We start from the raw sequence: 57,671 nt of genomic DNA, 5'->3' as shown, positions 1-57,671 counted from the left end.
CGACCACGACCACGACCACGACCACAATCACGGGTTCGACAGCCCGCTCAATCGGTTCGTCGCCCAGATCCTGCGGCTGTTTGGAATTGACTGGGATCCAGCCAAGGCGACACTCAACGGGCTGCCAATTGAGTCCTATACCAATCCCGGAAACTTGCTTTGGTGGGTGGCTCGAGCCCTCGAACTCTTTTCCGACTTCCAACGGTTGGGGTCGTTAATGCTGGAAAACCCGGCGGCGGCTCTCGAGCTCATCTCCCACCTCGTGCTGCTCGACTGGCCGACCCACCTGGCCCAGCTCTTTAGTTGGCTCCCGATGCAGCCGCAGTTATTTTTGGTGCCCGTGCTCATCTCCGCGGCCCCCTTCGCGGCGCTCGGCGGTTTCGCGGGGCTGGCCGGGCTGGCCCACGCCCCGGAGGGCGCCGCGGTACCCCCGCCCGCTGCGCCGTCGCCCAGCCTGCCGGCGGCCCTCGGGACCGCGCCCATCGCTGCGCCGGCTCCGGCCCCCGCGACAGCCCCCGCATCAGCGCCGGCCCCTGGCACAGGAACGGTCGTCAGTTCAGCGCCGCCCGCACCACCGGCTGCGGCCGGGCCTGGTTTCACGCCGCCGTACGTCGTTGCGCCGCCCGGGATCGGGTTTGGCTCCGCAATGAGCGCCAGCGCGGCGACGGGTGCGAAAAAGAAGGCCCCGGAGCCGGATTCGGCTGCCGCGCCGGCAGCGGCCGGCGCTAGAGAAGAGGCTCGGGCTCGGCGCTGGCAACGCGCTCGGCAGCGCGGCCCTGGCGACAAATACATGGACATGAACGTCGACGTCGACCCGCACTGGGATGAGCCGGCGACGATGGCCTCAGATCGGGGTGCCGGGAATCTGGGATTCACCGGCACCGCACGCAAGCAAACCGCTGGCGCCGCGGGCCTGACCACACTGGCCGGCGATGAGTTCGGTAGCGGACCCAGCATGCCGATGATTCCGGGCACCTGGGACCCCGAGAACAGCGAAGGCGCGCCCCGCAGCGACGGCTGACGCCGGTAGGTAGGTCGGTCGGTCGAGGTCCCGATGCGCCGCGCCCGAATAGTTCCCCGTAAGTCATCCGACCCCACGCTGTGTCGGTTGATCAGCGGTTCCCGGCGATCTGAGTTCGTCTGGCAGTATCTGGCAGCGCGCCGAGTGGTGTTGACGCGCATCGAAGGCCATCGTTGATGGTGTGATCGCGTCGTCGGATCCTGAAGGTTTCGTCACCAAGTTCGCCAAGTTCTGGGACGACCCTGCACCCCAAGGGTTGGCCGAACTCCTGCATCCAGACGTGGTTCTGGTGCAGCCACTGGTTGCAGGCATTGCTCGTCAGTTTGGAGTCATCGAGGCAAAAATTTCGTGACGGTTTCAGTTGGGCAAAGGTACTGCAGCATACCGGCGACGCGAGGGCCGACATCACCGGTTCGGCTTTAGTGTTGGTTGCTATGGCCGCACTGAGCAATTACCTGAGGCGCTGGCGCACAGCGCTTCAGGTAACCGTGTCGGCATTGATGGTTGCGATCCTCGGACTCGCCGCCACCTCGGTAGCTCATGCGGCTGCGGTCACGGCGACGTTGTCGGTGGAACATACCTGGCAGACCGGTTTCATCGCCCAGTTCGCCATTACCAACTCGAGCATGGCGCAGATGAACGATTGGCGGCTCGAATTCGACCTGCCGGTGGGAGAATCTGTCTCGCACACGTGGAATAGCAGCTTTACCCAAACGGGCACACACGTTGTTCTCACCCCCGCGAATTGGAATCGCAGCATCGCACCCGGTGGTTCAGCCACCGGAGGTATCAGGGGCGTGCTGAGCGGTACCTACTCGCCACCGTCGAATTGTGTTCTCAACGGGCAATATTACTGCTCCTAGTGTCGCTAGCTCATGGACGCGCTGCCCCCAGCGCATTCGGCGTCCGTAAACCCCGAGATCGACGCTAGCGTGCAGCTCACGCGCGTTTCTTCGCGCCAGCGTCGATCTCGCGAAAGAGTCGCTGCGGCGCACAAGGTGCTCAGCGGCGCTTGTCCGGTACTGAGCAGGTTCGACGGCATCGAAACCCGTTGATGTGGACTGTATTACACGCTGCACTCTGCACTAAGGAATAGCCGGAGTCTCGGAAGCTGCTATTGCACAGTCAGTTAGGGGACAGGCGAGGTGTACCACACGCCGCGACATGCACGCCCGACGTGGCGAGGCCAACCCCGCGCTCGATCGAGCAGGGGCCTTGACCTCTGTGTCCGAGCCCGGTTCGATAATGCATACGCGCGAAAGGAGGCCTGCAGTGAGGACATCCTTTCGTCATCTTATTGCCGTCGTCATGATGGCGTTGGCGTCGATGGCAGCCGTGACTATCGCGACACCGGCCGTGAGTTCGGCCGCCTGCGCGGACGGCGAGTGGTGGGACCCAACGGGCAAGGTCTGCCGACCACTCGGCGTCGGGCCACAACCGCTGGCATGTGAGCCGGGCCAGTGGTGGGATCCGACGGCGAATGTATGCCGGCCACTCGGCGTCGGGCCACAACCGCTGGCATGTGAGCCGGGCCAGTGGTGGGATCCGGCCGCCAACGTATGTCGTCCGCCAGCGGTGCCACCGGCCGGCTGATTTCGGCCTGGCCGCGGTCGATATGTGCTCCGCGCGATCAATTCGAGACGTATCGCTCTAACGTCGCTAGCGACGCAGTATCAGTTGCTAAGTCTGCCGCACCCTGCGGTGGACTATGGTGTTGCTGAATTGCAGCCGTCGGGAGGTTTCCATGGAAGGGACCCCATTCGGCCGGTATCGACTAATCAATTTGCTCGGCCGAGGCGGCATGGGCGAGGTCTGGCGCGCCTATGACACCGTCACCGATCGCATAGTCGCGCTGAAAGTACTCCCAGCGCATTTTGCTGCGGACACGACGTTTCAACAGCGATTCCGTCGCGAGGCCCACTCGGCAGCACGGTTAAACGACCCTCACGTCGTGCCAATTCACACTTACGGCGAGATCGACGGGCGGCTATTCGTCGACATGCGGCTGATCGAGGGCCGCGATCTGGCAACCGTGCTGACCTCGGGCCCGATGCCTCCCTCACGTGCGGTGCACATCGTCGAGCAGGTGGCTCACGCCGTGTATGCGGCGCACAAGATTGGATTGGTGCATCGGGATATCAAGCCCTCCAACATCTTGCTCGATGAAAACGACTTCGCGTATCTGATCGATTTCGGGATCGCCCGCGTTCTGGGCGAGACCGGCCTGACGGGGACGGACGCGGTGGTCGGCACGCTGCGTTACATGGCCCCGGAGCGCTTCAGAGTCGGTCAGGCCGATGCACGCTCGGACATCTATGCGCTGGCCTGCGTGCTCTATGAGTGCTTGACGGGAGGCGCCCCGTTTCCGGGTGACAGCATCGAACAACAAGTGGCAGGGCATCTGTCGGCGCCGCCGCCGCGACCATCTGACTCCGGCGCGCCGCCGGCATTCGATGCGGTCATCGCCACTGGCATGGCCAAGGATCCTGAGCAGCGCTACGCCACCCCTGTGGAGATGGCACGGGCCGCGCGCGACGCGATCACGGTGCCGCTGCGCCGACCAGATCCAAATGCGCAGTCACACAACGCCGGTGCAAGTGCCCGCACACAAGCGGACTCATTTCCAAGTGAGCCGACGCAGCGGGCGCAGAAACCACTGCACGGTGACCCATCGCAGCACGTGGTGCAAAACCCCAAGCGCGCCAAGCGGTCTTGGGTGGTCGCCGCCGCAGTGATTGGCGTGGTCGTGGTGTTGGGGGGCGCCAGCGTATACCTGCTGCGCGCACACACATCCACGACTGCAGCTACGCGGCCGACAGCGCCCACCCCGCCGCCACCGGTGCCTAGTAGCGGGGGAGTCACGCCCAGTGCGGGAGTGACGGCGGTGCCCAGTGGTCCACCCACGATCGCCGCCTCAATTCGGGTGGGCAATGGCGCCTTCGGCGTCGCGGTCGACTCCGCGGGACACAGCGTCTATGTCGCGAATACCGGTTCCAACTCCGTCTCGGTGGTCGATACCACCAGCCGCACGGTCACCGCCACGATTGCTGTGGGACGCCACCCCGTCGGTGTTGCCGTGGATCCGTCGACCCGAACCGTCTACGTCACCAACTTCGACGACGCCTCGGTGTCGGTCATCGACATCACCAGCAGCAAGGTCATCGCCAGAGTGGAGGTCGGTACCCATCCGGGCGGAGTAGCGGTCGACCCGGATGCCCGCATCGCCTATGTCACTAGCGGTGATAACGCATCGGTGTCGGTCATCGACACGACGACGCATGCCGTGACGGCGACGGTGCCCACCGGAAAAGGCCCAAGCCGGGTGGCCATCGATCGGACCGCCCACCGCTTGTTTGTCACCACCGCCGATCCAACGGTGACCGTTATCGATACCGCGAACCGAACCGTCGTCGGTTCCGTCGCGCTTCGCGTCCACCCAGCCGGTATCGCCGTCGACTCCGCATCGCACACCGCCTATATCGCCAGCGGCGATGATGCATCGGTGTCCTTGGTCGACACCATCAGCCTGGACGTCACCGCTAGTGTGCCCGTCGGGCAACGCCCCGCGGGGGTGGCAGTGGACCCGCCGACGAACACCGCATACGTGGCCAACTACAGCGGTGCGTCCGTGTCGGTAATCGATACCGCTAGGCGCATCGTCACCGGAATCCTTGCCGTCGGCAACAATCCGCTCGCCATCGCCATCGACCCAACCACACATTTCGCATACGTCACCAGCGACCTCAACCACGGCTCGTTGACCGTGATCCAACGCTGACGTTGGGGGGCGCGCTCGCGTCAATGACCGCGTTGTAAGTTCGGTCGGGGGCTACGAAGACCGCCGATCGCCTATGCAATCACATGGCTCGGTTATGGTCCGGGCGGGGCGAGGCGGTCAACCGCAACTTGATCCACACCACAGGACAACGCGAGAGGAAGCTCATGAGAACGATCGCAAACCGTCACGCGGCATTCGTCAGCCTGGCCGCCGTCGCGCTGATCACGGTGGGCTGCAGCAATGGCAAAAGCGTCGACGCGTCGGCGCCGCCTAAAGTCGGGGCGAGCGCCACCTCCACATCGAAAACCCCAGCGCAGCCCACCGAGGTGAAGCTCATCGGGGAGAGCAACGTCGAGGTGACCCTGACCGGCCCGATCGCTGCTAAATACTCGTCGACAAACCAGAGTCAGAGGGAGGCTCTCGGCAAGCCGCTGACAGGTGACCGCAATGCGGGAAAACGGGACAGCGGCGTGGTGTTCCAGCAGTTTCAGGGCGGCGTGATCACCGCCAAGAATGACGAGGCCGGCACGCGTGCATATGTCACCCTGGGCAAAATCCGGGAGGCCTGGAATATCCCACGCGACCCGGACGGCGCGCCTGCGGTCACCGGCAACAACGGTTCGGCAGGTCCGCTGGGCTTACCCACCAACGACGCGAACACCGTCGGCGATCTACTCCGGGAGACGTTCGAGCATGGCAGGATCGAGTACAACACGAAGACCGGCCAGGTCGAGGTGACGGTCAACGGCAAGGTCGTACCATCCGGGCTGTAGTGATCGTCTAGCTGTTGCGAATTCTGACTCGTTCGCCATTCGACGCATGGTCGCCAATAGCACGCAACGCACTTGAGTACACGGCTAGTTATTCGGAAACCCTTGCCCCGCAATTGATCTAGGCGTCCAACCGAATCGCTCCGACGCTCACGCCCGATGGCGTCACACCCCGGCAGGCATTAGTGTCGCCGACGTCCGCATCTCGTGGCGCAGCGCGGAGAAATCCGCGATCGTCTTTGTGGTCACGGTCGCGACGGGGCGAGCGTTGCGGCCGGTGGCTTCACGCTTGGACACCATCACCACGCTGTCGATGTAAGGCTGGATGGTCGTGGCGTTCTGCACGGTGGCCACGATGACGAGCTGGAAGCCGAACTTACGGAATGCCTGCAAAGCCTGCTGAGCGAATTGCGGGTCAGACTTTGAGAACGCCTCATCGAGCATCAACTGGGCGAAAATCGGTTTGTTGTCTGCACTTTCGGGGTTGGCGAGGTTGAAGCTCAAAGCTCCGGCCAGACAGAAAGCCATTAGCTTTTCCTGCTCGCCGCCGGAGTTGTCGCCAGCGTTGCTGTGCGTGCGGATCAGCTCATCGCTGCTGACATCCCATTCGGCACAATCGAAGGCGAACCGGTTGCGGACATCCAGAGCGTCGCGGGTCCAGGCCTTGTCTTCCGGTGCCGTCGAGGCCAATCGGTTCCGCAGCCGCAAGATATCGGCGTACTGGTCCAGGATGGCCTGCTTGTCGCCAAGACCGACTTCAGCGATACGCCGCGAGATAGCCCGAACGATCTCGGTGAATTCGGCCGCGCCGGCCAAGCTGCGCGAGATCGCGCGCAGAGTGAGCCGGGTGCCGCGGTTGAACTCCACCGCGCCCAGGCCGGTGTTGACCCGTTCGATCTGCTCGCTGATGCGCCGCGCTTCCTGCTCGGCGACTCGATGCAGGGTGAGGATCGCATCAGGCGCCTGTTCGGTGACGAGTCGCAGCATCCGCTCGTAGGCCTCGGGGAGTTCCCGCTCGTCGATATGGCGACACAACGCGACGTAATCGTGAACACGTTCGTCGAACACATCGCTGTCGTTGGGGATCGCGTCGGGAAACGCGGTGTCGAACGTGTTGAGAATGCGCGCAAGCTCATCGTATGAGCGCCTACGGCTTTCGCGCAGTTGCTCGCGTTCGCGCCGGATCGCAGTGAACACCGCATCGCGGTGCGGTTCGGGGTCGAGCATGTCCAGTGAAACCGGCACATCGGCGGCATACCGGTTCAGCAGGTCGATCAGCGGCTCGGACACAAACGCCGGAGCGAGCCGTTCCTGTAGCTCAAGCAGCCGGGTGCGGCGACCGTCGAGGTCGTCACGGCGAGTCTGGATGGCTCCGCGACGGGTCATCAGGGCCTGGATCTGTTCCCAGCACTCCTCGGCCCGCGCGGTAAGTGCCTCGATATCGGGATTGTCGGCCAGCAGCAGCTCGAACTGCTCGCGTAACCGGTCGGCATGCCTGTCAGCGGTCTCAGTGTCGACGTGGGTCCATTGTTCGAACTGATCGCAGATCGCCTTGAACGCTGCAGCCTGGTTGCGCCACTGCTGACGCTCGGCGGCGATATCGTCAGCAACGCCGCGAGCTCGGCGGAACGCCTCTTCGGCGTTGGCCAAATCCACGGTCAGCGCGTCGATCTTGGCGGCGACATCACCCTGGTAGATGTAGTCGGCCTGCTTGAGCGGCCGGCGGTCATCCTTGATGGCCAAGCGCTCGGAGTCCTTGTACAGGCCGGTGTCGGTGACGGCGCGCCGGAACCGGGGAAACAGGTCGGGTGTATCGACGCAGACGTGATCACCGGCGGCGGCGACGACGTCGGCGGCCTCGGCGGCACAGTCATGGGTTGGATCGACCACACACAACTTGCCGGCCAACGTGTTCGGATCGGCCTCGGTGACCTCGGCGCCGACGAACCTGGCGCGGACGTGATGCAGCTGTAATCGCCCGCCCATGTTGGTCTCGTTGACCAACCGCAGCACTGCCGCGTAGTGGCTGTCAGGTACCAGCAGCCGTAGACCCACGCCGCGCAGCACCTTCTCGACGGCGATGCGCCAGCGACTCTGCTCCGGCCGCAGATCCATCAGCTCGGCGATATAGGGCAACTCGTCCGGGTTGATACCCATTACGGCACAGATATGTTCGCGCATGGCGAGGGCGAACTCCGGCAGTGCCGAGCCGACGTGCTCGACACGTTTGAGTTCCTTGGCGGCGTCGTCGCGCGCGATGCGGGCGACCTTCTGCGAGTACTCGGCATCGGTCGAGACTTCGCGGCCGCGGTCCAGTTTGGCCAACAACTCGGTGGCGCGGGTGCTGAGTTCCTCGCGTAGGTTCCAGAATTCGTCGGCGGTGTCCGGGATGTCGAGATCGTGTGTACTGAGCATGGATTCATAGGCGGTGGCCCGACGTGACACCTGCTCGGCATGCGCCTCGGCACCGGCCACCTGCGACTGCAGCGGGCCCAGGCTGGTGCTGGATCCGCTGATCTGCGCGTTCAGCGAATCACCTTCGGCCTTAGCAAGATTGAGCTGGCGGGTCACGTCCTCGTATTCGTTGCCGAGCTGATCGATGGTGGCGTCGAGCGATTCGATCTGCGCCGGACACTGCGCAAGCCGGACGTGATCTGTGTAAGCCCGCACCATCGGCTGGTCGACCAGGTCGATGATGCCCAGGTCGGAAGACTCTGAGGCGTAGCGTTGCTGCAGCTTCTCGATGTCGCCGAGGATCTTGCGTTTGCGTTGCGCGACGGCCAGCAGTTCACGGGCATCGACGAGCGGGTCGATCTGCTTGAGCGCATCGGGCAGCCGGGTCAGGCTATCGGGCTCATCGAGCATGAACTCCCGGACAAATTGTTCAAGTCCACCAACACTTTTCAGTGATTTGGCTTTACCAAGCAGCTGCTGCGCAGCGTCGGACGCACGGATTCCGATGGTGGCGTATAGCTGGGCGAGGTACTGCGATTCCACCTTGGTGGAGAAACGCCAGTCGTCTTTGAACACGGCGGCGTCGAAGCGGCCTGCGGCCCAACGGTTGCAGACGTTTTCGATGTCACGATCGCCGTCGGCCAGCACGAATCGGCTCGAGGAGTCGGATCGGGATTCGCCGGTTAGCCATTTGAGTACCAGGCCGGTGACGGTGCGGCCGGTATTGCTGGTGTAGGTGACCGCGATCGCCGACCAAGTGGTGCCGTCACCGCGCAGGTACATGACCTTGCTAGTGCCGGCGTCGCTGCGCTGACCCCAAGCACCGCGGACGTATTTGTCGACGGTCCGCCGACCTGCGTTGGACCCCGCGGCGGTGCTGTCCCCAGAAGCGTTGAAGTTGCGTCGATTGAATGGTAAGAAGCCAAGCGAAATAGCGTCCAGCAGTGAGGATTTACCGCTGCCGGATGCGCCGGCGATCAATGCGCCACCGTCACTGAACGGGATCGAGTGGTATCCGTCGAAGACACCCCAGTTGATGACCTGCAAGCGCGACAGGTGGAACTGTTCAGTCATCCTCGCGTTCGCCCTCCTCGTCACGGTCCTGCGACTGGCTGATGCCGCCGTTGAGGAGAACCTCGAACTGCTGCTGTAGCTCGGTAATGACCGAGGCCGTCATGACGGCGTTGATAACCGGACTGACGGTGTAGCTGTCCTCGTCGTCGCGGGTTTTGCGCAGGATCTCCAGCGAAGCAAGCCGAGTGATTGCGCCGTCGATGCGTGCAGTGAACGTGACAGCGTCGCGATCGACATCGTTGAGGACGCCGGAAAACAGCCCGTGCATTTCCTCGCGGCTGATGACCACGGCCTGGTCACCCGAGGCGCGCATCATCTGTGCCAGGTGCAGCGCCAGGATCGAGTCGTAGGTCCCGAGCGGTTCCCGGCGCAAAAGCTTTGCACCCCGCGCTGATTCGTAGCGAGCCTGTTCGACGAACGCAACGTCGGCGCCCTCGACGACACGTAACAGCAGATCCAGTTCCGACAGCCTGGTCGATAGCTGGGCGCGATACTCCAGCACCCAGGTGTAGACATCGCGGTCGGCTTCGGCACTGATGTAGCGACGCGTCAGCAGCTGCTGTAGCGCCCAGCAGGCTCGGTCAGGTAACTCGGACACATCGCCGTCGAACCGAGGTCGGCGCTGGTGCGGGGTGCGCACGGTCTGATCAACCTGGGGGAGTGCGGAGAACCCGCTGTAGTCGACGGTTTCTTCGACGGTCATGCGGTCGCTGTCAACAGGGTGGAAACCGGTTCGGTGAACATCAAGTGCGGCACCTCCATTTCGCGGTCACGCCCGTCCAAGGACCGAAAGCGGACCGTAACCGACTCAGAACCCCGGGTGGATTCCGGTTGCTTGAGCGCCCAGGACCACAGCACGATGACATGGCCGAGATAAGCCGAGTCGAGCATGGCGACCGTATCCGCGAGTGACAGTTTCGTCGCGGAGCTGATCGCCGTGTTGATCATCTCGGACATCGCAGGTGCGTCGACCTGGGTGGTAAGCGCGGCGAAGCTGGCCAGATCGACGTCGCCCTCGGCGATTTCAGCAGGCTTGGGACTGGATAAGTCGCCGATCCGAAAGCTCAGCGCGCCAACAGAACTGAATGCGTGCCGGGCCAGGGGGAGTTCGATGTCCAACCGAGAATCGGTCAGCGACGCTTTGAGCAGGCTGCGCGCCGCGCCGATGGCTTCGTTGAGCTGACGAGCAACCCCGCGGCTCTGTTCAAGGGTGCCGAACGCGGTGAATCGCTTCACGCGCTGCGCACAGCGTTGTTGGATGCGTTCCACTTCGTCGATCTGGTGGCCGACCAGTTCGAAGAAGCCGGCCATCACTTTGCGCAGTGCCGGGTCGAGGGCTGGGAGCGCTCCAGCGACCGCAGCGACGTCGGCTTCGAACGCGGCGCGTTGGTCGGGGTCGTTGATCATCCGCAGGAAGGCGCGATGCGAGTCGCGGCCCTGGGAGTCCCAGGCAACCTCATAGTCGGTGTACATGCGACGCTGCCGGTCGCGATATTCGGCGTTGCTGTCAATCGGCTCGTCGAGGGCTAGTGTTGCCCGTTCGATCATGGTCCCGTACTGGCCGATGTCGGTGATCAGGCGTTCCATCTGCAGGGCGATGGCGTGGGCTTCATCGTAGGCGTCAGTCAGATCGATGTCTTCTTGATGGTCACCTGAGATGACGTCCTCGTCCAACCCGTCGAGCTCAGCTTGAAGTGCGGCAATCTCGGCTTCGATGCTGGCGCGGATGCGATCGGGGTCATTGCCGATCCGCAACGCGACCTGCTTGAGCCGGGACGCGATGCCGTTGATCGAGCCCCCGGTGGCGATGGTGTCCTGCCGGCGCATGCCCCGCAGAAAGTCAAGCGCGCGGCACGCCTCCTGGGTGAGATAGCACAGGTTGCGTTCGACGCCAGATCTCTGATCGGCGACCCGGTGCAGCCAGCCCTGACTGGCCCAGGATTTGATTAGGGCCAGGCCGGACTGCTCGCCCGCCTGATCGAGCTCAGCGAGATCGCGCTCGAGGCGAACAACGAGGTCGGTCTCGGGGACCACGCCTCCGCTGAGCTGGCGCTCCATCAGGGTCGCGTACAGGTTGAGGTTCAACGTGGCCAGCAGGCGGATCGTCGGCGAGCCCTGCAGGCCGCGATTGAGCTCGAGCAGGCTGGCGGGCGACAGCGTTGCGTCGTCGTCCAGCACGTGCCCTCCGTGTCGATTCATCAAGTCTCGGACGGTCCAAGATATGCCACAGACGGGATAACCGGCGTCCAGTGGGCGGGGTGTCGCGGGCCGGAATCCTTATCGCGATTCAGCTGGCGCCGCTACCCACGGCGACAAGCAAATTGATGATCCTGGTAATGGTGCCGGTGACCGGTCTGGCCGGCAGCGACGGGTCGATTGCCCGCTGAATGCCCAGCCCGATGCCAGCGCTGAGAAATAGATTGCCGAGATCGTCGAGGCTGTCGGCAGCGCCGGTTCCCATCAACTGCTGCTCGGTCAGCCCTTGGTCGGCGAGCATGGACCGCAATGCGCCGACGACCATCTGAGCGGCTTCGTTGCGTAGTGCGCTGATCATTTGGGTGAGTTCCGAATTGTGGCGGGAGAGTACGGCGAACTCCAGTTCCAGCATGGTCCATCCCACGTCGCCGGCGGTGCGTTCCAGCCATGCGTTGACCGCGTCAACCCGTTCGGATAGGTCTGTGTCCGACTTCGCGAGATCGGACATTTCGGTGAACTTTGCTTGGTGGATCGACTCGAGCACTTCCCGGCATAGGTTGGGCTTGCCCCCGAAGTTGGAGTACACCGCTCCCTTGGAGTAGCCGGCGTCATCGGCGATGTCCTCGAGGCTGGTGGCCGCGTAACCATGGGCCAGAAATCGCTGCCTGGCAGCCTCGAGCAACTCGGCGCGGGTCTGTTCCTGGCGCTTCGCCCTGGTCAGCCGTGGCATGCGCCGATGATAGTTCGTGGGCGTACCCGAAGTATTGATTCAACTCATGGTATTCAAATACCGTAGGTATTTCAATTTGAACGCGAGGAGGCGGCATGGATAGATCACGACCATCAGGCTCGGTCGACGGGGCGGTCGTCATCGTTACCGGCGGGGCACGCGGTATCGGCGCCGTGACGGCCGAACTCTTCGCCGCACGCGGCGCAACGGTGTGGATCGGTGATATCGACACCCCCGATTCCCACCTCGACGTCACTGATCGGTCGTCGTGGAAGCGTCTGGTCGCGCGGGTACTGGATGCCTCAGGGCGAATCGACATTCTGGTCAACAATGCCGGGGTGATGCCGTTGGGTGCCTTCGAGGCCGAACCAGAAGCCACTACCGATCTCGTGCTCGACGTCAACGTGCGAGGCATCCTCAACGGCATGCAAGCAGCGATCCCCGCGATGATTGATCAGGGCGCCGGACACGTGGTCAATGTTGCCTCGATGGCGGGAATGATTCCGATTCCTGGAATGGTGACCTACAACGCCAGCAAATTCGCCGCATTGGGCGCGTCGTTGGCCGCGCGGCGGGAGTACGCCGGGACCGGCGTGACCGTGTCTGCGGTACTGCCGTCGGCGGTGCGCACTGAACTGACTTCGGGCGTCCGCCTTGGAAGAGGAATGCCGACAGTCGATCCCGATGACGTCGCGCGCGCAATCCTGCGCACGGTACGAACCCGCGCCGCCCGCACCTCGGTACCGGGCTGGGTGGCTCCGATGTGGTCGGTTGTCGACGCATTTGTGCCCGAGTTTGTCGAGCAGGCGGTCCGATCCCGCATCTCCGACCGTCGCGCCCTATCCGAGCTCGACGCCGGTGGGCGCTCGGCGTATTTGCAACGCCTGGACCGCCAGACCAAAGACCATGCGGAACAATCGCATTCGGGGTCTCAGTCGTGAGAACAGCTGTGGTGATCGGTTGCGGTGGGACGATCGGCGGCGCGTGGGCCATCGCCGCGCTGCATGCGCTGGCCGAGCAGACCGGAATCGATCCGCGCGACGCCGACCTTATGCAGGGCACTTCAGCAGGTGCCGAGATCATCACCATGCTCGGCGGGGGTGCCTCGATCAGCGACTTGGTCGAGATGCAGCGCGGCGTCAGCGGCGACGAGCGTCTCCAGCGTCATATCGCGGGGACGCCCGCGAGCCTGCCGCCGATTCCAATCCCTAGACCGCTCAATTGGCGTCTACTGCGCACGCAGCACGGGCTGGCAGCGGCGACCGGTGTCGCCCCGACGGGCCGTGGGGATGCCAGCTGGCTGCAACGGCTCGCCGATGGCTTCGCCGGGCCGTCGGGCTGGCTACCGCATCCCGACAGTCGGATGGTGGCATTCGATTACCAACGCGGCGAACGGGTTTCGTTCGGAACTTCGAGCTCGCCGCAAGCCACTGCCGGCCAGGCGCTACGCGCGTCGTGGGCTGTCCCGGGCTGGATGCCGCCGGTGACGATCGACGGGCGGCACTTCGTGGACGGCGGGGCGGCGTCGACCGCGTCCGTCGATCTAATCGAGTCCGATGCTGTCGACGTAATTTATGTGATTGCGCCGATGGCGTCCGAGAATGGTTGCCGGGCTTCCGGTATCGGTGGATTTCTCGAACACCATCTGCTCCGTCGCGCCATGTCGGCCGGGCTGCAACGCGAGGTTGACACGGTACGGGGCCGCGGCACCCAGGTCGTGGTCGTCAGTCCCGACCACACCGACCTCGCGGGTCTGGGCGCGCACTTCATGCGACGTAGCCGGCGTCGCGCAGCGTTCGAATCCGCCATGCGCACCGCACCGCGTGCTATACGACGCGCGCTGGCCAAGAGCGAGGACATGTCATGACCAGAGACCCCAGGATCGTCATCATCGGTGCCGGGATGGCCGGTATCGCCGTCGCGTACACCTTCAAAGAAGCCGGGTTCGCCAACTTCACCATCCTGGAGAAGGGTTCCGATGTGGGCGGGGTCTGGCATTGGAACCGTTACCCCGGACTCACCTGCGATGTGCCGTCCCAGATCTACCAGTACGGTTTCGCTCCCAAACCGGACTGGAGTCACCTGTGGGCCGAAGGCGCGGACATCCAGCGATATCACAGTGACGTCGTCGACCGATTCGGGCTGCACGCGCATCTGCGACTGAACACCGAAGTCGTCACCGCTCGCTACGACGGTGGCACGTGGACGGTAGCCACGGCTGGCGGGGACGACCTGGAGGCAGACTTCGTCGTGTGCGCGACTGGTGTCCTGCACCATCCGAACGTTCCCGACATCCCGGGTCTCGACTCCTTCACCGGACCGGTGGTTCACACCGCACGATGGGATCCCGACTTGCCGACCGCTGGCCGGCGGATCGCGGTCATTGGAACCGGATCGACTGGTGTACAAGTAGTTTCGGCCTTACAGCCCGCAGCTGAATCGCTCACCCACTTTGCTCGCTCCGCTCAGTGGATCTTGTGGGCGCCGATGGGGCTGCGGCAACCTCGGTCGCTGGCCAGGGCGTTGCGCCGCTGGCCGCGGTTGCTGGACCTCACGTTTGCCCGGTTGCAATGGGCGTCGGGAATCCTCGCCGACATCGTGACCAAGCCGTCGTGGCGGCGCAGCCTGGCGCAAGCCTATGCACGCGCGAGTCTTCGTATCCAGATTCGCGATCCCCAGCTACGAGCACAGCTCACCCCCGATTACGAACCGTTGTGCAAGCGGCAAGTCGTATCGGGCACCTACTACCGCGCCATCGTGGCGCGCAATGCACGCTTGGTCACCGAACCGATCACCGAGATCACACCTACCGGTGTCCGCACCTGCGACGGCGAGCACCACGACGTCGATATGATCGTGCTGGCCACCGGCTTTCACCCACACAACTACATGCGGCCGATGTCGATCGTCGGCCGTGACGGGATCACCCTCGACGACGCTTGGCTGAAGGGTCCTCGCGCCTACCGGATGACCGCGATTCCTGGATTCCCGAATCTGTTCACCGTGCTGGGGCCGAACTCGCCGACCGGGTCCATTCCGCTGCAGTACACCGCGGAATTGACTGCTCGCTATATCGTCAAGTGGCTCAACAAGTTCCGCGACGGCGACGTCAGCGAGATCGAAGTCACCCCGGATGCCACCGACGATTTCAACGCCGCGGTTGCGGACGCCATGGGTCCGACGGTATGGAACACCGGCTGCAATTCCTGGTATTTCAGCGATGACGGGGCCATTGATCTGTGGCCATTCAATCGCACCACTCTCACCGAGATGCTGACCGAACCCGAGCCGTCGCACTACTGGATCACCTGACACCAGCAACAGCGGCAGATCGCAAAGCCATGGAGTTATCTTCGATTCCGCCGTGTTTCTCTGCTCATGCGGTCGCCGCGGAACTATGAACGACACTGACGGGGGAGTGCGCTGCCCGAATCGGCCTCCTGACTTGTACTGTGGCCCAAGTCAATCACAGGTAGCAGGCTTTCTGGTGGAGCCACAAAGCTGCTTTGTGGTTGGATGAGCAATGACATTGAGCTCGCGCATGCCCGAACTGTCCGCCCTCGAAGTCTTCTTGATGGTGGCTAACACTGGCAGCCTGGGTGCCGCGGGACGAGAACTCGGGCTGACCCAGCAAGCAGTGTCAGCCCGCCTTACCTCGATGGAGGCGCAAACCGGTGTGCGGCTGACGATCCGCACTGTGCGGGGGACGCGGCTGACCCCAGCGGGTGTCGTGGTAGCGCAGTGGGCAGACCGATTACTCGAGGTCGCCGGGCAGATCGATGCCGGGCTGGCTTCGCTGCGCAGCGAGAGCCGGAGCAAGTTGAAAGTGGCCGCGAGCCTGACGATCGCCGAACAATTGATGCCGCGCTGGCTGGTGTCGATGCAAGCAGCTGCCAACCGACGTGGCCGCACTGCACCGGACATCATCCTTAATGCCACCAACAGCGAGCAAGTGATAGCGACGGTGCGCGACGGTACTGCGGATCTCGGATTCATCGAACGCCCCGGGGCGTTGTCGGGGTTGCGTAGTCGGATCGTTGCGCACGACGAGCTCGTGGTGGTTGTGGCTGCCGATCATAAATGGGCCCGTCGGTCTAAAGGTGTGAGCGCATCCGAGCTTGGCCGGACAGCACTGGTTGCTCGCGAGCCGGGATCAGGAACACGTGATTCGCTGACTGTTGCGCTGCGCAGTGCGCTGGGAACCGATTTCATGCAAGCCTCTCCGACACTGGAACTGTCTTCAGCAGCGGCGGTACGCGCGGCGGTGCTCGCTGGTGCAGGTCCCGCGGTGACCAGCAGGCTGGCGGTGGCCGACGATCTGGCCGGGGGACGTCTGCGTGCGGTGCATGTGCCGGAATTGAATCTTCGCCGTGCATTGCGCGCCATCTGGATAGGCGGACAAACACCGCCAGCCGGCGCAGTCCGAGACCTGCTAAGTCATATCGGTAGCAGCGGCTCGGCGTAATTCGTCCGATCATCGCGCTTTGGGCGTTGCTATGTGCCATAGCGAAGCCACAGCGGCAATCCCGTGTCGAGTCGCTGCATGAACTTATGCAGCCCCACCCGGTGTTGGTGACCGCCCAACGGATCAATCAAATACTCAGGGAACGCGATACCGATCCCAAAAAGCCCGGGCGCCAGTATCCCATTGGTTGGGTCGTATTGCAGTGGTCCCCACTGGGGCGTCAGCGGGAGATGTCTGCGTTCAAACCCGACGGTGTAGACGACGTGGTCGCACGTCTGAAGGATCTCGTCGAATTCCGGATGATTGACCGAACATATCTCGAGCCGTTGCGGGCAGGTTCCGTCGATATTCTCCCGCGCCCATTGCGCGGCTTGGCCCTTCAGCCCAGTGTCGTCATACATGGTCCACTCATCGAGGCACACCGCATATTTCAGCGGGTTGAGGTAGAAGTTGATGACTTTTTTCGCTGGGGTGTTGAGCAGATTCGGCAGGGCAGTCATCGCCGAGTGTGAGGAGCCGAATACCGCGACCGTGGCACCCTCTAGCGGCAGCTGCGCGAGCTTCGCCGGGTCGAGTGCTGTCTCGAACGAAATCTCGTTGATTCCATCGTAAGGGAGCCTTTTGGGGACCGAGCCGACCGCAAGAACGACATTTTTCGACATAACCACCTCGCGTTGCGTGGTTACGGTCCACTGCCTTTCGGCTAGTGCCAACTCGGTCGCGATCGTGCGGAATGTGTGTACTCGTTGACCTAGGTGCCGCGTGATCCACCGCAGGGGTTCGGCGACAACCCCGAGCGGGCACCTCTGCTGCGGGTCGAATCTGTTCAGTTCGAAAGACGCTGATTTCGTGAAGCGAAACGACTCTGAGGCCGTGAGGAATTCGTGGAATAGCCCGACGCGGGTGTTACTCGGGACAGCACCCCACTTGGCGCCGAAGTCTCCCACCGCGAATTCGGGGTCAATCCATGCGATTTCCTCACCGGCGATGCCGTGATCAAGTAGCCGGCCTACCGTCGCGATACCGGCCGGCCCTGCTCCGATCACCGTCCAGCTGTACTGAGTCATTTTCTGCCTTCCAGGTATGGGTCTCTCGGCGAGCTAACGCCTGTGCGGACGACGCAGTAGTGATTGCCAGCCGTTGGATTCGATACTTCACCAAGCCGGGCGGTCCGCTGTAGAGCCGCTGTCCTTGTCAACTCACAAACACATCTTGTGACCCAGATGGGGTAGTCCGCACAGATCGAAGACTGCTCCCATGCGGGCCAGTCACTCAGTGAGATCGCGAAACGCCTTGGGGCAGTTGAGGTGAACATGGCGAAGCTAACTGGTAACCCGCCATATTCGACCTCCCCGTATTCATCCCGATACGACTTGTCACATCGGGCGGCATGCGACAGGGGAGCGGTGCTGATTGCCTGCGTGGCCATGGCAGGTCGGCTGGGAGTCCTAGCCGCGCTCCGCGGTGTGATTCGTTTGCTGTCGCGTGAGTTCGCGATTTTCGTCTAGGAAAGCACCGTCGACTCGTGTCATCCTTCAGAAGTGAAGCAGACGTTCTATGTGTTTTTGTGGCCGCACCCTGGGATGGAGCAGGCGTTAATCGCCTACGAAGATGCGGTCCTCACACTGGTTAATGAGCATGACGGGAAGATCGTGCACCGAGCCCGGACCGACGGCGCCGAGGGCAGGCCGCTGGAGATCCAGCTGTTCGAGTGGGCGTCCCAAGAGGCGATGGACGGTTACATGTCCGATCCGCGCCGCACCGCGCTGACCGCTGACCGCGAGCAAGGCGATCGCGCGGACCGAAATCGTGCCGGTGCGTAGCTTACGGAAACTCTAAGACGTTCCTGGGGGTGGCGCCTGTCCGCTCGTAGGCAGACCAAAATGAGAGGCAGGCGCATGGGGCTGAACACCAGTCGGGGTCTGTCCGGTCCCAAAATAGTTGGCGGTGCAAACTTGGAAACCGCCGGTTCAACTGAGACGTGTTACCCATGAACAGTCGCAATCAAGTTGGCACCCAAACCCCGCCATTGCGTCGAGGATGGCTTGACTTCGTCGCCAGCTTATGAACTGGGCGCCTTCTGCGGTGTACGGCAGCTGGGAGGCGGCTGCTACGACAGCTGACCCGACGATCTGCCACATCGCGGCAACGGAGACGGCGGCTGCGCTGACTGTGTAAAGCCAGGTGAATAGTGGCGTCAACGTCCGGTGGCAGCGGTGGGCTACCCAGGTAGTCAGCGCCGACTCACTTGGCAGCACTACCAATGTGTCGCCGTTCAGACGTTCAACGACGTGGCTGCGCTTGCCCTGCTCGGGGACGCAGGGATCATCGGGGAGCACGCGCAGTGTCGGATCCACCACGGCTACCCAGTCGATGTCGTTATCGGCGTCGAAGTGCACCCACAGATTCTCCAGGCCCGCGTCCCAAGCCCTACCTTCAACAAGCACCAGCGGAAGCATCCGACCAAGTATCTCGTGGGCCAGGCGCGCAGCCACCATCCGTCCCGCCGTGCGTCGATCGACGGCTGCGGCCGCATCCTCGAACATGAGCCGCAGGCGATCGACGGTTAGGACGGAGTCCATCGGAAACCATCGCCGCTTGTTGACGTCGCCGAGGACTGCCACACCGTAGGTCCGCGGGCACTGCGGTTGCCACTCACGCAGCCGTTGACACGATTCGTGGAGCGTAAGCTCCCGGCGAATAGTCATTTTCGCGATGAGCGGTTCTTCAGCCGGTAGCGCCATCAAGGCCTCCTAAGTTAGGATAGCCTAACATAACTTACGGCTGCGAACCATCGCTTGATAATCGAAGGCGTACTTAAGTTGACATAATGTCGCTTATCGGTACAGGCCAATGCGAAACCAAGCGACGAGTTTGGGTGCAAGGATTCGCACCTCTTGAGCGGTGACGACGTTTGGCGCAGCTGACAGGCGCGCCCCCACCTGCTATGGGGGCATCGGCCGACAGGGCATGGCCCAGACGAGGGATGCTTGATGCCGTGGTTTGCTCAGGCCCGCCTGTCGAGTCCGAGACGGCCAATACCCCGCCCATCTCCCGGACGGCCCCCGGAAACGTCACAGTGACGAATCGCTATGTTCCGCTGGGGTCATTGACCATTCGCCATGCGACATCCAGTTCAACGCTTTCGCTGCCGCTCGACTTCTGAACGACTGGTACTGACGACACGCTCCAAATTTATGGATGGCCACACGCGCAGGTTCACCCCGATCCGACCGTGCAGCACTATTTAACTAGCTTCGAGACGCGGCCCGCGCTGTTCAAGGTGGGGTCCGCAGATCTCGCTGCCGACCGCCACTAAACGCACCGCGGAGATCCGGGCACTTGAATGAGTCTTGCTCGACAATGTCTGACCTGCACGCCGATCCCGGCGGGTGGGCGTGATCTGGCCCGCGGAGCGCGGGCATGGCCCGAAACGTGGCATCGGCGAACTTCGCGATGCGAGCGGGTGGGTAATTGGCTGGATCGTCGAGTACGAGACGCCCAGCGTCCCACGTCAGCGCGAAGAGGGTCCGGGCCGTCATCTCAATATCAACTGATTCGAGCCGATCGTCGGGGACCGCGGATCGCACGAACGCTGCAAGCGCGGCGATGTAGGCGCGCCTGCCGGCCTCGACGCGGTGACGGAACGCTGGCGTACTGCTGTCCACGAGCATGAAGACGGCGCGCCAGCGTTCTGGAGTCGATTGCACGGCGTCGAGGAACTTTGTCAGACTGTCGACTACCGCCGCCGCGGTATCGTCTGACCCGATCCGCGGGAAGGCGTCGGTCATCTGCAGGAGGGCGCCGGCCTCCTCCCGGTCGAGCAGTGCGCGCAACAACTGCCCGGAATCCTCGAAGAGGCCATAGACGACTGGGCGGCTGACGCCCGCCTCACGCGCCACCGCGTCGATCGACACCTTGTGCACACCGTGTTCGACGATGATGCGCAGCCCTGCGTCGAGCAGTTGCTCACGCCGTTCGCCGGGTGCCATGCGCGGCGCATACGCGCGGTTTCGAGACGTTCTCACAAGATCGACGAACCTTTCGAGGCGAGGGGCCCTGCTTGACAACGGCCCACCTACCACAAATACTACAGTCACTGTAGCTACAGCGACTGTAGATTCAACCGGAAGGACCGCCGGCGTGGCGCAGCGTTACTGCATTATCGGAGCCGGATACACCGGCCTCGCGGTTGCGAAGGCCTACTCGGATCGGGGGTTGGCCTATGACCACATCGAGGCGACCGACGCCATCGGCGGTAACTGGTCCCACGGCGTGTATGACTCGACCTACCTAATCAGCTCGAAGGCGGTGACCGAGTACCCCGACTATCCCATGCCTGCCGATTACCCAGACTTCCCGAGTGCTGCTCAGATGCGCGACTACCTGCACTCGTTTGCGCACACGTTCGGGCTTGAGCGCAACATCGAATTCGAGACTCTGGTCAGAGACGTCACGCCGCTCGACGACAGCGGTCTCGCCGGCTGGCGCGTCGAGTTCGCCAATGGACAGGTCCGCGAGTACAACGGCGTCGTAGTGGCCAGCGGCCACTACTGGGACGTCAACGTGCCGACCTATCCGGGCGAATTCACCGGCAAGCAAATCCATTCCAAGAACTACAAGCGGCCGACCGATCTCGACGGATCGCGCGTGCTGGTGGTCGGTGCGGGCAACTCCGGATGCGATCTGGCAGTGGAGGCCGCGCTGACCTTCGGTAGGTCGGAGCTGTCACTGCGACCCAGCTACTGGTTCATACCGAAGTATGTGCTCGGAATACCGAGCAGCGCGTTCGACATCGGGTCGGTTCCGCTACCGAAGCTGTTGCAGGAGACGATGTTTCGTTCGATCGTGTTTCTTGGCATGGGTAGCTTCAGGCACTTCGGACTGCGTAAGCCCACGCACAAGATCTTCGACCAGGATTTGGTAGTAAACCAGCAATTGCCCTACTTCCTCAAGCACGGCCGTGTCACGATCCGCCCCGAAATCGACCGATTCGATAGGCGCACAGTACATTTCACAGACGGGACGCAGAGTGCGTACGACACCATCGTGTGGGCGACCGGATTCAAGACCAGCTTCCCGTTCCTGCGCGACGGACTGCTCGATTGGGAGAACGGACAGCCCAAGCTCGTCGCGCATACCTTCGCGCCCGGCATGGCCAATCTGCATTTCGCCGGCCTGGTCGCTCCGCGTTCGGGCGCTGGGATGCTGCTGATGAACAGTGCGCGTTTGCTCGCCGAGGTCGCGATGCTGCAACAGCGACTGCCAACACCGATCGGCGACCTGTACGCCATCGTGTCCAAGCCGTCTGCGCAGATCCTCGCCGGCGGCCCGGAACTGCGCTGGGAGGTGCTGCGTGGGCGGCTGTTGGTGCGCGCCATGACACGACTTGTCACCGTCGCAGGGATGCTGAGCGGTCCGGCCGGGACGATGGCCAGCGTGCCCGATCTCCCACTGCCGACGCAAGGCGGCGTTGCCCGAAGGTTGCTCCGTCCTTTACTGGCCGCCGGGCGCGCGAACGCCTGACATTTCCCCGACTCACCCACAACCAAGGAGTTACCGATGTCTTCCACTTCCACCGTGACTGCCGCGAGCCCGTTGACGCTGCCGTGCGGCGTCGTATTGCCGAACAGGATCGCAAAGGCAGCGATGAGCGAACAACTTGGGCAGATCGACGGCGCACCGAGCCAGACTCTGACCAAGCTCTACCACGCTTGGGGCCGCGGTGGCGCGGGCCTGCTCGTTACTGGCAACGTGATGATCGACCGCCGCGCCTACGTCGAGCCCCGCAACGTCACCCTCGAAGACGACCGGCACCTCGGCGCCGTCGGCAGCTGGGCCCGTGCCGGTGCCCACGCAGGTTCGGTGATGGTCATGCAGATCAATCACCCCGGGCGGGTGGCGGTCGGACCGCTGTACCGGCGACCCGTCGGGCCGTCCGCGTTGCGCCCGCAGGCGCTCGGATTCAACCTGCGTAAACCCCGGGCGCTGACCATCGATGACATCGCCGATTTGCGCCGAAGGTACACTCGCACTGCGGAACTCGCTGTGTCCGCGGGGTTCGCGGGCGTGCAGGTACATGCCGCACACGGCTATCTGCTGTCCCAATTCCTGTCACCGGTGGCCAACCGGCGCGACGACCGCTACGGCGGCAACGCCGAGAACCGGCGTCGCCTGCTGCTCGAGATCATCGCCGACGTCCGCACCGCGATCGGTCCGGCGGCCGTGCTGTCGGTTAAGTTGAATTCGGCCGACTTCCAGCAGGGTGGTCTCGAGGAAGCCGATTCCCTTGACATCGCGCTTGCCCTCGAGCGGGCCGACGTCGACCTGCTTGAAATCTCTGGCGGCAACTACGAGGCGCCCGCGATGACCGGCATCGCGGCGGACAACACCCGCCGTCGGGAAGCGTACTTCCTGCGCTACGCGGAAGCATTGCGCGCACAGAGCGCCCTACCGCTCATGCTGACCGGCGGCATCCGCACCCTCGACTTCATCAACGACGTACTCGCGGCCGGATCGGTGGACGTGATCGGGCTCGGCCGCCCCTTCGCCCTACAGCCCGACATCGCGGCCCGCCTGCGCGCCGGCGAACGGGAACCGGCCACGCTGCCCTGCGCACCGCAGCTCCCACTGCCCGGCCTCGACCCCGTCAACTCCTACCTGCAATTGGCCTGGCACGCCGCGAACTTCCGCGACATCGCAGGCGGCGCAACGCAACCGCGCGGACCTGGCGCAATTCGAACCTTGCTCGCCGCAGGCACGACAGTCACCGTCCGAGCCCTGACGCAGCCCTGACCCAAGCCGAACAAGGAAATCCATGAGTTTGCCCGACCCCACCACCACAACGCGCGCGATCGTCACCGGCGCCTCATCCGGCATCGGCACCGCGCTCGCCGAAGGCCTTGCGCGCCGTGGATATTCGCTGATCCTCATGGCCCGCCGCGATGACCGTTTACGAGAGCTGGCCGACCGGCTAACCGCGGCACACAACATCGCCGTGGAGATCCGCGCCGTCGACCTCTCAGATGCCGCTGCACGTGACACGTTATGTACCGAAGTTGCCGCACGCGAGATCGCCGTGCTGTGCAATAACGCCGGGTTTGCCACCTACGGGGAGCTGGCGAAGGCTGATCCTGCCCGCGAACGCCAACAAGTCGAGCTAAATGCTGTCGCGGTGCACGACCTCACGCTCGCTGTGCTGCCAGGGATGCTCGACCGTCGCGCAGGTGCCGTGCTGATCACCGGCTCCACAGCAGGCAATCAGCCCGGCCCCAACAATGCCACCTATGCGGCGACGAAGGCGTTCGCCAACACGCTCTCGGAGTCGTTGCACAGCGAACTGTCCGGTACCGGTGTGCAGTGCACACTGCTCGCGCCCGGCCCGGTACGCACCGAATACGCCGAGGTCGCCGAGGCTGCGAACCTCGACCGCCTGCTACCGGGACCCATATGGGTCTCCTCAGCGGTCAATACGCGCCACGCGCCCTGATCGGACCCATCTTGCGGACCGTCTATCAAAAGGTGAAATGAGCATGGATTGGGAACCTGGCACACGGTCGCAGGGACGTAGCCTCGGGGCCGATCTGCGCCGGACACTGCGCATCGCCGATCCGCGCCGCAGTCTCTACCGAGACGCGCACTATTTCACCGCCACCGTCGAGATCGACCCGGACGCGATGCGACAATGGCTGCCGGCGGGCGTTCGGCTCGCCGAACCGCCTACTGCGGACGTGTTCACCGCATGGTTACCCGACTGCAATTACGGATCGGCGTATCACGAGGCAGGCTTGTTCGTCCACATCAGGACGCTGCAAGGCACCGGAATCCATTGCCCCTGGATGATTCTCGACGACGACGTCGCCCTAATCCTCGGCCGCGAACTCCTCGGCTATCCGAAAAAGCTCGGTGAGATCGACTGGTCGCTATCCGATACCGCAATCCGCGCTATTACAAGCCGCCGCGGCCATAAGCTCCTGCACATGAGTGGCCGCCTCGGCGACCTGATCTCCGATCCGCCGCCGATCCTCGCCCGTCCACACCGCAACGTCGTCGGACTGTCCGGACTACTCCCGTCCTGGCTGGTCGGCTTCACCCCACGCGAAGAGGTCGTCGAAGTTCGGCGCGTGGTGGATCTCAGCCTCGAAATCGGCGGTTCCGAGCGAGACCCCATCGACCAGATGGGTATCGGACGGGTGCTCGACGCTCGTCTGCATCGGGTCAATCTGCTCGGCGTCTGGGTGCCACCGGTCGTCTTGCGACCCTTGACCCCACTGTTCGCTATGTCGCACATGCGACCCCGAATCCTGTGACAGGACAACATCGATGACTATCGCCCGACCGCATCACGACCGAACCAGTCGCCATCTCGCGTCCCGTCACCTAGGCACCCCGTCACCCGGATCGACACCCTGGATCAGGCGCTGGGTGCGCCCGGTGGCTACGGCACCCGGCTTGGTGCCCACCGCACCGCCGCACTCGATTTCGCAGCGAGTTCACCGGTACCGGCGTACCGGACGCGGTGCGCACAAACGACCTGATCTCGCTGCCGTATCCCACCCGGTACGCACTGTTCCGCGCCGCGATCGGCTCGACACCGTTCCTCGCCATGCCAATGTGAACGACCGCCAATACCGGCGCAGCAGTCCAAGAAGGAAGGCCCCCCCTGCCCGCACGATTTCGTCACATTGACACTTTGCCCGTTGGTGGCCCGGGACGCCACTCCCCCTGCGCACCCAATTCCCCCACGACCACGGAGAGACTCGACCTTGAACTTGATTCGATCATCACCCGGATCGGCACATCGAAAGGAGCGTGACGCAGGGCTGGGCCACCGCGGAGGCAAGTGCGCCTTTGGATCGCCTGCCCATTCGGAAGGAACCCGCGGCTACCACCGGAACGCGTGGGTTCGTCTACCTGTCTCGCATTCGAAGAGACCAAAAAACCACCTGCCTGCGTTAATCGTTGGTGATGTGTGGCCATCGGCCTTTGGTGAAAGATCGTGACGTAGGGACTCTTGACTAAGAGAGGTGGGGGTGACGAACTATGACCGACTTGGCGACGGCGGCTTGCATCGTCGGGGGCGGGCCTGCGGGGATTGTGCTGCGCTTACTGCTCGCCCGCGCCGGCGTTGATGTCGTCGTCTTGGAGTCACACTCAGACTTCAACCGTGATTTTCGTGGCGACACGCCGCAGCTTCGAGGAAACTCGCCGTGTCCTCGAATGTCGCGTTGACCGGGTCGGCATCAATTTAGCTATCCAGGATGCCGGCGCCACCGCGAATGCGGTATCGCGCCATTACGCGTGACACAGGATTTCAGCATCGAATTCAATTACGCGGCGTTGGCGATAGCTCGCCATAAGCATTCGGCGGCTACGGCTGTTTTGCATTTGGTGCAGCGGTTCGGTATTGACGGCGCCCTAAGAGGTAAATACGTTGCACTGTTAAGGAGAAGTAGTATGTTGCAAGGAATTGTAATTGTAGGTGGCGGCACTGCAGGATGGATGACAGCGTCGTATCTGAAGGTTGCGTTTGGGGACCGAATTGCGATAACGCTGGTCGAATCCGAGCAAGTAGACACGATCGATGTAGGCGAAGCGACATTCAGCACTATCCGGCATTTTTTGAATACCTCGGCCTCGAAGAGCATGAATGGATGCCCTCGTGTCACGCCACCCATAAACTTGGCATTCGCTTCGATAATTGGCGCGAGCCCGGCCATCACTTCTATCATTCTTTCGAACGTCCACGAGTCGTCGACGGGTTCAATCTCACAGATTGGTGGCTTCACACCGATCAACACTGTCTGAGCAAGGCACACAGTTTCCCTACGCGTACTACTTCGACGCGACGCTGCTCGCGGACTTCCTACGAGACTTCGCAGTGCAGCGTGGGGTCCGACATCTTCGCGACGATGTTGTGGCTGTGCTTCAAGACGACCGCGGTTGGATCAGCCACCTACGCACACGAGCAAGCGGGGATGTAGCAGGCGACCTATTTGTCGACTGCACGGGCTTCCGCGGTCTTCTGCTGGGCAGGACGCTCGAGGAGCCATTTATTTCATACCCCGACCTCCCAAATGATCGTTCGGTCGCCTTGCACGTCCCGACTGATACGAATTGCACGCAACTGCATCCGTATACAACCGCCACAGCCCAAGATGCTGGCTGGATCTGGACGATCCCGCTTCTAGGGTGGATCGGGACCGGCTACGTCTACGCCGAGACATACTGCAGCCCTGACGAAGCAGAACGCACCCTCCGAGAGTTCGTTGGCGCTGCTGCAGAGGAACTTGAGGCAAACCATCTTCGAATGCGAGTCGGGCGCAGCCGACGATCCTGGGTTCGGAACTGCGTCGCGATCGGACTGTCCAGTGGCTTCGTCGAACCACTCGAGTCGACTGGAATATTTTTCATACAACACGGCGTAGAGCAGTTGGTGAAGCACTTTCCAGATGAGCGTTGGGATAAGACCTTAGCGGACGCATACAACCGGAGGGTCGAGCAATGCATGGAAGGTGTACGAGAGTTCTTGGTCCTGCACTATCGTGGGGCAGCGCGTGTAGATACAAAGTACTGGCGTGACACTAAGACTCGTGAGATACCCGCCGCGCTCACCGAACGACTCTCATGTTGGCGAACCAAGTTGCCCGATGCCGAATCAATTTTTCCGTCTTACCATGGATTTGAGGCTTACTCGTACGTCTGCATGCTGATTGGGCTGGGCGGCATTTCGCTGCGGGCGCCCTCGGCTCTATCGCTGCTCGACTCAAGCACCGCCCAGCGGGAGTTCGCGTTGCTTTCCGACGAGGCGTCGGAGCTATGTCAGCTACTTCCTACAGATTACGAGTACTTGATGCAATTAGCATGGTGAGCTGTGGGCCGACGATCCAGTCGCGCAGCGCTTTTCGACGACACCCTGTCGCTAGTACCTAGGGTCTCCGGCGAAACTTTAAGTATCCCTCATGTTGTCGGGAAGCTGTGCGATCCTTGCCAGATCGACGCGTGATCGAATTTCCAGCTTGCGATAGATCTGGCGTAGGTGAAATCCGACTGTATGGGGCGAAATGAACAGCTCTCGAGCCGCTTGTCGGTTAGTGAGGCCTCGCGCCGCAAGCCGCGCCACCTTCTCCTCCATATCAGTTAGGCTCGCCCACCCTGATGCGGGGCGCGTTCGGTGAATCCAGTGCCGACGCCGAACACCAAGGTCACGCAGCCGATGACGGAGCCGAGCGGCATCCCAGTTCGCGTCGAGAATCGCGAACCCGGTCATCGCCGTACTTAACTCGGACACTGCGCCCACCCGGTCAACCGTGCTGAGTAGCACACCGGCATCCTCGCGCGCCGAAGCTTGAGCCCACGGATCGGAGTAGTGTGCGGCAGCCATTTTCACCGCCTCAGGGTCCCGATCCAGCAGGCCGCGGCCATGGGCAGCGATATTCGCGAATAGCGATATATTTGGGTTCTCCGCGCTGATCATCTCGGTCGTCTCCACCAATCTTCGGGCAAACGAACGATCTCCCGCGTTGCAAGCTAACCGAACACACCACACAGCGGAGATGGGGTCTGCCAGCGTCAGTTGCAGACCGTCATCCGCATCGAGCAAAGCCTCCAGCGCAAGTTTGGTCTCATCGCAGGCAGCGTTCACTTGCGCAAGCACCAGACATCGCACTCCCCACAGCGGATTCAACGGGTCGCGCGGGAGGGACTCATCCAGGAGGCGCGCGCGCTCAGAAGCATTCGCCAACTCGCCGCGGCGCAACGCGGTCAACGCACGCAATGCGTGCAGGAAAGGAAATGGCAGCACGGCGTGATAACCCCGGCACCGCTCTAACGCTTCAGACGCATCCAGTTCTGCGCCGGCAAGATCGCCTTTTGCGAATCGGTACCAGCCTCGGAGCGACACAGGGACCGCTGCTAGCACGTCACTGTTGCCTGATTCGATGACGCAGGTAATAGACTCCATTACTGTCTGGGCGGCTTCCAACTCCTGCAACCGCAGCAGCATCCATGCTTGTTGCCATAGCGGGTATGAGGTGAAGGCATAGCCAGACGAGCGCCGCCACAGGCCAGCCGCGTCTTCGATCGCGCACAATGCATCATTGATTTTGCCCCTGCGCCAGGCGCCCGTTGCGCGCACTGAAAGCGCAGCAATCGTCATGTCCGCGGGCCGTCGGGATGCACCGGTGAGTATCGATTCGGCGACCGCGCCGGCGGTCTCGACATGCGAGAAAGATGAGATCGCAAGCCGCACCATGTCAGTACTGCGGGAAACCCCGTTTCGTGCAGCCCCATCTGAGGCTGAGGTTAGGGCGAGAGCTCGGTTAGTTTCGCCTTGCAACGCCATAACGATAGCCATGCTTGCTTTGACGCGGTCTGCCATCAGGCCGGTGTCCTCGGTGGCCTGGCCAATGAATTTTTCGGCAATCTGAGCCGATTGCTCTAGGCACCCGGATCGTAGGAGCCCAATCATCGCAGTGCCCGCCATCGCGAAGTGTTCGCGACTACCGTGCGGCGTTATCTCCATGCCACGCAATGCCAATGCGGCCGCAGTGGCAGGTGCGCCGATCAACAGCCGCTCTGCCGTACGCGCAATTGTACCGACACCCTCGACATTGTCAGGCCGCGGGGACTGCAGCAAATGCAGAGCTGATTCCTTGGTGTGTCTGCCTTTTCGCTGAACGAGCATGGTGGCCGCCTCACGATGCAGCAGAGAGACTAGCGGTATTGGTACGGTGGCCAAGACAGCCCGCCAAATCAAGTCGTGCGAAAAGGTGAATTCTTCTGCCTCGCTGGTGATCAGGCCTGACGCGACCGCGTCAGACATCGGCACCAACAATTCTGCGGGAGAGCACCCGAGCATCTCCAGCAGGTCCTGCGGAGAAAACATGCGGCCGAGCACGGCAGCGACTTGTAAGCAACGTCGACTTGGCTCTGACAGTCCCGCAAGCCGATCCAGAACTCGCGATAGGAGTTGTGCAGGGACAGCAGTAGTTTGTCCTTCTGGCCGGGTTAGCAGTGGCCTAGCCGCGGATTCATCGGTTCGTAACTGCGCGATGCCATCGTTGATGTCGATTGCGCCGTCTTGTTCGAGGCTAAGCACCAACTCGACCACGGTCTTGGGGTTGGAATCAAAACATTGGCACAATACGACCAGATCGTGGCTGGGCTCAGCCCCCAACAGGTCGTGAACGACCTCGGTGACCGCTGACTTTGATAGCAGTCCCAGGGGTTCTAGATGCTGGACTCGCTCATCCTGACTGAGAGCAGTGAAGAATTGAGCACCTGGCGTCTCCACGCCGCCTGAGCTTAAGGCGAATTCCCATACCAGCGGAACGCCGGAGAATTTACCTACCAGACCAGACAGGGCCCTGATGTTGGCTGCATCTAACGCTTGCAGATCATCGATGGCGACGAGTACCGGTTGATGGCGGATCAGCTGACTAATGCGGGATTCCAGATGGGCGGCTCGCGTGGTAGGCGGCGTCAGAGACTGAAATCTCTCCGCGAGTCCATCCACAACGGCGAAGCCCCGCCGCTCAGCCTGCACCATCGACTCAATCAGAAGCCGACTCTTTCCACTGCCAGTCGGCGACGCCAGCAGGAGGATCCTGCACTGTCGGCTTTTCGCCGCCTTGTCAAGTGTGTTGAGGATGCACCTCAGCTGACTCTTACGACCGCGCAACGCGCGCAACGATTTCGGATCCCATCTGCATCCCTGCACCGGAAATCTCCTGTCGTGAGTAGGAGGAGCTGACGGGAACAGTTGAATCGACAGTCGACGTACCAGGAACGCCCTGCGAGCGAATTCCTCACGTCTTCAGGACTGCCTACTTGCGGCAAGCCGTCTGGGTGCTTCGATATGCCAGCCCGGTATGTGTGCGACGCGAGTCGCTTTGATGGCAGCCAACACTCGTTTATATTCAATACGCATTTGGTACCGTCAGTTTGGCCCCATCCCCGCGTCCGAGAACCGCGTGAGAGCCCATCTGGAACACTCGTGATACCCCCGACGCGGCGCCCAGACAGGCCGGCAGGATAGGGACATCCACAAGCGCCAACCGGGTGCCATTCAGCGAGATTGCCTGTCGCCCTGGGAGACCCGTTGCGATTGTGACGTCCTTGGCTCTAATTGCTTGATTAGTCAACGCGCGGAACAGAATTCACGATGTCGGCTTTTGTCGTTTTCACGCCATGGGCTATAGTTGCATATGACAATCATTTCATATAATGAATATATCACCGGCTCTCGCGCCGAGGTCAATGTTACGTGAATCACAACCTCACTGCTGCGGCCAGTCACTAAATACTTTGCTGGCCAATCGATTTGTTCGGATCATCGTCATTCCTGGCTCCTGTTCATGGAACGGACGAGCGCATTGCTGCGAGCTCTGATCCGCACTGACTATGCTGGCCCCGACCGGGCGAGGTTCGCGACGGCTTCATGGTCGCGAAGTTTCGATTTCGGCGCCGCGCTAGCGTCACACGCCGATGTACTCATCGTTGACATCGAGAGAGCGATGGTGCGCGCGGGCAAGCCGGTGACGGGAGGCGGTGAGATTATTGAACGATCTCCCACGCGCTGCTCACCTCCAACGTGCCCGCAACGGCCTGTTGCGCCTTATTGAAAATCATTAGCATTACACTTGGAGCGCCGATCTGGTCAAGCACTGTGCCCGGATCTGCGGGAGCCGGTGGGACGGGAAGGACATGTGTGCGAGCGATCCCCGTGATTAGCTTGACGGGCTATCTTGGCGCCGGTAAAACAACTCTCCTCAACCACGTGCTTCGTAGTCCGGGAGCGCGAATTGGCGTAATTATCAATGACTTCGGCGAGCTCAATGTCGACGCCATGCTGGTAACCGGGCAGGTCGACGAGCCTGCATCTATCGCCGGCGGCTGCATCTGCTGCCTGCCCGATGACGGTGGGATCGACGACGCATTGGCCAAGCTCGCCGATCCTCGGCTCGATCTGGATGCCGTCATCGTCGAGGCCAGCGGGCTGGCCGAACCTGTCGCCGTCGCCCGGATCATCGGCTTCAGCGAGGTTCCCGGCATCCGGTTCGGCGGACTTGTCGATGTCGTCGATGCCACGACACACTTCGACACCGTCGATGTCGGCGCTATGTCGCCGGCCCGCTACGGCGTAGCCTCTCTCGTCGTTGTCAACAAACTTGACCAACTCCCCCAGCACGATCGCACTGCCGCGGTCGAGCGGGTGGAACGGCTCGTGCGAGAACGCAATCCACGCGCGACCGTCGTCGGAGCGGTCGCCGGTCAGATCGACCCTGCACTGCTTTACGACGTAGCCGGAACGCGCGACGAGCCGGGCCAGCTCTCGTTGCGCGAACTGCTCGTCGATGCATCGACCGACCCCGCGGTCCACAATCACGACCACGACAATTCGCACGCCGACTCGGTCACGGCGACGAGCACAGGCGAAATCGACCCGGGCGCGCTAATCGACTTGCTCGAGAACCCGCCGCCAGGCGCATACCGACTCAAGGGCGCCGTGGCGGTGCGATACGGCGCAGCTACGCACACCTACGCGGTCAATCTGGTCGGCGCGGCGATTCACATTGCAATCGCGCCGCCTGGGATGTCGGCCAACTGCCTGGTTGCGATTGGGATTGGCCTCGACACCCATGCCGTCCGTACCCGCCTTGATGCTGCTCTGCGTCCATTCACCGGCTCGGCGACGCTGGCCAATATCCACCGTCTCCGACGCTATCGCCGACGCAACCTCTGACTGCTACCGATATGGCGCAATGGCGGCTGAGCGCTAAAAGGCAACACCCCAACATATTCCGTCACAGTGACGTTTTCTCTTTTCGGGCTGCCGTGTGCGGCTGGCTAGCCGGTCGCGACGACCGACCCGGAGTTCCAGGGCGCCAAGCGCTCAGATGAGCCATTCAACTCGGGTAGATCGTCACTGACATCCCAAGTCGCCGAGAGTCGCCCGACCCCGAGAGCGATTGCGCAGTGCAAGCCGAGTTCCACCAGCTGGTCCTCGCTGAAGTGCGCACGCAATCCGTCGTAGACCGCATCGTCGATCGCCAAGTGGTTGGTCGCGAACAACTCGGCGAAGTAAAGAGCCGAACGCTCGGCGTCCGAAAGATTTTCCGCGTCAGCCGGTCGTTCCAGCGAGCAGACCGCATCCTCGTCGAGGCCGTCGTCGATGGCGCTTTGGTAGCGGACTGCGATGCAGCTGCGGCATTGGTTGAAAAAAGCGATGCGCAGGCGCACCAGCTCTAGCAGCCGCGGCGACAGACTCCCGTTGACGCGAAGCGCCGCGGTCAATGCGCCCAATGCCTCGGCCGCCGCGGGAAGGCGACTGACGATGGAGGCAACGCCGAGGTTGATCCGATCCCCTTGACCGAGGCCTTCAGTCGGCACCGCGGCGAACGCTGCGGAAGGCGCGATTCGTGTCACTTCATCGTCTCCTATGTACACCTGTCTGAGCCCCTGGAGTATCGCCATTCCGGCAGTGAGTAGCAACGATCGCGATGCAGCTGATGACGAAAAGTCGTACCCGCGCGGAGGCCACACAACGCGATTGGACGGTGTTACACCTCATAGCAGCATCCAGGAATCATCGATTCTGACGATGATCTGGACATATTCCTTCAACTACATCGATGGGATTTCAGGGATGGAGCTTCGGCAACTTGAGTACTTCATCGCTGTTGCAAGCGAGATGAGCTTTTCGCGCGCGGCGCAACGAGTTCGCGTCGTTCAGTCCGCCCTCTCCACATCGGTCAGCAAGCTGGAGAAAGAACTCGGCGTAGAACTGTTCGATCGATCCAAGCAGCAGATCAAGCTGACCCCGGCCGGTGAGTTGTTTCGGGATCATGCCCGCCGCATCATCCACGGTGCTCAACTGGCCAAGGATTCGATCAGCGACTACCTCGGCGAGCTCTCCGGCACCGTGGAGGTGGGGTCCCTCATATCCTTTGGTGCGCTGGACATCCCAAAGATTTTGGGCGAGTTCCACCGCACCTATCCGTTCGTCCAAATCATGCTGCGGCTGAGTCAGTGGGGCTCGACGCCACATCTCGCAGCCATCGCGAACGGGTCGCTCGACCTGGCCTTCGTGTCGGCGCCGGATCGCTTCCCCACGGGTATTCAGATGCGGCTGCTGACTGAAGAGCCGATGCTTTTTGTCTGCAGGCACGATCATCCGTTGGCGCAACGCGACCGCATCGGCATGGCAGAAATTGCCGAGGAGAACCTGATCGGCTTCCCCGCCGAATTCGGATTGCGCCGACTAGTGGAGAACGCCTTCGCGGCGGCCGGCGTCACACCACACACTCCGTATGAAGCCGCAGTCAATTACGGGGTCGCGTCCAGTCTGGTCCGACACGGATTGGGCACCATATTCATGCCCGCCAGCGACGCTAGCCGCTTTCCGGACCTCCGTGCGGTGCCGTTGCAGCCAGAGATCGTGTGGCCAATCTTCCTCGCTATGGGAACGCCAGCACGCATCGCGCCTGCCGCTGCGAGGCTCACCGAGTTGATCCTCTCGTTGGCGCCGCCCGCGACCGCAACCTCGGTCGATAACCTAATAACCCCAGCCGACAGCACCTTTCGCGATCCGTAACCGGCGTCGCCTACTGGCCTGGTAAACCGCACCGTACAGCCGTTATCTCCAAATTTGATAGCCCAGATCAGAACCATTCATTGGACACGATCAAGTTTGGTTGCTCTGATGAAGGGGCACAATCGCGCTCAAGATTACGAGGTTGACGATCATGCCGGTGCCCCCGCCTAATCCCGAACTGCAGGAGTCCACGAGCCCGAGTCCCGACGAGCTCGCAGCACGATTCGAACGCGACGTCATGCCGTTGCGGGATCAGCTGTACCGTGCGGCACGCAGGTATAGCCAAAGCCATGCAGACACCGAAGACCTCGTCCAGGAAACCATAGTCAAGGCTTACGTCGGATTTGCCTCCTTCAGGGAAGGGACAAACCTGCGCGCATGGCTTTTCACGATCATGAACCATACGCGGATCAATTACTACCGCACAGCACAACGTCGCCCAACGGAGTGGTTGGCCGGCGACGTGAGCGACTATCTGATTCCCACTGGCCCCCCACAGCCGGGCGCCGGGCGATTGTCGGCTGAGGCCGAAGCTCTCAACTCGATCGTCCACCCCGAGGTTCGCCAGGCACTGCAGAAACTCCCCGAGGGGCAGCAGCTGGCTGTTTACTATGCCGACGTCGAAGGCTTCCGATACAAGGAGATCGGCGAAATCCTCAACATACCGCTTGGTTCGGTCATGTCTCGCATTCATCGAGGACGCCGGAACATGCGAAAGCTGCTGATGGACTTCGCCATTGAGCAACGATATATCCGCGAACCCGAGGTAGTAGTCGCCGCGTAATGACAAAGTAGGCGACCCAGGGTTAAGATGAGGTCGATGCGTTCACGTCGCGCGGTACTCGTATTGGTTCTCCTTTTGCTATCGCTCGTTACCCCCCCGACGCGTAGCGCTGCGACTCCCGGCAGCGGAGTGCATTCGGCTCAACTAACCCAATCATCGGAAGAGGGAAGAGATTTCATCGTCCGGGAGATCACCATCGACCCGGGCGGCAGTACCGGCTGGCACTGGCATGATGGCACTCTAGTCGGAGCGGTCAAGCGCGGCACCCTCACCCATTATTCGGCTGACTGCTCAATTGACGGCGTATACCACCCGGGTGATCCGGTTACCGAACCCGCGGGGCCCGAACACGTTCATCTGGGCCGCAACCTCGGCGCCACGCCCCTGGTCCTCGAAGTCATCTACATCATGCCGACGGGAAAGCCACTTGCCGAAGATGCCCCAAATCCCGGTTGCCCCTTCCCCTGACAGAGGGGCCCGAGGGAGAACCCGATCAGCCGGGAAACGGCATCCCGTCGAATCGCTCCGAGGTGACGAACTCAGAGATCGGGCGCCGTCGTAACTTCGTCACTTGGCGCACGGGTCTGCCCAACGGCACCAGCGCCGCGATCGCGTATGAGTCGGGTATGCCGAGAAGATCTTTCGCCCGCTTCTCCTCGGCGACAACCATCGTGGTCAGTACTCCGCCGTAGCCTTCATTGCGCGCGGCCAGCAAGACGTTCCACACAAATGGGTACACGGATGCGCCGGGTACCACCGCGATACGGTCCAGGTCCTGGTCGGTAGCGGCAACGACGGCGAGGTTCAGACAGATCGCCAACACCACCGGCGCATCACGAAACGGGGCCGACATCTGCTCGGGAACCTGCGCAGCCTCGATCGCGGATGCGTCTAAGCTGGTTGGCTGCAACGGATTCCACGGCGATTCGCCGTTGGCGAGCTGTGCCGTGTAGCGGCGGGCAGCGGTTAGCCCAAGATCCGCCAAGGCCGAACGGGTCTGCTGATCGCGTAGCACGATGGCGCGCACGCCCTGCCGGTTACCGCCGGTAGGTGCAAAGCGGGCGCTGTCGAGGATGCGCCCGAGAACGTCATCGGGAAGCGGATCGTCGGTGAATTCGCGTACTGCGGAGGTGGATCGCATGACGTCGTACAGCTCCATACCACCATGGTGCCCTAGCCGGCCGTCATGATGTTCAGGCCGCGTCGTGAAAAATCAATCCCAGCGTGTAGCGCTGGCCGGAACGGACCGCGGAAACGCCGTGCCGGACTGGGGCTGCCGACCAGCCCCGCGTCGATCGGACCGGCCGTTCTCTGGTGGTGAAGACGTAGCCGTGTCCTTGCGGCAACGTCATGACCGTCCCACGTGACTGAGCTCGGGCTCGCTGCTCGACGAGCAGGAATTCGCCCCCGGTATGCGCCACTCCGGGCTCATTGAGATTGATGACGACCTGCATCGGAAAGATCAGGTCTCCGTACAGGTCTCGGTGCAGGGCGTTCCAATCTCCGGGCCCGTACTTGAGCATCAGGGCGGTGGGCTTGGTTTGCGCCGCGCTGTGGCACATTTCGAGCCATTCGTCGAGGGAGTCGGGCCAGGGGGTTTCGCGGCCAAGCTTGGTCCACCAGTCGCGGGCAATCGGCAGCAGCCGAGGATAGAGTGCCTGCTTCAGGTCTTCGATCGGACGCGGATAAGGCCGTTTGAAGTATCGATACTCGCCTTGCCCATAGCGGTGCCGGCCCATGTCGACGATGGTGCGGAACAAACTGTCGTCGGGATACAAATCGATCACCGAAGCGCACTCCGCGGGGGTGATCAGCTCCGGCAGCAGCGCACCGCCGACATCGTTCATATCGGCGGCGACCGCTTCCCAATCCGCGGCATCGACGCGCTTACGCCATGTCGATGGCATCAGAACAGTCTGCCAGCCACCGCGGGTGCCGGCTCTTCGAGCTTCAGCAGGAACCGCTTGCGCTTCAGCCCGCCCGCGTAACCGGTTAGCGCGCCGTCCTTTCCGACCACCCGATGGCACGGAACGACGATGCTGAGCGGATTGCGCCCGACGGCCTGGCCCACTTCGTAGGCGGTGGTGCCGTCAGCCAGTTCGGCGACCAACTCACCGTATGTCTTCGTCCGTCCGTAGCCGATGTCGGTGAGCAGATCCCAAATTCGGTGCCGCCGCGGGTCACCCATCAGTGCCATTGGCAGATCGAATTGGGTGCGCTCTCCCGCCAGGTATTCGCGCAGCTGCTCGCCGGTGCGGCCGAATAATTCATCGGCGGCCGGCTCGACGAACTCGCCGAGCGTGTCTGCGGTGGGCGGGTGCCAATGATGCCGGAAATACACACCCGTCAACATGTCACCGTCGGCGACCAGGGTCAGCTCGCCCAGCGGGCTCTCGATCATCGTGTGCCGCGCTGTCATCGTTCAACCTCCTCTATAGGTAGACGACGACCGGTCGACAAGCGTGAGGTCGCGACCTCAGATAGTGGTCACGGGTTACCCGTTGTTGAGGAGCTGAGCGCTTGGCGGCTCAGGCGCTCGCCGGATCGAACGGAGGTAACGCAGGTTGTTCCTGGACAGCATGTTCGGCGGCCCGCCGGCCAGAGAAAATGCAATCGGCCAATGACAGGCCGCTGACATAAGAGTTGGCACAGATCCCGACCGCGGTGCGTCCGGCAGCGTAGAGGCCGGGAATCGGTTCGCCGGCGACCGTTTTCACCGCGCCGGTGAGTTCGTCGACGAGCAGTCCGCCGAGGGTGAACATCGGGCATGGATTGATCAGGCTTCGTTTGACCGAGATCGCGATCAATGAAAACGGTCCCTGCCCGACAGGGCGGACGAATTCGGCGGGCTTTCCCATCGGATCGAGCTGTCCTGCGCCCGCGGCCTCGTTGTGAGCGGCCACTGTACGACGTAGTCCCGCAGGGTCGATTCCGGCCTTGATCGCGACTTCCTCGAGGGTGTCTGCCCGGATGCGGTCGGTGCGCAGCATGGCTTCCATCTGTAGCCGTTGAAACCAGATTGCCTGCTGTGGTAGCTCAGTTCGGGCTTGTCTGAGCAGCGCTTGATCGACAAGGATCCAGCCTTGGCCGTTGTGGTCTTGGATCATCGCGTGACCGACGGCAGCTCCGTAGCGGGTTTCGTCGATGATGCGCTGGCCGCGCGAGTCGACAATCAGTGCGCCCAGGAATGCGCTGGGCGGGGTGATGAACCGCCAGGCCGAGACATTGTCGAGCCGATCGACGGCAGCGCCGATGGTGGCCGCCAATTGCATACCGCTGCCGTCGTCTGCGGTAGTGCCAAGCTGCAGCCCATCGCGGTAGGCCGGCGCATGCGTAGCGATAAGTTCGCGGTTCGCGATATAGCCGCCCGCACAAAGGATGACGGCCTTACGAGCACGAATATCGACGGTACGCGCATAGCGCCGCTCCAGGTGGTTCAGCCGTCTTTCCATCGCCGCGCGCAGCGGCGGGTAATAGATGCCCGGTTTGACGGCAAGTGATGCATACGTGCGGTAGCGCTGCCGAACCCACGCCGGTGCGCCGGCAAGAGTGCTGGTTCGCACGGCGACGACCCGGCCGGACGGATCGGTCAACAACGACATTGCCCGGGTGTGGAATTGGGTGCGCACTCCCAGACGCGCTGCTGCAGCGGCCAGCGGTTGATAGATCTTCTTGCCGGACGCCCCTGCCCCCTTGGCCCGGTGGCCGCGCTGCACCGGCGGAGTGATGCCGCGGAAGCGCCCGGAGTTCTCGCTTCCCGAGTAGTAGAGGTAGTACTTGTTGTTCGGATAGGAAGTCTTGTACGGACATACCGATGCCTCGAAGGGCACGCCGTGGGCGGTGAGCCAGTCGATCATCTCCGGGCTGGAATCGACGAAACGGCGCAGGGTTTCGGGTCGGACTGCATCGCCGATCTCGGCCTGCAAATACGCGAACATCCCTTCGGCGCTGTCGGCGATACCGCCTGCCCGTTGAACCCACGTTCCGCCACCGGCGTAGATGATGCCGCCGGATACCTGTGTGGCGCCCCCACCGTTGAACCGGTCGATCGCCATGACATCGGCCCCGCGAGATCGGCCTTCCAGTGCCGCGCATACACCCGCGGCCCCGAATCCCACCACCACTACATCCGCTGAGCGGCTGTCGATCATCACTACCCCTTGTCGCCTGGCACCGGCCCCGGTCGGGCGCGATTAGCGCATCGTGTTGCCTACCTTAGAACGTGTTCTAGTTTGTGGCTACTCCGGTGGCGAGTGTGGATATGTTGACTTTAATCAGCTATGTCCGGGTTTATCCGGGTATGAGCGGTCCGATTTCATGGACATAGATACTAGAGTCATTCGTATTAAGAATGCGGCGTCCACTGTGCCGGTGCTGGCAGCAGTGGGTGTACGACTTCCAACCCACATCGCGGACGACAAGACTCTTTCTCACATTCCACGATGCGCCGACGTCTTCAAATCAGGAGCAGGAGGACATCGCCAAGGTGAATGCCGAGCAGGACGTCAAACCGCCCTTCGAGGCTGTCGTGGCACACCACGGTGCCACGGTGCTGCGAGTCGTGCGTGCCGTGGTCGGACACAACGATGCCGACGACGCGTGGTCGGACACCTTCCTGGCAGCATTGAGGGCTTATCCACAATTGCCGGCCGGCGCCAACGTCGAGGCGTGGCTAGTCACGATCGCGCACCGCAAAGCCATCGACATCACCCGCGCGGCGTCACGGCGGGCCGTCCCGGTCGCCGACACCCCCGACTCCCCCGCCAGGGAACGGGCTGATGGCCACGATCTCGATCTGGACGCGGCCGTGGGCGCGCTGCCACCCAAGCAGCGCCAGGCCGTGGCGTACCACTACTTGGCGGGACTGCCCTACTCCGAGATCGCGACGATCCTCGACAGCAACGCTGCCGCTGCCCGACGAGCCGCAGCCGACGGCATCGCCACCCTGCGGCGCACATATCCTCTTCTCGACATCGCAAAGGAACGACCATGACCTCGACCGACCTCGACCGCTACTACCCCGTCGACCCGGATCATCTGCAGCGCCTACACACCCGTCTGGAAATCGGCGCCCAGGCCGCCGATCTGCTAGACATCGCCTATCGCACAGTGGACTCCGCAGTCGGGCCGCTGCTGCTGGCTGCCACCCCTCGCGGACTTCTCCGAGTGGCGTTCGAGAACGAGGATCGTGACGGCGTGCTGCTGGCTCTGTCCGAGCGGATCAGTCCGCGGATGCTCGAGGCCCCCGCGCGGCTGGACCCGATCGCACGACAGCTCGACGAATACTTCGCCGGCGTCCGGCGCCACTTCGACATTGCCCTGGACTGGTCGCTGTCGCACGGGTTTCGGCGCGCGGTGCTGGAACACCTCAACACCGACATCAGTTACGGCGCGACGACCAGCTATGCGGCGATGGCGCAACTGGCCGGCTCCCCCAAGGCGGTACGCGCCGTCGGCACCGCGTGCGCAACGAACCCGATTCCCATCGTCGTGCCGTGTCATCGGGTAATCCGATCCGATGGAACCGTCGGCGCCTACCGCGGCGGGTCCGTGGCGAAGGGATTGCTGCTCGACCTCGAGCGGGCGGGATGACGACGGAAGGGCCGGCGCGCAACCGGGTCTCACCGCTCGGAGAGATCGTTGCCGTGTCGGGTCGTGGCGCCTGGATGGGCAACCGCGGGCGTCTGCACCAGGGCCGCGGTCAACGCGACGTTTTTCGCAACCATCAGCACAAGATCTGGATCACGTGTGTGTTGTCGTTCCGGGGCCGCCGGGTGGCGCAGTGGGAACCCAATCGGTACACGCCACTGTTCTTCCTCGACGAGGCCGTGGCGCTGGCTGCCGGTCATCGCCCATGCGGTGAATGTCGACACCGCGCCTATCAGACCTACCGGTCGCTATTGTCTGAAACACATTATGGGACAAACGTTTACGCGAAGCATATGGATGCGCAGCTACACGGTGAGCGGATCGACGGGGCCGGCCATCGTGCCCCTTGGAACGGTCTGCCCGACGGAGTATTTGTCGCTACCGACTTAGGTGCGGCCGTCGTCGTCAGCGACCACCTCACGGTTTGGGATCGGGACAACTCCTATCGGCGAAAGCTGCCACGCCCTAGGGCCGGCGAGGCCACGGTGCTGACCCCGCCGTCCACAGTGCGGATCTTGCGCGCTGGATACCCCGTCCACATCGATGATTGCGCGCGGTAACCGGCCGTTGACATCGTGCCCGCTGTGTATGGTCAAAGTGGCCTGTCGGCGCGAGGGAACAGAGAAAACCCATGGCAAATCGGTTGCCCGCGAATGCCTTCACCGCGCCACAGGCCGTGGATCCCGATCTGCGTAAGGTCGCCCGCTTTCTGCCCCGGGGATACGCCCTGCACCGCGGCTACAAGGTTCAGCGAGCCATCATGCTGGCCCTCGGCAACGCCGGCCGGCTCCGTGATGTACCGGCGGTCGCGGTCGACGAACACGTCAAGGTTCGCATGCATCGTCCGGCCGGCCTCCCCGACCGGGCTCCCGCGCTGTTGTGGATCCATGGCGGCGGCACCATCATGGGAACCGCCGTCCAGGACGACAAGTCCTGCCGCAAGCTATCTCGCCTGACCGGCGTCGCGATCGCAGCCGTCGAACACCGCCTGGCTCCAGAGCACCCCTACCCGATACCGCTCGAAGACTGCTATGCGGCGCTGCTCTGGCTAGCTCGCCAGCCATGGGTCGACCCCGAGCGAATCGCCGTCGGCGGGGCAAGCGCCGGTGGACATTTCGCGGCAGCGGTCGCACAACGGGCGCACGATCGCGGCGAAGTCAAGCTCGCCTATCAGATGCTGGTGTACCCCATGCTGGACGATCGCACGGGAGCAAACGGCGACGGCCGCAAGCGCATCATGTGGACCGAGGACGATAACCAACTGGCCTGGCAGTGGTACCTCGACGGAGCAGACCCCGCCGAGGCCGCACCGGGACGTCGGCCCGATTTGGCCGGACTGCCAGCAGCATGGATCGGGGTCGGGACGTTGGACCTGTACTACCAGGAGTGCCTCGACTACGCCCGGCGTCTCCGCGAGGCGGGCGTGCCTGTGCACGAGGAGATTGCGCCCGGCGCGTTCCACGCGTTCGACCACATCGTGGACAAAGCAGCGATCTCGGTGAAGTTCTTCGCGAGCCAGCGCGACCACTTATGGGCCGCCCTGGCCGCGCCCGCAGACGACCCCCTGGCCTAAGCCACGCGGTTAACGAGCCATTTGACTGCAAAGTGTGCAGTTCGTGCAACTATGGGTGGTATGGCCAACCCATTGGGGCTGCGCGAGCGGCGCCGGCGCGAGACCAGCGCAGACATCCGCGACGCCGCGGTGCGCCTGACACTCGAGCGCGGCTTCGACAAGGTGACCATCGACGAAATCTGTGCCGAAGCCGGAATCTCGACACGCACCTTTTTCAACTACTTCCCGAACAAAGAGTCCGCGCTCGCCTACGGCCCCTCAGACATCCCTCCTGAGCTGGTTGCGGATTTCGTCGCGGACGGGCCCGCGCCTTACTCGGTCGTGCTGGCCGAGCTGATCACTCTGGCCGCGCATCACCTGCGCGACGTGCCCCCGCCGCGAGAGTATGCCGCCCACATGCTCGAACTCGCCAAGACCTCGCCCGCGGTGCTGGCCGCGTTTCTCGCCGATCTGGAACGTTTTCAACTCCAGCTAACCGACATCATCGTTCGCCGTCAGGACATGAAGCCGGACGACGAGATGGCCCCCTTGATCTCCGCGCTGGCGTTGACCGCCGTGCGCTCGGGCATCGAGAGGTGGGCAAGTGACGAGCCCAAGGACGCCGAAGACACGCCGATGCCCTACGTCGAGCGCGCCGCCGCGCTGGTCAACAGCATCTTCACAAAGTGATCTGAAACACCGCGGGCGAATCTTGCATGATGTGCAAGATATGCACATCATGTACTATGCGCTGGTGGCGGTGTTCGGGGACGCTTCCGCAACGCGGGGCATGTATCGGTACCGAGAGCGGCCATCGGCGCGCGCACTCAGCTATCTCCGCAGGCATGAAATGGGCGCGCAAGTCCGAGCAGCGGCCGCGAGTCGCTGCTGAGTCGTGCGGCTCGTACCGGCAATTCACGGCGATCAGAAAAGGACTCGGGTAGTTGCTGCTATCGAAGATCGTGCGGAACGCATGGCTGCCGCTCTTGATCGTGGCGGTTGTGGTGGTCGGCGGCTTTGCCGTTGTCCGGGTCAAGTCCTTCTTCGGCGCCAACGACACCGGCGTCATGACCAGCCCGCGGCTCGAAGACTCCAAGCCGTTCAAGCCGAAGGTCGTCAAGTACGAGGTATTCGGCTCGGCTAGCCATGCGAACGTGAACTACCTGAATCTGTCCGCCGACCCGACCCGGGTCGACGGTGCGCCGTTGCCATGGACGCTGGTGCTCAGTACGACGGCGCCGTCGGTCTTTCCCAATCTCTCGGCGCAAAGCGATGGTGACTACCTCGGTTGCCGCATCACGATCGATGACGAAGTCAAGGCCGAGAAAATTAGCACCGGCGTGCACGCCCTGACATTCTGCCTGGTGAAATCCGCATGAGCACAACGTTCAACGACGCCCGCACCGACGCGCTCCCGACCGCTGCAGAGCCGGTGCGGGAAAAAATCCCGCGCTTTGTCCGCAAGTTCGCCGTCCCCATCATCCTCGGCTGGATCGCAATCATCGCGGTGCTCAGCACGGTCGTCCCAGACTTGGACACGGTCGGGAAGATGCGCTCGGTGTCGATGGCTCCCGACGATGCGCAATCGGTGGTCGCCACGAAGCGCATGGGTACGGTGTTCAACGAGTACAAGTCCAACAGCTCGGCGATGATCGTGTTGGAGGGCCAAAATCCCCTGGGCGCCGATGCGCACGCCTACTACGACCAGATCGTCAAGAAACTCGACGCCGACACCAAACACGTTGAGCACGTTCAGGATATGTGGAGCGACCCCCTGACCGGGGCCGGCGCACAAAGCAACGACGGCAGGGCCGCCTACGTGCAGGTCTACCTGGCCGGCAACCAGGGCGAAGCCTTGGCCAATGAATCGGTCGAGTCCGTCCGGAGCATCGTCAAGAGTGTGCGCCCGCCCAACGGGGTAAAGGCCTACGTCACCGGACCGGCGGCGCTCGCAGCCGATCAGCACATGGCCGGTGACCGCAGCGTGCAAGTCATCACGATGTGCACCTTCACCGTGATCATCGCGATGTTGTTGTTGGTCTATCGATCGGTCATCACGCTGTTGCTGACGATGGTGATGGTGGTGCTAGAGCTATCGGCGGCACGCGGAACGGTCGCATTTCTGGGCTACCACAAGATCATTGGGCTTTCGACGTTCGCAACCAACCTGATCGTCACGTTGGCCATCGCGGCCGCTACCGACTATGCGATCTTTTTGATCGGCCGATATCAGGAAGCCCGGTCTGTCGGCGAGTCCCGAGAAGACGCTTATTACACGATGTATCGGGGCACCGCGCACGTGGTGCTCGGGTCCGGTATGACGATCGCCGGCGCCACGTTCTGCCTGCACTTCACGAACCTGCCCTATTTCCAGACGCTGGGTATCCCGTTGGCCATCGGCATGGTGGTCGTGGTGTTTGCGGCTTTGACGCTCGGCGCTGCGGTCATCTCGGTGGCTACGCGTTTCGGCAAGACCCACGAGCCCAAGCGGACACAGCGTATTCGCTTCTGGCGCAAGGTTGGCGCCCTCGTGGTGAGGTGGCCGGGCCCGATCCTGGTCATGACGATCGGAGTGGCACTGGTCGGCTTGCTCACGCTGCCCGGGTACCGCACCAACTACAACGACCGCAATTATCTGCCCACAGATCTGCCCGCGAACGAGGGTTACGCAGCCGCGGACCGGCACTTCTCACAGGCTCGGATGAATCCCGAAGTGCTGATGATCGAGAGCGACCACGATCTGCGTAACTCCGCGGACTTCTTGGTCATCGACAAAATCGCCAAGACGATCTTCCGGGTGCCGGGTATCTCACGCGTGCAGGCGATCACCCGGCCCGAGGGGAAGCCGATCGAGCACACCTCGATCCCGTTCCAGATCAGCATGCAAGGCGTCAGCCAGCAGATGAATCAGAAGTACCAAGAAGACCAGATGGCCGACATGCTCAAGCAGGCAGACATGATGCAAACGACCATCGACAGCATGGAAAAGATGTCGAGCATCACCGCCCAGATGGCCAACGACATGCATCAGATGGTCAAAAAGATGCACGACATGACCATCGACATCAATGAATTGCGCAACCACATGGCCGATTTCGAGGACTTCTTCCGGCCCTTCCGCAGCTACCTCTACTGGGAGAAGCACTGCTTCGACATCCCGGTGTGCTGGTCGATTCGCTCCGTCTTCGACGGCCTGGACGGCGTCGACACAATGACCGATGACATCGAGAGTCTGCTGCCGATCATGGATCATCTCGACACCCTGATGCCTCAGATGGTGGCACTGATGCCCAGCATGATCGAAAACATGAAGGCTATGAAAACCACTATGCTGACCATGTATTCGACCCAAAAGGGTTTGCAGGATCAGCAGACTGAGGCGCAGAAGAACTCGAACGCCATGGGTAAGGCATTCGACGCTTCCAAGAACGACGACTCGTTCTACCTACCGCCGGAGATCTTCAACAACGCCGAGTTCAAGAAGGGGATGAAGAACTTCATCTCCCCCGATGGCCATGCGGTGCGCTTCATCATCAGCCATGACGGCGATCCGATGTCGGCAGAAGGCATTTCGCACATCGCCGCCATCAAGAAGGCCGCCTACGAATCATTGAAGGGCACTCCGCTGGAGGGCTCGAAGATCTACCTCGGCGGCACCGCGGCAATCTTCAAAGACCTCAGCGAGGGCAATACCTACGACCTGTTGATCGCCGGAATCGCTTCGCTGTGCCTGATTTTCATCATCATGTTGATCATCACCCGAGGTGTGGTGGCCTCGGCGGTCATCGTCGGAACGGTGTTGATTTCGCTGGGTGCGTCCTTTGGACTGTCGGTGCTGATCTGGCAGCACATCATCGGCATCGAGCTGCACTGGATGGTGCTCGCGATGTCGGTCATCATCTTGCTCGCCGTGGGCGCCGACTACAACTTGCTACTGGTAGCGCGGTTCAAGGAGGAGATCCACGCGGGCCTGAACACCGGCATCATCCGGTCGATGGGCGGCACCGGCTCGGTGGTCACGTCGGCGGGATTGGTCTTCGCGTTCACGATGATGACCATGGCGGTCAGCGAGCTGACCGTCATCGGTCAGGTGGGTACCACCATCGGCCTCGGCCTGCTGTTTGACACCCTGATCGTGCGGTCCCTGATGACGCCGTCCATTGCCGCGCTGTTGGGCAAGTGGTTCTGGTGGCCGCAGCGAGTGCGGCAGCGCCCGGTGCCTTCGCCGTGGCCTGACCCAAAAGAGAAGCAGGCCAACGAGCCCGAATCCGTATCTGCCGCTAGGTAACCCACTCCGGCTGCGCGTCCGTCTCTACCGCGGAAAAGTCTTTGTGCCCCAAGCCGGCGGTGGTGCCACCGTCGACCACGAACTCCGAACCGGTGGAGTAACTAGACTCGTCACTGGCCAGATAGACCACCAGGCTGGAGACCTCCTTGGGGTCGGCGGCCCGGCCCAACGCGGTCTGGAAGATGTCGTCGGGAACCCAGTCGGTCATCGGCGTCTTGATCAGCCCAGGATGGATGGAGTTCACCCGAATACCGCTGGGCCCCAGCTCCAGTGCCGCCGACTTGGTCAGACCCCGGACAGCGAATTTGCTTGCGGTGTAACCGTGGCAGGCGATAGTGCCGGCGATACCTTCGATCGAGGAGATGTTGATTATCGAGCCTCGGCCGGCTTCCTTCATGGGTTTCACCACGGCGCGGATACCGAGGAACACGCCGGTCAAGTTGATGTCGAGGATCCGCTGCCACTCCGAGAGCGCGTAGTCCTCGAAGGTGCCGATGTTGATGATGCCGGCGTTGTTCACCAGCACGTCGATGCCGCCGAACTCGCTGACGGCGGTTGCCACCGCCGCATCCCAGTCGTCGGGCTTCGTCACATCGAGGTGCAGGTAACGAGCCGAGTCGCCGACTTCAGCCGCTACCGCCTTACCTTCGTCGTCGAGGATATCGCCGAACACGACCCTGGCTCCCTCGGCGACCAGCATTCGCACGTGTGAGGCGCCCATCCCCCGCGCACCCCCACTAATCAGCGCGACTTTTCCCGCCAACCGTTCTGCCACTGCATGTCTCCCGTCGTGTCGGTGCGCCAGGCGTAGACGCTGGCGATCACCATACAGATGCGCGGGGATGTATGACCAGAGTTTCAGACGGTAGCTGCCGGCATCGCCGCGATCAACCGGGTGTCCGCGCCCACTCGCCCCACTCCGGTGGCGCCGCCCGGGGAACCCAGCGGGCCGGAGCGCCCGGGAAGCGGCAGCGCGAAGAATGCGGCGTTGTCGTCCAGGTGTGCTTGCTCGTCGTCGGGCAGGTCGCCCTCCCAGTAAATCGCGCCGGCGTGGCAAGCCGACCTGCAGGCGCCACAGTCCACGCACTCATCGGGGTTGATGTACATCGTTCGAGCACCCTCGTAAATGCAGTCCACCGGGCACTCCTGAACGCAGGACTTCTCCATCACGTCGACGCACGCCTTGCCGATTACATAGGTCATGAGGATGACGCTACGGACCAGGGCTCGACCGCCGCGCCTGTCGAAAGCCCTCAGCGCACGGGACCAAAGTCCCTGCCGCACAGTGCTACTGCGCCACGTCGTCAGCGATCGGCCAACGGAGCTGTCCAGCGCACCCTGGTGCCGCCCCCATCCGGGGTGGTGACTTCGCAAGATCCGCCGACCTGCTCGGCGCGGTAGCACAAATTGGCCAATCCGCTGCGACGCGGGTTGTCGGCGGGAATGCCGCAACCGTTGTCGGCGATGTCGACGGTCAGCATGTCGGCGACGCTGACATCGACGGTCAGCCGTGTCGCGCAGGAGTGCCGGATGGCGTTGCTGACGGCTTCGGCGGTGACCGCTTCGGCATGTTCGGCCAGTTCGCCGCCGACGGCGGCCATCGGGCCGTGCAGGCGCACCGTGGTGACGAGGTCGCGGTTCCCGGTCAGGTCGGCGACGACCCGCTGGATCCGATTCCGGAAGCCGCCGTCGCTGCCCAGGGGGGATTTCAGCTGGAAGATGGTGGTGCGGATCTCCTCGATGATGGTTTGCAGATCGTCGAGTGTGCGGTTGAGCCGCTCGGAGATCTCGGCTGAACGCACCCGCGCGACGGTGCCCTGAAGATCCATGCCCGCGGCGAACAACCGTTGGATGACGTGGTCATGCAGGTCGTGGGCAATGCGCTCCCGTTCGGCCACGATGGTGAGCTGGCGCGCGTGTTCGCGGCCTTCCGCGAGCATCAGCGCTATCGCGGCGTGCGTGGCGAAATCACTGACCAAGTTGAGGTAACTGTTGTCGAAGGGGGGTTCGTTCGCGTTGCGCGCGACCGCGATCACTCCGGCGACTTTGTCGTGAGCCCGCAGCGGCATCACAATCGCCGAGCGTTCTCCGACGTCGGTGAAGGCCTGAATCGGATAGCTCATCGATTCGGTGATCAACGGGATACCCGAGCGGAAAACCCCGCCGCTGGTGGATCTATCGACCGGAACCCGTTGACCAACAACCTCATTGGCGTTGAGTCCGACCGCGGCAGAGACGACCAGCGTGTCGTTTTCGTCCGCGGGCAGATCGGCATCAACCGGGACGAGCACGATCGCCTGTTCGGCTTCGGTGAGGGCACAGGCCCGTTCGGCGATCAAGTGCAACGGCGTCGTTCGCGAGTCGACACTGGAAAGCAGCGCGGTGGTGATCTCACGACTGGCATCCATCCACTTCACCGACGTACGCTCGCGCTCGAATACTCGCGCATTGTCGATCGCGACCGCCGCCGCGAAAGCCAGCGCGCGGGCGGCGACTTCGTCGGATTCAGAGAAGACCCGCGTCGGCTCGTCGTGGGCCAGATACAGATTGCCGAACACCGTTCCTCGAATGGTGATCGGCACTGCGAGGAACGCGCGCATTGGTGGGTGGTGCTCGGGAAACCCGACTGCGGCCGGGTGCGTGGTCAGATCGTCCAATCGCAACGCGAGGGTATCCAGCAGCGACACACTCAGAATTCCCTTGCCGACAGGCAACGGACCGATTTGTTGCACCAAATCGGGATCGATTCCGTCGTGGACAAACGAGATCAATCCGCCCTCGGGATCACGTATCGCCAACGCGCCGTAGGGGGCTGAGGTCAAATCCCTGGCCGACATGACAATTCGACGCAGCGTCGCATCCAGGTCAAGATCCGACCCGATCTCGACGATGACGCGCAGCAGTTGCTCCATTTGATCGCGCCCTGCCAGCAACTCGTCGAGTTGCTCATGCATCCGGTCAACCAGGCCGCGCCGGCCGAGTCCGGCGAAAGCCGAGCCGCTCTCATCGGTGGCCACTCGACCCAATACCTCCATGAGATCTTCGGCGGTGAGCAACCCGCGTCGACGGAGCCGGCAACGCCACGGTGCCTTGGCTCAGCTTAAGCGGATCGCTGTGGCGCGGGCTACGGCGACGAGGGTGCAGCACCTACGGCGAACTGGGCTCGGCGGACCGCTGATCCAACTTTGAGGCGAACACTGCTGCCTGGGTCCGCCGCTCCATGCCAAGTTTGGCCAGCAACCGCGACACGTAGTTCTTCACCGTCTTCTCGGCGAGAAACATCCGCGCGGCGATCTGTTTGTTGGTCAATCCCTCACTGAGCAGTCCAAGCAGGGTTCGCTCCCGATCAGTCAACCCGGACAGCGGATCGGGAGGCTCGGTGGTGTCGCGCAGTTTTGCCATCAGTGCGGCCGCGGCACGGTTATCCAGCAACGATTTGCCGGCGCCGACATCCTTGATCGCCTGAGCCAGCTCCATGCCGCGAATATCCTTGACGACGTAGCCGCTGGCACCGGCCAGAATCGCCTCCAGCATCGCCTCATCGGAGGTGAACGACGTCAACATCAGGCACCGCAGGTCGGGAAGCTCAGACAGCAGCTCCCGGCACAATTCGATGCCATTGCCGTCGGGAAGACGGACGTCGAGCACCGCCACGTCCGGCTTCAACGCGGGTATGCGCACCATCGCTTCCGACACCGAGCCGGCGTCACCGATGATTTCGAGGTCAGAATCCGAAGCCAGCAAGTCGGCGAGGCCCCGACGAACGACTTCATGGTCGTCGACCAGGAAAACCGTGACCATTGCGAGTCCTTTCTGCCGGCTCGGCGGAGCGATTTGCACCATCTTCATCATCGTCCCATTTCACAGATGTTGGCGATTGACGATCAGCAACGAGCAGGCGGCGCCATTCAGGACAGCGTTGCCCGCGGGCCCGACCAGCTCGCCCAGATGCTGGCGGTCGTGAGACCCGACGATCGCCAGCTGCACCGATCGCTGCCGCCTTGCCAGATACTCCATCAGGGTGCCGCGTACCGCGACCGACTCCACCCGCAGCTGCGGATACTGCCGCTTCCACCGGGCAAGCCGGCGATCCAGGTCGGCGAGCGTCCGGCGAGCACCAACCCCATCCGCGTCCGCATCGTCGACGTGCTGGCAGACGATGGCCTGGATCGGTGCGTCGCGCAGCAATGCTTCCGCCATCGCGGCGCCCAGCACCAGACCGTTGTTGGGAGCCCCGTCGATTTCGACGACGATGTCATGTGCGGGCTGTCGGTAATGGTCATCGCGGTCGCGAACAATCGCCACCGGGCAGTGCGCCGATGCCGCCAGCGCAGCGATGGTCGACCCCGTGCGGCCGGCCTGAAAGTGCTGCAATCCGACGGCGCCCACGCATACCATGGCCGCCGACGCCGAAGCGCGAATCAAAGACTTGATCGGCGGCTGGTTGACAATCTCGGTCTCGATTTTCACCTGTCGATTCGTCGCCTCGATCGCCGATTGTGCTCGGCGAAGGGAGGATTCGGCGATGGCGAGCTGGCCCGCGACGTCGGCCCGGGCACCGTCCTGCAGGTTCGCGTAGAGCAGCCGCAGCGGTACGTCACGCCGTACCGCCTCGTCGACGGCCCAGTGTGCCGCGCGCAGTGCCGCTTTCGAGCCGTCGATACCGACGACGATCGACCGGGGGGTCGCGAAATCCTGCATCGGAGGCACCTTCGGCGGCTCAGTGGCGGACCAGCAGGACCGAGCAGTCGGGATAGCCCGGAATCGGATGGCAGTTCAGTGCGCCGAGCCCGGCAATCTCGTCCGCATCAGCCTGGCCCACGACGGCGAGGTCGATTGCGTTGCCGTGGTTCTCAGTCAGTCTCGCGCCGGTACCAGCGGCGACGACCTCGACGCGAACATCCGGGTAGCGCCGGATCCAGCTGTTCAATCGCCGATCTATTTGCCGCACAGTGGCTTTGCGCAGCCGTCCTTCCTCCATCGCCTGGTGTACAACTTCGTCATTCCCGGGTTCATCATTGAGCACCACAGCGATCACCCCACCGTGGGTCTGCGGTACGCCGGAGTCGCTTCGGATGATGGCCACCGGGCAATGCGCCCGCGTCGCCAACGCGGCGGCGGTGGACCCCATCGACTCGTCGCTCCCCCATTCATGCTTCCCGACCCCCAGGCACACCAGCGCCGCGTCCCGTGATTCCTGCATCAATACTTGTTCGGGATCTCCTGAGAGGAGCGCTGTTTCGATCTCAACCGACTTTCCCGCACCTTGCACGGCACCGTCGGCCTGGCAGAGTGCCAGTTCGCCGCATTCCACCGCCCGGGCGACGGGCTGGGTGCCCCGCACCTCGTCGCGCGGGATGACATGGACGAGGCGCAGGGGCAGTTCGCGGCTGATCGCTTCGTCAACCGCCCACTTGGCAGCGCTGATCGCGGCTTTCGAACCGTCGATACCGACGACCACCGACTTGCGATGCAGCCGCTTCATGTTGGCTCCTGACTATTCGATTCGCCCAATTTCAGGCTATTGAGCTGTGGCCGGCCGCGATGGGGCCAAAAGGCCCTTCATGCGCCGCCGTTCGTCCCCTAGGTTGATTGGCAGAACAACAACCGCGGCGAGGAGTTGACGGCATGCCCACGACACCGGGCAGCGAGGTCTTGAAGGAGGCAGTTCGACTAGCTTGCCGCGCTCCATCGGTGCACAACAGCCAGCCGTGGCACTGGGTGGCCGACGGCGGCGTGCTGCGCTTATTCCTTGACCGGCGCCGGCTGGTACCGGGCACGGATCATTCGGGGCGGCAAGCGATCATCAGTTGTGGTTGCGCCCTCGATCATCTACGTGTCGTGATGCTGGCCGCGGGGTGGGACCCGGTCATCGAACGGTTTCCGAACCCGAACAACCCCGACCACCTGGCATCGATCGAGTTCCGCCCCGTCGAGCACATCACCGGGACACAGGACGACCGCGCCGAGGCGATCCTGGTGCGCCGGACGGATCGGCTGCCGTTGGCAGAGCCGACGTTCTGGCATCTCTTCGAACCCGTATTGCTCGGCGTGCTCGACGACAGCTTGGTGGCGATCGATGTGCTCTGCGACGATGTGCGACCACAGTTGGCCGCCGCTTCCCAGCTCAGCGCCGCGCTTCGGGGCGACGATTCCGCCTATCACGAAGAACTCGCTTGGTGGACTTCACGATTCATGTTGACCAAAGGCATGCCGCCGAGCGCACTGCTTTCTGACGAAGAACGTCCACGGGTCGAGGTGGGGCGTGACTTCCCGGGCCGGAGCCATCAGAATCGGCGTCCCGAGGTCGATGTCGACTGGTCGAAAATTCTGGTGCTGTCCACCCCGGAAGACACGCGACCGGATGCATTGAGTTGCGGTGGAATGTTGTCAGCCGTCTTGCTGGAATGCACGATGGCAGGCCTGGGGACCTGCCCACTGACTCACCTGATCGAAGTCGACGAGAGTCGCGACATCGTGCGCGGCCTGGTCGACCGGCTCAGCCAGCCACAGGTACTCATCCGCGTCGGAGTGGCGCCGCCGATGGAAGTTCTGCCCCCACCGACGCCGCGGCACCCGTTGGACGAGGTCCTGCAGATCGTCTAGCTAGACGCTTTCGGGGCATCCCCGCACCACTGGACGAAGGCGGGGAGTTCACGTCGTGGTGTGGCCGGCAATGGGTCGGCGTTGATCGCCGCCCACCCCACCCGAAGCAACATCTGCGGAAAGTGACTGCTGCCGAAGATATCCGCGTGCACCGCCTCGCGCGTTTCGGCCACCTCCAGCGGCTCGGTAACCGGGCAGCACGCCAGACCCATCGACGTCGCGGTCAGCAGTACGACACTGGTGGCTTCACCGGCGCGCAGCTGCGCCAGCCGGTCATCCGTCCTGGTCCCGAGTGCCAGCACCACGGCGTTGTCCTCGGCCGCCGACGTGCCCGGTGACATGGCCAAGGCGGGACCGGCGAACAAACGGCCCGGGATCTTGGCTCTCGGATCCGGCACCGGCACGTTGCGGGCGGGAACCCCCGCCACCGACGCATAGCGCCCACTCCATTCGGTGAGCTCGGCAAGATAGTCGTGATTGAGATGGTCCGAAATCGATTGGGACACAATCTTGTGCAGCCGGTCGATGTCTTCGACTTGGCATAGCGTGACGCCGATTCGTGCCGCCCGTGCCGCCATCAGAGCGATATCGCTGACCGGAACCGACCAGGAGCTGTAGTGACGGCGATCGGTCCGCCGCCGCGGTATCGACGCCGCGAGCGCTATATCGAGGGAATCGGCGCTGCAGGGCAACAACGTGATCGCGGCGAGATAGCTGGGGTCGGCGGGGTCCGGAAGCCGAGCTACCTTGGCCCGCCACCCAATCGCGGCCAACGCGATGACGCAATGATTCAGGGCCGCACCGCAACTCAGCGTCAAATCTCGACCAGCAGGGTCCGTATTGGGTAGCCGCCGGCTCGCGTCGGAGTACAGATGCAGGCTCTGTTCCTCCACTCGCCAGCGCCACGGCTGTGTGTTGTGGACCGAGGGAGCGCGAGAAGCCAGACTCAGAACAGTCCGGATTGTGGCGACATCGGGAAAGCTCGCGTTCATCGACATTGCTCCCTTCGGTGAAGCGTCAGGTCAACGATCGCGCGAGCGCCGCCGGCCACACGAGGGCAAGACGGCCCCAGTCAGTGAGGACTTTGTGCCACTACCCGGGTTGGCTACGCACTGCCAATGCGCCGGCGATCGAGGTGGAAGCGATCGTCAGCAACGCGCCGAACATCAGCGCCGACCCCTCACCCGCGGCGAGCAGGTTTTCCTCGTTCCCAATCGTGGCAGCGGCCACCGGGACACCGAGCTGCGCGGCCGAGAGCACAGCAAGGGTCAACGGCTGGCCGAACAGCCGGCCCACGCAATGCGCCAGCACAGCGCCCAGTCCCAGCCCCGCGCCCAACAAAATCAACTTCGGGTGCGCACCCAGCTCGCGCACATGCAGCGAAGCGCCTAGCCAGATGAAGAACAACGGACCGAAGAATCCCTCGGTGATCCCGAACAGCTGGCGCGCCAACCGTCGCGGTTCCCCGACCGCCGCGACCACCAGGCCCAGCGCGAATCCGGCCAACATGATCGACACGTGCGTGCACAGCGCTAGCGCCGCCAGCGCAAACAGAATGAGCAGATTGGTCCGCAGTTCCAGCGCGAATTTGCGCTCCTCGGAATAGTCGTGCATGCGCTGGCGCCAGCCCCGACGATCGGCCGCAAGCAGAAGCACGAACAGCAGCACGGCACACCCCGCGATCGCCAGCCCGCCCAGCGCTGCCGTAGGCGCCTTGCGGAGGTCGATCACCAAGGGCAGCAAGACAATACACGCGGTGTCGGAGATGGCGATCTGTGCGGTCAGTGAGAGCACCGGTGGACCATGCAGGCGCAGCGAATCAACCACCGGCAGTGCCAACGCCGCCGACGACGACGTCATCAGCACTGCGTACAGCGCCGCATGGCCGGTGCCGAACTGCCACGCCAGCCCGACACCGAGGGCAACCGCGACCACACCGCACAGCGCGGCTCGTGCCAGCGCCCGCGGCACCGCCGCGCGCACCCGCCGACTGCGTATCGGCACATGCGTGCTCGCGACGAACATGATCAGCGCGAAGCCGATGTTTGCGAACAGCTGGAACGTCGAGTTCGCCGGTTCGATGACATCGAAGCCGGTCTTGCCCAGAATGAGTCCCGCGACCAGCTCGCCGATGATCAGCGGAATCCGCAGGCGCGGCAGTGACGCCACCAGCGGGCCCGCGAAACCTACCGCGGTCAGCAGCGCCAGTGTGTCGAACCCGAACCCGAACATCTCAGCAGCCCTGGCGCCGAGATCAGCGGACCACCTCGAAGATCGCCGCGGCAGAGGTGACGGCCTTGTCGGCGTTGCCTTCGTCGTGCAGCAGCATCCGGACGCCGATACGTCCGGGGCCTCCGGCGTGTGCGGTGCCCTCCACTCGGAACGGCCCGACTTTCCCGCGGGACATGAACATGACGTGCCAGCTCACAACCTGCACCTTGCGCGTCCCGGCGAGATCGGCCGCAAGGTCGGTCGCCGCGGTTTCCAGCACCACATGTTGGGGCCCAATGTGCAATGCCGCATCCGGCGAAGCGAGTTCTGCGCTGAGCCCGGGCAGCACCCAGTGACCGTCGTCGCGCTTGGCGGCGCCGAAAGCGGCCCATAGCGGCGGCAGGTCGGGCGAGTCCTCGATAACCAACTCGGTGCCCGAAACATCCATCCTGTCCAGGCCTTCCGGCGGAATTCCGATGATCGCGCCTTGCCCCTCGTTGAAGGCGATCACCCGGTCCGGGTTGTCGGCATCGACGATCTTGCACCGCCCGTAACCCATCGTCCGACCTTGGTGCACGACGCCGGAGCCGACGATCTCGACGCGAGAGACGTCGTAGCCGGGATCGATGATCTGCACCGACGCGATGACCGGATTGGGCACCGCGACCATGTCGGTCTGGCACCCCTCGGGTGACGAAATCGCCAGCGGCGCAACCATGATTCCGCCTGCCTCGTTGCGCATGTCCCGGCGGATCACGACGGTGTCATCGACTTCGCCGATGTCCATGGCCGAGTGCCTACGGCCGATGTAGCGGTAACTGAGCAGACCTGTCCAGCGGCGGTACAGCTCATCGCGGTACGCGTCGGTGTCGCCGGCAAACTCTCGAATGTCTCGTAGTTGGTCGCTCAATTTCGGCCACCTTTCTCCGACATGGTTTCAGGACAGTCTGTTTCGCCGCACTTGGTTAAACGGCACGCCGCGGTCGGCGGCGTACTCGCGGGGGAAGTTCAACACCCGCTCGCCGATCACGTTGCGCGCCATTTCGGTGGTACCGCCGCCGATGCTGGCGATCTGACGGCCCAGGTATCGGATGCCGATATCGAGCAGGTGTGCCTCGTCGTCGACGACGGCCGAGCTACCCGTGACGGCAACCGCGGTGTCGGTTTCGATGTCGTGGGTCGCAGCCATCGACAACCGGATGATGGATCCCGCGGTTGGGGGCATGGCCCCGCCGGCCACCGCATGGAAGACATGCTCGCTGAGCTGACGCTGGACCGTGCGGTGCACCAGGGCTCGCCCGATCATCTCCCGGATGCGTTCGCGGTCCTGCTGATTGGTCTTCTCGACCAACGCCAGCAGGTCGATCGAAACGTCCTCGGCCTCAGAGATTCCGGGCCCACTGGTGTACTCCGAGCCGTCACCCATGCTGCGGCGTTCGTGGTAGAGCTGTCGCGAGGCGACTTCCCATCCTTTGCCCGGTTCGCCGACGACGGCGTCATCCCCCACCTCGACGTCGTCGAAGAACTCTTCGCAGAATTCGATGGAGCCGTTGATCTGCTGGATGCGGTTGATCGTTATTCCGGGGTGCGCAAGCGGCAACAGGAACATGGTCAGTCCCTCGTGTTTCGGTGCGTCCCAATCGGTCCGGGCCAGGCATAGCCCATAGTCCGCGGCGAATGCCCAGGTGCTCCACGTCTTGGCGCCATTGATGATCCAGCGCCCGTCCCGGCGGTCGGCTCGGGTGATGACACCCGCGAGGTCCGACCCCCCGCTGGGTTCGGACAGCAGCTGCACCAGAACTTCGTCGCCGCGTAGCGCCGCTCGGATGTGGGTGCGTTTCTGTTCCTCGCTGCCCATGTCGAGGATGGTCGCGCAGCAGATGGCGAAGCACGGGACATTGAGCAGTATCGGCGTCTCGTAGCCGAGCGCCTCGGTATCGAAGGCCTTCTTGTACTCGTAGCCCAGCCCGAGGCCCCCGTACTCCCGCGGAAAACAGATGCCGGCAAATCCGCCGTCATACAACTTCTTCTGCAGTTCGCGTGCCCGATGCCAGGACAGTTCCGCGTCGCGTTCCAGGAGTGCGGCTTCGGCGGGATCCTGGCGCGGCATATTGGCGGCCAACCAGGCCCTGGCCCGGCTGCGAAACTCCGCCACGGTTTCAGCGGTCTCGGCAGTCACCAGCGGTGCCGAATTCGTCTGTGCGTCATCGCCGATGACCTCCCGACGCCATTGTCGTGTCCGAACGTTGAGCATGTGCTGGGCGACTGTACAGCACAGGGTGATGACTGTATCAGGGCGTTGACTCAGGATGCGTTGAGCTGCGCCGCGGCGCAACCAGGGCCATCGCACGGCGTCGAGTGTGCGTCGCCGGCTTTTAGTGTGCCGCCAGAGCGAGAAATCCCCGAAATTTGCGCCGTACGCTCACACTCGGGGCAGTCCGGGGTTGCTATGTTCAGGGAATCCACGTTATTTTAACGGCAATCGGAGGATCGGCGC

The 57,671-nt window shown here is 62.9% G+C and carries 49 protein-coding genes and 3 pseudogenes (1 of these 52 running past the window's edge); 29 read left to right on the top strand and 23 right to left on the bottom strand.

From position 1 onward, the window contains the following. The 6 genes from H7K34_RS03430 to H7K34_RS03405 form a co-directional block, all read left to right on the top strand. Window positions 1–1,021, top strand: part of the annotated coding region (locus H7K34_RS03430; protein ID WP_264059928.1) for a PPE family protein (this coding region is incomplete at its 5' end). Its footprint begins 224 nt before the window's first position; 1,021 of its 1,245 annotated nt are in view. A 181-nt stretch (window positions 1,022–1,202) separates the two neighbouring features. Beyond that, entirely contained in the window at window positions 1,203–1,373 is a 171-nt protein-coding gene (locus H7K34_RS03425) for a hypothetical protein (RefSeq protein ID WP_264059922.1), read from the top strand. An 82-nt stretch (window positions 1,374–1,455) separates the two neighbouring features. Further along, a complete protein-coding gene (locus tag H7K34_RS03420) occupies window positions 1,456–1,884 on the top strand; it encodes a cellulose-binding domain-containing protein (protein ID WP_264059920.1) in 429 nt (142 codons plus the stop codon). 448 nt (window positions 1,885–2,332) lie between these two features. After that, entirely contained in the window at window positions 2,333–2,614 is a 282-nt protein-coding gene (locus H7K34_RS03415) for a hypothetical protein (protein WP_276059249.1), read from the top strand. A 151-nt stretch (window positions 2,615–2,765) separates the two neighbouring features. After that, window positions 2,766–4,799, top strand: coding sequence for a serine/threonine-protein kinase (locus H7K34_RS03410; protein WP_264059917.1), 2,034 nt, complete (start codon window positions 2,766–2,768; stop codon window positions 4,797–4,799). A gap of 164 nt (window positions 4,800–4,963) precedes the next feature. Next, the gene (locus H7K34_RS03405; protein ID WP_264060514.1) at window positions 4,964–5,572 is read left to right on the top strand and encodes an LGFP repeat-containing protein; all 609 of its coding nucleotides are present in this window, start codon (window positions 4,964–4,966) and stop codon (window positions 5,570–5,572) included. Between the two features lie 162 nt (window positions 5,573–5,734). On the opposite strand, the gene H7K34_RS03400 is transcribed toward H7K34_RS03405, so the two are convergent. From H7K34_RS03400 to H7K34_RS03385, 4 genes are all read right to left on the bottom strand, one after another. Next, window positions 5,735–9,097 (bottom strand): ATP-binding protein, encoded by a 3,363-nt coding sequence (locus H7K34_RS03400; RefSeq protein WP_264059915.1) that lies wholly within the window; start codon window positions 9,095–9,097, stop codon window positions 5,735–5,737. Beyond that, the gene (locus tag H7K34_RS03395) at window positions 9,090–9,800 is read right to left on the bottom strand and encodes a DUF4194 domain-containing protein (RefSeq protein WP_264059913.1); all 711 of its coding nucleotides are present in this window, start codon (window positions 9,798–9,800) and stop codon (window positions 9,090–9,092) included. The genes H7K34_RS03400 and H7K34_RS03395 overlap by 8 nt, the downstream gene beginning before the upstream one ends. Then, window positions 9,797–11,296 (bottom strand): DUF3375 domain-containing protein, encoded by a 1,500-nt coding sequence (locus H7K34_RS03390; RefSeq protein ID WP_264059911.1) that lies wholly within the window; start codon window positions 11,294–11,296, stop codon window positions 9,797–9,799. Before H7K34_RS03390 ends, H7K34_RS03395 begins: the two co-directional genes overlap by 4 nt. An 88-nt stretch (window positions 11,297–11,384) precedes the next feature. Beyond that, complete coding sequence (locus tag H7K34_RS03385) at window positions 11,385–12,023, bottom strand: TetR/AcrR family transcriptional regulator (RefSeq protein ID WP_264059910.1); 639 nt, start codon at window positions 12,021–12,023, stop codon at window positions 11,385–11,387. 95 nt (window positions 12,024–12,118) lie between these two features. Between H7K34_RS03385 and H7K34_RS03380 the strand changes: the two genes are divergently transcribed. The 4 genes from H7K34_RS03380 (at window position 12,119) to H7K34_RS03365 (ending at window position 16,488) form a co-directional block, all read left to right on the top strand. Next, window positions 12,119–12,964 carry an SDR family oxidoreductase gene (locus H7K34_RS03380; RefSeq protein WP_264059909.1) on the top strand — a complete coding sequence of 282 codons (846 nt, stop codon included), beginning with the start codon at window positions 12,119–12,121 and terminating at the stop codon, window positions 12,962–12,964. Further along, on the top strand, window positions 12,961–13,890 hold the full coding sequence (locus H7K34_RS03375; protein ID WP_264059906.1) for a patatin-like phospholipase family protein: 930 nt from the start codon (window positions 12,961–12,963) through the stop codon (window positions 13,888–13,890). The genes H7K34_RS03380 and H7K34_RS03375 overlap by 4 nt, the downstream gene beginning before the upstream one ends. Then, complete coding sequence (locus H7K34_RS03370; RefSeq protein ID WP_264059900.1) at window positions 13,887–15,335, top strand: flavin-containing monooxygenase; 1,449 nt, start codon at window positions 13,887–13,889, stop codon at window positions 15,333–15,335. Before H7K34_RS03375 ends, H7K34_RS03370 begins: the two co-directional genes overlap by 4 nt. 211 nt (window positions 15,336–15,546) lie before the next feature. After that, complete coding sequence (locus tag H7K34_RS03365; RefSeq protein WP_264059898.1) at window positions 15,547–16,488, top strand: LysR family transcriptional regulator; 942 nt, start codon at window positions 15,547–15,549, stop codon at window positions 16,486–16,488. A gap of 29 nt (window positions 16,489–16,517) precedes the next feature. Here H7K34_RS03365 and H7K34_RS03360 read toward each other — a convergent pair whose 3' ends face one another. After that, window positions 16,518–17,555 carry an FAD/NAD(P)-binding protein gene (locus tag H7K34_RS03360; protein WP_264059893.1) on the bottom strand — a complete coding sequence of 346 codons (1,038 nt, stop codon included), beginning with the start codon at window positions 17,553–17,555 and terminating at the stop codon, window positions 16,518–16,520. A 474-nt stretch (window positions 17,556–18,029) separates the two neighbouring features. On the opposite strand from H7K34_RS03360, the gene H7K34_RS03355 reads away from it, so the two are divergent. Continuing rightward, window positions 18,030–18,311 carry a hypothetical protein gene (locus H7K34_RS03355; RefSeq protein ID WP_264059891.1) on the top strand — a complete coding sequence of 94 codons (282 nt, stop codon included), beginning with the start codon at window positions 18,030–18,032 and terminating at the stop codon, window positions 18,309–18,311. A 147-nt stretch (window positions 18,312–18,458) separates the two neighbouring features. Here the strand turns inward: H7K34_RS03355 and H7K34_RS03350 are convergent, their stop codons facing one another. Together H7K34_RS03350 and H7K34_RS03345 are read right to left on the bottom strand one after the other, a co-directional pair. Further along, a complete protein-coding gene (locus tag H7K34_RS03350) occupies window positions 18,459–19,112 on the bottom strand; it encodes an iron reductase (protein WP_308205431.1) in 654 nt (217 codons plus the stop codon). 654 nt (window positions 19,113–19,766) lie between these two features. Continuing rightward, window positions 19,767–20,480 (bottom strand): TetR/AcrR family transcriptional regulator, encoded by a 714-nt coding sequence (locus H7K34_RS03345; protein WP_264059889.1) that lies wholly within the window; start codon window positions 20,478–20,480, stop codon window positions 19,767–19,769. A gap of 151 nt (window positions 20,481–20,631) precedes the next feature. Here H7K34_RS03345 and H7K34_RS03340 point away from each other — a divergent pair, with 151 nt between their 5' ends. The 6 genes and pseudogenes from H7K34_RS03340 to H7K34_RS26855 all read left to right on the top strand — a co-directional run bounded on the left by H7K34_RS03340 (window position 20,632) and on the right by H7K34_RS26855 (window position 27,358). Beyond that, window positions 20,632–22,014 carry a flavin-containing monooxygenase gene (locus tag H7K34_RS03340; protein WP_264059888.1) on the top strand — a complete coding sequence of 461 codons (1,383 nt, stop codon included), beginning with the start codon at window positions 20,632–20,634 and terminating at the stop codon, window positions 22,012–22,014. Between the two features lie 36 nt (window positions 22,015–22,050). Further along, window positions 22,051–23,283 carry an NADH:flavin oxidoreductase/NADH oxidase family protein gene (locus H7K34_RS03335; RefSeq protein WP_264059887.1) on the top strand — a complete coding sequence of 411 codons (1,233 nt, stop codon included), beginning with the start codon at window positions 22,051–22,053 and terminating at the stop codon, window positions 23,281–23,283. Between the two features lie 22 nt (window positions 23,284–23,305). After that, a pseudogene (locus tag H7K34_RS03330) lies at window positions 23,306–24,018 on the top strand (SDR family NAD(P)-dependent oxidoreductase). Window positions 24,019–24,020: 2 nt separating this feature from the next. After that, window positions 24,021–24,797, top strand: coding sequence for an acetoacetate decarboxylase family protein (locus H7K34_RS03325; RefSeq protein ID WP_264059886.1), 777 nt, complete (start codon window positions 24,021–24,023; stop codon window positions 24,795–24,797). A 733-nt stretch (window positions 24,798–25,530) separates the two neighbouring features. Then, a pseudogene (locus tag H7K34_RS03320) lies at window positions 25,531–25,674 on the top strand (FAD-dependent monooxygenase); the annotation flags it as partial. A 270-nt stretch (window positions 25,675–25,944) separates the two neighbouring features. Then, window positions 25,945–27,358 (top strand): annotated as a pseudogene (locus H7K34_RS26855) (tryptophan halogenase family protein). 78 nt (window positions 27,359–27,436) lie between these two features. On the opposite strand, the gene H7K34_RS03310 reads toward H7K34_RS26855, so the two are convergent. Continuing rightward, the gene (locus H7K34_RS03310) at window positions 27,437–30,037 is read right to left on the bottom strand and encodes a helix-turn-helix transcriptional regulator (RefSeq protein WP_264059883.1); all 2,601 of its coding nucleotides are present in this window, start codon (window positions 30,035–30,037) and stop codon (window positions 27,437–27,439) included. Between the two features lie 1,161 nt (window positions 30,038–31,198). Here H7K34_RS03310 and H7K34_RS03305 point away from each other — a divergent pair. Continuing rightward, complete coding sequence (locus H7K34_RS03305) at window positions 31,199–32,233, top strand: CobW family GTP-binding protein (RefSeq protein WP_264059880.1); 1,035 nt, start codon at window positions 31,199–31,201, stop codon at window positions 32,231–32,233. A 104-nt stretch (window positions 32,234–32,337) separates the two neighbouring features. Here H7K34_RS03305 and H7K34_RS03300 read toward each other — a convergent pair whose 3' ends face one another. Beyond that, window positions 32,338–32,916, bottom strand: a complete 579-nt coding sequence (locus tag H7K34_RS03300; protein ID WP_264059878.1) for a carboxymuconolactone decarboxylase family protein — start codon at window positions 32,914–32,916, stop codon at window positions 32,338–32,340. Between the two features lie 220 nt (window positions 32,917–33,136). Here H7K34_RS03300 and H7K34_RS03295 point away from each other — a divergent pair, with 220 nt between their 5' ends. From H7K34_RS03295 to H7K34_RS03285, 3 genes are all read left to right on the top strand, one after another. Then, window positions 33,137–34,084, top strand: a complete 948-nt coding sequence (locus H7K34_RS03295; protein WP_308203141.1) for a LysR substrate-binding domain-containing protein — start codon at window positions 33,137–33,139, stop codon at window positions 34,082–34,084. A gap of 151 nt (window positions 34,085–34,235) precedes the next feature. Then, on the top strand, window positions 34,236–34,868 hold the full coding sequence (locus H7K34_RS03290) for a sigma-70 family RNA polymerase sigma factor (RefSeq protein ID WP_264059875.1): 633 nt from the start codon (window positions 34,236–34,238) through the stop codon (window positions 34,866–34,868). Window positions 34,869–34,997: 129 nt separating this feature from the next. Beyond that, window positions 34,998–35,336, top strand: a complete 339-nt coding sequence (locus H7K34_RS03285) for a cupin domain-containing protein (protein ID WP_264059874.1) — start codon at window positions 34,998–35,000, stop codon at window positions 35,334–35,336. 25 nt (window positions 35,337–35,361) lie between these two features. Here the strand turns inward: H7K34_RS03285 and H7K34_RS03280 are convergent, their stop codons facing one another. The 4 genes from H7K34_RS03280 to H7K34_RS03265 form a co-directional block, all read right to left on the bottom strand. Next, a complete protein-coding gene (locus H7K34_RS03280) occupies window positions 35,362–36,027 on the bottom strand; it encodes a nitroreductase family protein (RefSeq protein WP_264059873.1) in 666 nt (221 codons plus the stop codon). A 34-nt stretch (window positions 36,028–36,061) separates the two neighbouring features. Further along, a complete protein-coding gene (locus H7K34_RS03275) occupies window positions 36,062–36,775 on the bottom strand; it encodes a 2OG-Fe(II) oxygenase (RefSeq protein WP_264059871.1) in 714 nt (237 codons plus the stop codon). Continuing rightward, window positions 36,775–37,287: a methylated-DNA--[protein]-cysteine S-methyltransferase gene (locus tag H7K34_RS03270; RefSeq protein ID WP_264059870.1), complete on the bottom strand. Its 513-nt coding sequence runs from the start codon at window positions 37,285–37,287 to the stop codon at window positions 36,775–36,777. Before H7K34_RS03270 ends, H7K34_RS03275 begins: the two co-directional genes overlap by 1 nt. A 109-nt stretch (window positions 37,288–37,396) precedes the next feature. Continuing rightward, entirely contained in the window at window positions 37,397–39,019 is a 1,623-nt protein-coding gene (locus tag H7K34_RS03265) for an FAD-binding protein (RefSeq protein ID WP_264059869.1), read from the bottom strand. Window positions 39,020–39,354: 335 nt separating this feature from the next. On the opposite strand from H7K34_RS03265, the gene H7K34_RS03260 reads away from it, so the two are divergent. The 7 genes from H7K34_RS03260 (at window position 39,355) to H7K34_RS03230 (ending at window position 46,357) form a co-directional block, all read left to right on the top strand. Beyond that, the gene (locus tag H7K34_RS03260; protein WP_264060512.1) at window positions 39,355–39,861 is read left to right on the top strand and encodes an RNA polymerase sigma factor; all 507 of its coding nucleotides are present in this window, start codon (window positions 39,355–39,357) and stop codon (window positions 39,859–39,861) included. Further along, window positions 39,858–40,460, top strand: a complete 603-nt coding sequence (locus H7K34_RS03255; RefSeq protein ID WP_264059866.1) for a methylated-DNA--[protein]-cysteine S-methyltransferase — start codon at window positions 39,858–39,860, stop codon at window positions 40,458–40,460. The genes H7K34_RS03260 and H7K34_RS03255 overlap by 4 nt, the downstream gene beginning before the upstream one ends. Further along, a complete protein-coding gene (locus tag H7K34_RS03250; RefSeq protein WP_264059864.1) occupies window positions 40,457–41,077 on the top strand; it encodes a hypothetical protein in 621 nt (206 codons plus the stop codon). The genes H7K34_RS03255 and H7K34_RS03250 overlap by 4 nt, the downstream gene beginning before the upstream one ends. Window positions 41,078–41,148: 71 nt before the next feature. Next, the gene (locus H7K34_RS03245) at window positions 41,149–42,090 is read left to right on the top strand and encodes an alpha/beta hydrolase (protein ID WP_264059858.1); all 942 of its coding nucleotides are present in this window, start codon (window positions 41,149–41,151) and stop codon (window positions 42,088–42,090) included. A 60-nt stretch (window positions 42,091–42,150) separates the two neighbouring features. Continuing rightward, window positions 42,151–42,759: a TetR family transcriptional regulator gene (locus H7K34_RS03240; protein ID WP_108923912.1), complete on the top strand. Its 609-nt coding sequence runs from the start codon at window positions 42,151–42,153 to the stop codon at window positions 42,757–42,759. A gap of 272 nt (window positions 42,760–43,031) precedes the next feature. After that, complete coding sequence (locus tag H7K34_RS03235; RefSeq protein WP_372510674.1) at window positions 43,032–43,448, top strand: MmpS family transport accessory protein; 417 nt, start codon at window positions 43,032–43,034, stop codon at window positions 43,446–43,448. Continuing rightward, complete coding sequence (locus H7K34_RS03230; RefSeq protein ID WP_264059854.1) at window positions 43,445–46,357, top strand: MMPL/RND family transporter; 2,913 nt, start codon at window positions 43,445–43,447, stop codon at window positions 46,355–46,357. The genes H7K34_RS03235 and H7K34_RS03230 overlap by 4 nt, the downstream gene beginning before the upstream one ends. Here the strand turns inward: H7K34_RS03230 and H7K34_RS03225 are convergent. The 6 genes from H7K34_RS03225 to H7K34_RS03200 form a co-directional block, all read right to left on the bottom strand. Beyond that, window positions 46,350–47,132, bottom strand: coding sequence for an SDR family oxidoreductase (locus tag H7K34_RS03225; RefSeq protein WP_108923916.1), 783 nt, complete (start codon window positions 47,130–47,132; stop codon window positions 46,350–46,352). The two genes, H7K34_RS03230 and H7K34_RS03225, sit on opposite strands and share 8 nt — an antisense overlap. An 83-nt stretch (window positions 47,133–47,215) precedes the next feature. Further along, the gene (gene fdxA / locus H7K34_RS03220) at window positions 47,216–47,560 is read right to left on the bottom strand and encodes a ferredoxin (RefSeq protein ID WP_264059852.1); all 345 of its coding nucleotides are present in this window, start codon (window positions 47,558–47,560) and stop codon (window positions 47,216–47,218) included. A gap of 101 nt (window positions 47,561–47,661) precedes the next feature. Further along, window positions 47,662–49,311, bottom strand: a complete 1,650-nt coding sequence (locus H7K34_RS03215) for a sensor histidine kinase (protein ID WP_264060510.1) — start codon at window positions 49,309–49,311, stop codon at window positions 47,662–47,664. 193 nt (window positions 49,312–49,504) lie between these two features. Next, on the bottom strand, window positions 49,505–50,158 hold the full coding sequence (locus H7K34_RS03210) for a response regulator (protein ID WP_264059850.1): 654 nt from the start codon (window positions 50,156–50,158) through the stop codon (window positions 49,505–49,507). 60 nt (window positions 50,159–50,218) lie between these two features. After that, the gene (locus H7K34_RS03205; protein ID WP_264059848.1) at window positions 50,219–51,058 is read right to left on the bottom strand and encodes a universal stress protein; all 840 of its coding nucleotides are present in this window, start codon (window positions 51,056–51,058) and stop codon (window positions 50,219–50,221) included. Between the two features lie 19 nt (window positions 51,059–51,077). After that, the gene (locus tag H7K34_RS03200; RefSeq protein ID WP_264059846.1) at window positions 51,078–51,842 is read right to left on the bottom strand and encodes a universal stress protein; all 765 of its coding nucleotides are present in this window, start codon (window positions 51,840–51,842) and stop codon (window positions 51,078–51,080) included. A 143-nt stretch (window positions 51,843–51,985) separates the two neighbouring features. On the opposite strand from H7K34_RS03200, the gene H7K34_RS03195 reads away from it, so the two are divergent. Beyond that, window positions 51,986–52,963: an Acg family FMN-binding oxidoreductase gene (locus H7K34_RS03195; protein WP_264059840.1), complete on the top strand. Its 978-nt coding sequence runs from the start codon at window positions 51,986–51,988 to the stop codon at window positions 52,961–52,963. Here the strand turns inward: H7K34_RS03195 and H7K34_RS03190 are convergent. From H7K34_RS03190 to H7K34_RS03175, 4 genes are all read right to left on the bottom strand, one after another. Beyond that, entirely contained in the window at window positions 52,960–53,955 is a 996-nt protein-coding gene (locus tag H7K34_RS03190) for an Acg family FMN-binding oxidoreductase (RefSeq protein WP_264059834.1), read from the bottom strand. The genes H7K34_RS03195 and H7K34_RS03190 overlap by 4 nt on opposite strands. Before the next feature lie 100 nt (window positions 53,956–54,055). Then, entirely contained in the window at window positions 54,056–55,195 is a 1,140-nt protein-coding gene (locus H7K34_RS03185) for a cation:proton antiporter (RefSeq protein WP_264059833.1), read from the bottom strand. A gap of 22 nt (window positions 55,196–55,217) precedes the next feature. After that, window positions 55,218–56,084, bottom strand: a complete 867-nt coding sequence (locus H7K34_RS03180) for a hypothetical protein (protein WP_264059830.1) — start codon at window positions 56,082–56,084, stop codon at window positions 55,218–55,220. A gap of 27 nt (window positions 56,085–56,111) precedes the next feature. Further along, the gene (locus H7K34_RS03175) at window positions 56,112–57,428 is read right to left on the bottom strand and encodes an acyl-CoA dehydrogenase family protein (protein WP_264059828.1); all 1,317 of its coding nucleotides are present in this window, start codon (window positions 57,426–57,428) and stop codon (window positions 56,112–56,114) included. Window positions 57,429–57,671 lie beyond the last annotated feature (243 nt).

The sequence above is a fragment of the Mycobacterium montefiorense genome (assembly GCF_025823255.1).
Lineage (GTDB): Bacteria > Actinomycetota > Actinomycetes > Mycobacteriales > Mycobacteriaceae > Mycobacterium > Mycobacterium montefiorense.
Note: the sequence above shows the minus strand (reverse complement) of the source record. Positions and strands in the feature narration are given on the sequence as shown.

Coding starts and splice junctions, on each gene's coding strand:
- H7K34_RS03280 (WP_264059873.1), bottom strand. CDS start 36,027: ATGGAGCTGTACGACGTCATGCGATCCACCTCCGCAGTACGCGAATTC.
- H7K34_RS03230 (WP_264059854.1), top strand. CDS start 43,445: ATGAGCACAACGTTCAACGACGCCCGCACCGACGCGCTCCCGACCGCT.
- H7K34_RS03245 (WP_264059858.1), top strand. CDS start 41,149: ATGGCAAATCGGTTGCCCGCGAATGCCTTCACCGCGCCACAGGCCGTG.
- H7K34_RS03405 (WP_264060514.1), top strand. CDS start 4,964: ATGAGAACGATCGCAAACCGTCACGCGGCATTCGTCAGCCTGGCCGCC.
- H7K34_RS03200 (WP_264059846.1), bottom strand. CDS start 51,842: ATGAAGCGGCTGCATCGCAAGTCGGTGGTCGTCGGTATCGACGGTTCG.
- H7K34_RS03210 (WP_264059850.1), bottom strand. CDS start 50,158: ATGGTCACGGTTTTCCTGGTCGACGACCATGAAGTCGTTCGTCGGGGC.
- H7K34_RS03250 (WP_264059864.1), top strand. CDS start 40,457: ATGACGACGGAAGGGCCGGCGCGCAACCGGGTCTCACCGCTCGGAGAG.
- H7K34_RS03410 (WP_264059917.1), top strand. CDS start 2,766: ATGGAAGGGACCCCATTCGGCCGGTATCGACTAATCAATTTGCTCGGC.
- fdxA (WP_264059852.1), bottom strand. CDS start 47,560: ATGACCTATGTAATCGGCAAGGCGTGCGTCGACGTGATGGAGAAGTCC.
- H7K34_RS03360 (WP_264059893.1), bottom strand. CDS start 17,555: ATGACTCAGTACAGCTGGACGGTGATCGGAGCAGGGCCGGCCGGTATC.
- H7K34_RS03380 (WP_264059909.1), top strand. CDS start 12,119: ATGGATAGATCACGACCATCAGGCTCGGTCGACGGGGCGGTCGTCATC.
- H7K34_RS03295 (WP_308203141.1), top strand. CDS start 33,137: ATGGAGCTTCGGCAACTTGAGTACTTCATCGCTGTTGCAAGCGAGATG.
- H7K34_RS03385 (WP_264059910.1), bottom strand. CDS start 12,023: ATGCCACGGCTGACCAGGGCGAAGCGCCAGGAACAGACCCGCGCCGAG.
- H7K34_RS03400 (WP_264059915.1), bottom strand. CDS start 9,097: ATGACTGAACAGTTCCACCTGTCGCGCTTGCAGGTCATCAACTGGGGT.
- H7K34_RS03335 (WP_264059887.1), top strand. CDS start 22,051: ATGTCTTCCACTTCCACCGTGACTGCCGCGAGCCCGTTGACGCTGCCG.
- H7K34_RS03270 (WP_264059870.1), bottom strand. CDS start 37,287: ATGACAGCGCGGCACACGATGATCGAGAGCCCGCTGGGCGAGCTGACC.
- H7K34_RS03255 (WP_264059866.1), top strand. CDS start 39,858: ATGACCTCGACCGACCTCGACCGCTACTACCCCGTCGACCCGGATCAT.
- H7K34_RS03420 (WP_264059920.1), top strand. CDS start 1,456: ATGGCCGCACTGAGCAATTACCTGAGGCGCTGGCGCACAGCGCTTCAG.
- H7K34_RS03240 (WP_108923912.1), top strand. CDS start 42,151: ATGGCCAACCCATTGGGGCTGCGCGAGCGGCGCCGGCGCGAGACCAGC.
- H7K34_RS03190 (WP_264059834.1), bottom strand. CDS start 53,955: ATGAACGCGAGCTTTCCCGATGTCGCCACAATCCGGACTGTTCTGAGT.
- H7K34_RS03395 (WP_264059913.1), bottom strand. CDS start 9,800: ATGACCGTCGAAGAAACCGTCGACTACAGCGGGTTCTCCGCACTCCCC.
- H7K34_RS03195 (WP_264059840.1), top strand. CDS start 51,986: ATGCCCACGACACCGGGCAGCGAGGTCTTGAAGGAGGCAGTTCGACTA.
- H7K34_RS03390 (WP_264059911.1), bottom strand. CDS start 11,296: ATGAATCGACACGGAGGGCACGTGCTGGACGACGACGCAACGCTGTCG.
- H7K34_RS03325 (WP_264059886.1), top strand. CDS start 24,021: ATGGATTGGGAACCTGGCACACGGTCGCAGGGACGTAGCCTCGGGGCC.
- H7K34_RS03415 (WP_276059249.1), top strand. CDS start 2,333: ATGGCGTTGGCGTCGATGGCAGCCGTGACTATCGCGACACCGGCCGTG.
- H7K34_RS03185 (WP_264059833.1), bottom strand. CDS start 55,195: ATGTTCGGGTTCGGGTTCGACACACTGGCGCTGCTGACCGCGGTAGGT.
- H7K34_RS03215 (WP_264060510.1), bottom strand. CDS start 49,311: ATGCATGAGCAACTCGACGAGTTGCTGGCAGGGCGCGATCAAATGGAG.
- H7K34_RS03345 (WP_264059889.1), bottom strand. CDS start 20,480: ATGGCACCCGGCGAACGGCGTGAGCAACTGCTCGACGCAGGGCTGCGC.
- H7K34_RS03275 (WP_264059871.1), bottom strand. CDS start 36,775: ATGCCATCGACATGGCGTAAGCGCGTCGATGCCGCGGATTGGGAAGCG.
- H7K34_RS03175 (WP_264059828.1), bottom strand. CDS start 57,428: ATGCTCAACGTTCGGACACGACAATGGCGTCGGGAGGTCATCGGCGAT.
- H7K34_RS03310 (WP_264059883.1), bottom strand. CDS start 30,037: ATGGTGCAGGCTGAGCGGCGGGGCTTCGCCGTTGTGGATGGACTCGCG.
- H7K34_RS03265 (WP_264059869.1), bottom strand. CDS start 39,019: ATGATCGACAGCCGCTCAGCGGATGTAGTGGTGGTGGGATTCGGGGCC.
- H7K34_RS03205 (WP_264059848.1), bottom strand. CDS start 51,058: ATGCAGGATTTCGCGACCCCCCGGTCGATCGTCGTCGGTATCGACGGC.
- H7K34_RS03365 (WP_264059898.1), top strand. CDS start 15,547: ATGACATTGAGCTCGCGCATGCCCGAACTGTCCGCCCTCGAAGTCTTC.
- H7K34_RS03290 (WP_264059875.1), top strand. CDS start 34,236: ATGCCGGTGCCCCCGCCTAATCCCGAACTGCAGGAGTCCACGAGCCCG.
- H7K34_RS03370 (WP_264059900.1), top strand. CDS start 13,887: ATGACCAGAGACCCCAGGATCGTCATCATCGGTGCCGGGATGGCCGGT.